This window comes from Larkinella knui, assembly GCF_003858645.1.
GTDB lineage: Bacteria > Bacteroidota > Bacteroidia > Cytophagales > Spirosomataceae > Larkinella > Larkinella knui.
Genome location: NZ_RQJP01000003.1, coordinates 865,073 through 922,743 on the forward strand (window position 1 = coordinate 865,073; position 57,671 = coordinate 922,743).

At 50.9% G+C, this 57,671-nt stretch carries 48 protein-coding genes (2 of these 48 running past the window's edge); 29 read left to right on the forward strand and 19 right to left on the reverse strand.

The genetic code is table 11. The features are described 5' to 3' along the window. On the reverse strand, positions 1-441 hold the 5' end (the start) of the coding sequence (locus EHT87_RS17580) for a hypothetical protein (protein WP_124907951.1). 2,391 nt of this gene lie to the left of the window's left edge; 441 of the gene's 2,832 nt are visible here — the first part of the coding sequence; the start codon lies at positions 439-441; its stop codon lies off the left edge, out of view. A 337-nt stretch (positions 442-778) separates the two neighbouring features. Here EHT87_RS17580 and wecB point away from each other — a divergent pair, with 337 nt between their 5' ends. The 19 genes from wecB (at position 779) to EHT87_RS17675 (ending at position 25,128) form a co-directional block, all read left to right on the forward strand. Further along, complete coding sequence (wecB, locus tag EHT87_RS17585; RefSeq protein ID WP_124907952.1) at positions 779-1,879, forward strand: non-hydrolyzing UDP-N-acetylglucosamine 2-epimerase; 1,101 nt, start codon at positions 779-781, stop codon at positions 1,877-1,879. A 209-nt stretch (positions 1,880-2,088) separates the two neighbouring features. After that, positions 2,089-4,374, forward strand: a complete 2,286-nt coding sequence (locus EHT87_RS17590) for an SLBB domain-containing protein (protein WP_124907953.1) — start codon at positions 2,089-2,091, stop codon at positions 4,372-4,374. An 11-nt stretch (positions 4,375-4,385) separates the two neighbouring features. Then, positions 4,386-5,465 carry a Wzz/FepE/Etk N-terminal domain-containing protein gene (locus EHT87_RS17595; protein WP_229321154.1) on the forward strand — a complete coding sequence of 360 codons (1,080 nt, stop codon included), beginning with the start codon at positions 4,386-4,388 and terminating at the stop codon, positions 5,463-5,465. A gap of 60 nt (positions 5,466-5,525) precedes the next feature. After that, the gene (locus EHT87_RS17600; protein WP_124907954.1) at positions 5,526-6,875 is read left to right on the forward strand and encodes a lipopolysaccharide biosynthesis protein; all 1,350 of its coding nucleotides are present in this window, start codon (positions 5,526-5,528) and stop codon (positions 6,873-6,875) included. Continuing rightward, on the forward strand, positions 6,872-8,083 hold the full coding sequence (locus EHT87_RS17605) for a glycosyltransferase family 4 protein (RefSeq protein ID WP_185716267.1): 1,212 nt from the start codon (positions 6,872-6,874) through the stop codon (positions 8,081-8,083). Before EHT87_RS17600 ends, EHT87_RS17605 begins: the two co-directional genes overlap by 4 nt. Before the next feature lie 8 nt (positions 8,084-8,091). Then, entirely contained in the window at positions 8,092-9,228 is a 1,137-nt protein-coding gene (locus EHT87_RS17610) for a glycosyltransferase (protein WP_124907956.1), read from the forward strand. Beyond that, positions 9,225-10,565, forward strand: a complete 1,341-nt coding sequence (locus EHT87_RS17615) for an O-antigen polymerase (protein WP_124907957.1) — start codon at positions 9,225-9,227, stop codon at positions 10,563-10,565. Before EHT87_RS17610 ends, EHT87_RS17615 begins: the two co-directional genes overlap by 4 nt. Beyond that, entirely contained in the window at positions 10,549-11,703 is a 1,155-nt protein-coding gene (locus EHT87_RS17620) for a glycosyltransferase (protein WP_124907958.1), read from the forward strand. The genes EHT87_RS17615 and EHT87_RS17620 overlap by 17 nt, the downstream gene beginning before the upstream one ends. Before the next feature lie 41 nt (positions 11,704-11,744). After that, positions 11,745-12,479, forward strand: a complete 735-nt coding sequence (locus EHT87_RS17625; protein ID WP_124907959.1) for a hypothetical protein — start codon at positions 11,745-11,747, stop codon at positions 12,477-12,479. Positions 12,480-12,589: 110 nt separating this feature from the next. Further along, positions 12,590-13,396, forward strand: a complete 807-nt coding sequence (locus tag EHT87_RS17630; RefSeq protein WP_124907960.1) for a class I SAM-dependent methyltransferase — start codon at positions 12,590-12,592, stop codon at positions 13,394-13,396. Positions 13,397-13,577: 181 nt separating this feature from the next. Next, entirely contained in the window at positions 13,578-14,708 is a 1,131-nt protein-coding gene (locus EHT87_RS17635; RefSeq protein ID WP_124907961.1) for an acyltransferase family protein, read from the forward strand. A gap of 123 nt (positions 14,709-14,831) precedes the next feature. Continuing rightward, complete coding sequence (asnB, locus tag EHT87_RS17640) at positions 14,832-16,745, forward strand: asparagine synthase (glutamine-hydrolyzing) (RefSeq protein ID WP_124907962.1); 1,914 nt, start codon at positions 14,832-14,834, stop codon at positions 16,743-16,745. Further along, complete coding sequence (locus EHT87_RS17645) at positions 16,742-18,919, forward strand: bi-domain-containing oxidoreductase (RefSeq protein ID WP_124907963.1); 2,178 nt, start codon at positions 16,742-16,744, stop codon at positions 18,917-18,919. Before asnB ends, EHT87_RS17645 begins: the two co-directional genes overlap by 4 nt. Further along, positions 18,916-20,475 (forward strand): alginate lyase family protein, encoded by a 1,560-nt coding sequence (locus EHT87_RS17650; RefSeq protein WP_124907964.1) that lies wholly within the window; start codon positions 18,916-18,918, stop codon positions 20,473-20,475. Before EHT87_RS17645 ends, EHT87_RS17650 begins: the two co-directional genes overlap by 4 nt. After that, positions 20,472-21,719 (forward strand): glycosyltransferase family 4 protein, encoded by a 1,248-nt coding sequence (locus EHT87_RS17655; protein ID WP_124907965.1) that lies wholly within the window; start codon positions 20,472-20,474, stop codon positions 21,717-21,719. The genes EHT87_RS17650 and EHT87_RS17655 overlap by 4 nt, the downstream gene beginning before the upstream one ends. Beyond that, on the forward strand, positions 21,652-22,593 hold the full coding sequence (locus EHT87_RS17660) for an NAD-dependent epimerase/dehydratase family protein (RefSeq protein ID WP_124907966.1): 942 nt from the start codon (positions 21,652-21,654) through the stop codon (positions 22,591-22,593). The genes EHT87_RS17655 and EHT87_RS17660 overlap by 68 nt, the downstream gene beginning before the upstream one ends. After that, positions 22,590-23,726: a glycosyltransferase gene (locus tag EHT87_RS17665; RefSeq protein ID WP_124907967.1), complete on the forward strand. Its 1,137-nt coding sequence runs from the start codon at positions 22,590-22,592 to the stop codon at positions 23,724-23,726. Before EHT87_RS17660 ends, EHT87_RS17665 begins: the two co-directional genes overlap by 4 nt. Next, a complete protein-coding gene (locus tag EHT87_RS17670) occupies positions 23,723-24,712 on the forward strand; it encodes an MraY family glycosyltransferase (RefSeq protein WP_124907968.1) in 990 nt (329 codons plus the stop codon). The genes EHT87_RS17665 and EHT87_RS17670 overlap by 4 nt, the downstream gene beginning before the upstream one ends. 56 nt (positions 24,713-24,768) lie before the next feature. Continuing rightward, positions 24,769-25,128, forward strand: a complete 360-nt coding sequence (locus tag EHT87_RS17675; protein WP_124907969.1) for a hypothetical protein — start codon at positions 24,769-24,771, stop codon at positions 25,126-25,128. A 64-nt stretch (positions 25,129-25,192) separates the two neighbouring features. On the opposite strand, the gene EHT87_RS17680 is transcribed toward EHT87_RS17675, so the two are convergent. From EHT87_RS17680 to EHT87_RS17690, 3 genes are all read right to left on the reverse strand, one after another. After that, positions 25,193-26,797, reverse strand: coding sequence for a capsule assembly Wzi family protein (locus tag EHT87_RS17680; RefSeq protein WP_124907970.1), 1,605 nt, complete (start codon positions 26,795-26,797; stop codon positions 25,193-25,195). A 19-nt stretch (positions 26,798-26,816) separates the two neighbouring features. Further along, positions 26,817-30,179, reverse strand: coding sequence for a putative type IX secretion system sortase PorU2 (gene porU2 / locus EHT87_RS17685; protein WP_124907971.1), 3,363 nt, complete (start codon positions 30,177-30,179; stop codon positions 26,817-26,819). Between the two features lie 62 nt (positions 30,180-30,241). Next, positions 30,242-30,637, reverse strand: a complete 396-nt coding sequence (locus EHT87_RS17690) for a sugar 3,4-ketoisomerase (protein WP_124907972.1) — start codon at positions 30,635-30,637, stop codon at positions 30,242-30,244. Between the two features lie 291 nt (positions 30,638-30,928). Here EHT87_RS17690 and EHT87_RS17695 point away from each other — a divergent pair, with 291 nt between their 5' ends. Further along, complete coding sequence (locus EHT87_RS17695; protein ID WP_124907973.1) at positions 30,929-31,936, forward strand: sensor histidine kinase; 1,008 nt, start codon at positions 30,929-30,931, stop codon at positions 31,934-31,936. A gap of 402 nt (positions 31,937-32,338) precedes the next feature. Then, entirely contained in the window at positions 32,339-34,255 is a 1,917-nt protein-coding gene (locus tag EHT87_RS17700) for a tetratricopeptide repeat-containing sensor histidine kinase (protein WP_185716268.1), read from the forward strand. 106 nt (positions 34,256-34,361) lie between these two features. Here the strand turns inward: EHT87_RS17700 and EHT87_RS17705 are convergent, their stop codons facing one another. Then, positions 34,362-35,246: a T9SS type B sorting domain-containing protein gene (locus EHT87_RS17705; RefSeq protein WP_185716269.1), complete on the reverse strand. Its 885-nt coding sequence runs from the start codon at positions 35,244-35,246 to the stop codon at positions 34,362-34,364. Between the two features lie 34 nt (positions 35,247-35,280). Further along, positions 35,281-35,967, reverse strand: a complete 687-nt coding sequence (locus tag EHT87_RS17710; protein WP_124907976.1) for a hypothetical protein — start codon at positions 35,965-35,967, stop codon at positions 35,281-35,283. A gap of 422 nt (positions 35,968-36,389) precedes the next feature. Here EHT87_RS17710 and EHT87_RS31360 point away from each other — a divergent pair, with 422 nt between their 5' ends. The 3 genes from EHT87_RS31360 (at position 36,390) to EHT87_RS17720 (ending at position 40,455) form a co-directional block, all read left to right on the forward strand. Then, a complete protein-coding gene (locus tag EHT87_RS31360; protein ID WP_185716270.1) occupies positions 36,390-36,533 on the forward strand; it encodes a hypothetical protein in 144 nt (47 codons plus the stop codon). Between the two features lie 91 nt (positions 36,534-36,624). After that, on the forward strand, positions 36,625-39,642 hold the full coding sequence (locus EHT87_RS17715; RefSeq protein WP_124907977.1) for a sensor histidine kinase: 3,018 nt from the start codon (positions 36,625-36,627) through the stop codon (positions 39,640-39,642). Positions 39,643-39,645: 3 nt separating this feature from the next. Next, positions 39,646-40,455 (forward strand): LytR/AlgR family response regulator transcription factor, encoded by an 810-nt coding sequence (locus tag EHT87_RS17720; RefSeq protein ID WP_124907978.1) that lies wholly within the window; start codon positions 39,646-39,648, stop codon positions 40,453-40,455. Between the two features lie 357 nt (positions 40,456-40,812). Here the strand turns inward: EHT87_RS17720 and EHT87_RS17725 are convergent, their stop codons facing one another. Continuing rightward, positions 40,813-42,285 (reverse strand): serine hydrolase, encoded by a 1,473-nt coding sequence (locus EHT87_RS17725; RefSeq protein ID WP_229321156.1) that lies wholly within the window; start codon positions 42,283-42,285, stop codon positions 40,813-40,815. 344 nt (positions 42,286-42,629) lie between these two features. Between EHT87_RS17725 and EHT87_RS17730 the strand changes: the two genes are divergently transcribed. Both EHT87_RS17730 and EHT87_RS17735 read left to right on the forward strand, forming a co-directional pair. Then, positions 42,630-43,106, forward strand: a complete 477-nt coding sequence (locus EHT87_RS17730; RefSeq protein WP_124907979.1) for a DUF6252 domain-containing protein — start codon at positions 42,630-42,632, stop codon at positions 43,104-43,106. A 274-nt stretch (positions 43,107-43,380) separates the two neighbouring features. Beyond that, a complete protein-coding gene (locus tag EHT87_RS17735; protein WP_124907980.1) occupies positions 43,381-44,316 on the forward strand; it encodes a ring-cleaving dioxygenase in 936 nt (311 codons plus the stop codon). 182 nt (positions 44,317-44,498) lie between these two features. On the opposite strand, the gene EHT87_RS17740 is transcribed toward EHT87_RS17735, so the two are convergent. From EHT87_RS17740 to kdpB, 7 genes are all read right to left on the reverse strand, one after another. After that, a complete protein-coding gene (locus EHT87_RS17740) occupies positions 44,499-45,227 on the reverse strand; it encodes an esterase family protein (RefSeq protein ID WP_124907981.1) in 729 nt (242 codons plus the stop codon). Between the two features lie 66 nt (positions 45,228-45,293). Further along, positions 45,294-45,893, reverse strand: a complete 600-nt coding sequence (locus EHT87_RS17745) for an SGNH/GDSL hydrolase family protein (RefSeq protein WP_124907982.1) — start codon at positions 45,891-45,893, stop codon at positions 45,294-45,296. A gap of 115 nt (positions 45,894-46,008) precedes the next feature. After that, positions 46,009-47,748, reverse strand: coding sequence for a sensor histidine kinase (locus EHT87_RS17750; protein WP_124907983.1), 1,740 nt, complete (start codon positions 47,746-47,748; stop codon positions 46,009-46,011). Beyond that, positions 47,745-48,872, reverse strand: a complete 1,128-nt coding sequence (locus tag EHT87_RS17755) for a sensor protein KdpD (RefSeq protein ID WP_124907984.1) — start codon at positions 48,870-48,872, stop codon at positions 47,745-47,747. Before EHT87_RS17755 ends, EHT87_RS17750 begins: the two co-directional genes overlap by 4 nt. 89 nt (positions 48,873-48,961) lie before the next feature. Further along, the gene (locus tag EHT87_RS17760) at positions 48,962-50,080 is read right to left on the reverse strand and encodes a porin (protein ID WP_124907985.1); all 1,119 of its coding nucleotides are present in this window, start codon (positions 50,078-50,080) and stop codon (positions 48,962-48,964) included. A 75-nt stretch (positions 50,081-50,155) separates the two neighbouring features. Then, positions 50,156-50,728 carry a K(+)-transporting ATPase subunit C gene (locus EHT87_RS17765; RefSeq protein ID WP_124907986.1) on the reverse strand — a complete coding sequence of 191 codons (573 nt, stop codon included), beginning with the start codon at positions 50,726-50,728 and terminating at the stop codon, positions 50,156-50,158. A gap of 12 nt (positions 50,729-50,740) precedes the next feature. Then, positions 50,741-52,804 (reverse strand): potassium-transporting ATPase subunit KdpB, encoded by a 2,064-nt coding sequence (gene kdpB / locus EHT87_RS17770; RefSeq protein WP_124907987.1) that lies wholly within the window; start codon positions 52,802-52,804, stop codon positions 50,741-50,743. A gap of 31 nt (positions 52,805-52,835) precedes the next feature. On the opposite strand from kdpB, the gene EHT87_RS17775 reads away from it, so the two are divergent. Continuing rightward, entirely contained in the window at positions 52,836-53,144 is a 309-nt protein-coding gene (locus tag EHT87_RS17775; protein ID WP_124907988.1) for a hypothetical protein, read from the forward strand. Continuing rightward, entirely contained in the window at positions 53,131-53,487 is a 357-nt protein-coding gene (locus tag EHT87_RS17780) for a toxin-antitoxin system TumE family protein (protein ID WP_124907989.1), read from the forward strand. Before EHT87_RS17775 ends, EHT87_RS17780 begins: the two co-directional genes overlap by 14 nt. Here the strand turns inward: EHT87_RS17780 and kdpA are convergent. Together kdpA and EHT87_RS31860 are read right to left on the reverse strand one after the other, a co-directional pair. Then, positions 53,476-55,191, reverse strand: coding sequence for a potassium-transporting ATPase subunit KdpA (kdpA, locus tag EHT87_RS17785; protein ID WP_124907990.1), 1,716 nt, complete (start codon positions 55,189-55,191; stop codon positions 53,476-53,478). The genes EHT87_RS17780 and kdpA overlap by 12 nt on opposite strands. Positions 55,192-55,202: 11 nt before the next feature. Then, a complete protein-coding gene (locus EHT87_RS31860; protein WP_374756034.1) occupies positions 55,203-55,265 on the reverse strand; it encodes a potassium-transporting ATPase subunit F in 63 nt (20 codons plus the stop codon). Here EHT87_RS31860 and EHT87_RS31620 point away from each other — a divergent pair. Then, on the forward strand, positions 55,237-55,395 hold the full coding sequence (locus tag EHT87_RS31620) for a hypothetical protein (protein ID WP_229321158.1): 159 nt from the start codon (positions 55,237-55,239) through the stop codon (positions 55,393-55,395). The two genes, EHT87_RS31860 and EHT87_RS31620, sit on opposite strands and share 29 nt — an antisense overlap. Before the next feature lie 292 nt (positions 55,396-55,687). On the opposite strand, the gene EHT87_RS17795 is transcribed toward EHT87_RS31620, so the two are convergent. The 3 genes in view from EHT87_RS17795 to EHT87_RS17805 are tightly spaced (at most 11 nt apart) and all read right to left on the reverse strand, a layout consistent with a single transcriptional unit that may run on beyond the window. Then, complete coding sequence (locus tag EHT87_RS17795; RefSeq protein WP_124907991.1) at positions 55,688-56,029, reverse strand: L-rhamnose mutarotase; 342 nt, start codon at positions 56,027-56,029, stop codon at positions 55,688-55,690. 11 nt (positions 56,030-56,040) lie between these two features. After that, positions 56,041-56,856: a sugar phosphate isomerase/epimerase family protein gene (locus EHT87_RS17800; protein WP_124907992.1), complete on the reverse strand. Its 816-nt coding sequence runs from the start codon at positions 56,854-56,856 to the stop codon at positions 56,041-56,043. Then, a protein-coding gene (locus EHT87_RS17805) for a zinc-binding alcohol dehydrogenase family protein (protein ID WP_124907993.1) crosses the window boundary here: on the reverse strand, positions 56,856-57,671 show its 3' portion. It continues 222 nt past the right edge of the window; only the last 816 of its 1,038 coding nucleotides appear in the window; the start codon falls outside the window, past its right edge; it ends in the stop codon at positions 56,856-56,858. Before EHT87_RS17805 ends, EHT87_RS17800 begins: the two co-directional genes overlap by 1 nt.

Below are 57,671 nucleotides of genomic sequence, written 5' to 3' on the forward strand. Positions count from 1 at the left end.
CACCTCGTACTTCAGCATTTTCAGGCTATACGGATCGGCTTTCATGGTTTTGGTCCAGTTCGCCAGCAGGTAGTTCTGGATCGGCTGTCCCGTCAAACCACCCACTTTAATTTCGTGGCCGTTGATCCAGAGAATGGCTTCCGGCGAAACCGACCGAAGCAGCGACTCGCCGGTTGTCAGGTTGTCCAGACCCACCGTGGCGCCGTTGGGTTCGAGGGAAAACGAGCGGGTAATCAGGCCGTTACTCAGCGCCAGAAAACCATCTTTTGTCCGATAAACCGCCGACTTCTGGCTGCCGGACGCCAGAAGCCAGTCGGTTTTGCTCCGCAGTTGCTCGCTGGAATAAGCCGGAAGAGGGGCAACGGACTGGGCCCGGATAACATAGCCGGGTACGCACAGGATTGCAATGAAAAGGTTTCGTTTCAGGAAAAGGTGAGTCATGTCCAATGGGTTGCGGTGGGAAAACTATTGAGAAATAAGCGAAATTTCGGTGGTTTCTCCTGCCAAAACGGTCTTTTTTTTATTACAGCCGATCCCTAATCCGGTCGATCACCGGCTGGGCCTTTCCCGATGGCTGTCCGGAATGCATTTCCGGGTTTTCAAAGACGCGGTGGAGACAAGCCCACCAAAAGCCGCACCGGAGCAGATTGGCAAAATTACTACGAATGATGTCTTGCATCGTGCTGTACTTTGCCACAAACCGAAGGGAGGGCGGTTTTATCGGCTAGCCCTGTTCAGTGCCCCGGTTTGGCCCAGACCTGTTCTTCCCGTTTTTCCTATGTCAAAACCAGTCAAAATTCTGAATATCGTTGGTGCGCGGCCCAATTTCATGAAAGTGGCGCCCTTACACCGGGCTTTTCAGCACTATCCGAACGTTCGGTCTGTCATTGTGCATACCGGCCAGCATTACGACGCCAAAATGAGCGATGTTTTTTTTAGCCAGCTGGAACTCCCCAAACCGGATTATTTTCTCGGCATCGGCGGAGGGTCTCCTACGCAGCAAACCGCCCGGATTATGCTGGCATTTGAAACCGTAATGGAAACCGAACAGCCTGATCTGGTGCTGGTTGTGGGCGATGTCACCTCGACGATTGCCTGCGCCCTGGTGGCCGTGAAGATGCACGTTCCGGTGGTTCACGTCGAAGCCGGTTTGCGGAGTAAGGACCGACGAATGCCCGAAGAAATAAACCGCATCCTGACCGATAGCATTTCCGATCAGTTGTTTGTAACCGAACAAGCGGGGCTGGACAATCTAAAACACGAGGGTGTCTGTGACGGAAAAGTACATTTTGTTGGCAATGTCATGATCGACTCGCTGGTGCATTACCGCCGGAAAGCAGCCAAAATGCAAACCGTCGAGAAATTAGGCTTAAAGCCCCGGGAATACGTTTTGATGACGATGCACCGGCCCGCCAATGTCGATACGGAAGACGGTTTGCGCAGCATTCTGCAAATCATCGAAGACACCGCCCGCTACAAAAAAGTCTTATTTCCGATTCACCCGCGGACCTTTCATAACCTTGAAAAATTTGGTTTGTCGTCCCGGCTGAAATCCATCGGTAATCTGGAATTGATGGAACCGCAGGGCTATCTGGAATTTTTGAATCTGATGGAGCACGCGGCCATCCTCGTGACGGATTCGGGCGGTATTCAGGAAGAAACGACCTATTTGCAGGTTCCCTGTCTGACCTTCCGCGACAGCACCGAGCGCCCCGTCACCGTCGATTTGGGAACCAACCAGTTGCTTTCGGACCTCAATCCGGAGTCGGTTCACCGCAAGGTGATCGAAATTCTGGAAGGCCGGGCCAAAAAGGGCCGTATTCCTCCGCTTTGGGACGGAAAAGCCGCCCACCGGGTGGCCGAGATTCTATTTGCCTGACACTGCCTGAAAGGCTTTCATGTACAACTGGCCGGGTGATCCGCAGCCACATTTGGATAGTTTTCTACACACCGGCCCTCCCCCGCTCGTCTATATTTACACCATAGGGCTCTGGTTAGGTTTCCCAGTCGGTTCCACGTATTTATATGATTTTTGGGGGTATAAAAAGTTGTAGATCGTTCAATTGGCAGATTTGCCTGGTAGTGTTTATGGGTTCGGGATTATTTTCCCCGCTGCTTGCTCAGAAAGTAACCGATTTAACCAACGAGCAGGTCCAGCAATTCATCCAGCAGGCCAAATCGAGCGGCCTTTCCGAAGCCCAAATTGAACAACTGGCGCTGTCGAAGGGATTTACCCAGGCCGACATAACCAAAATGCGCCAGCGGGTAACGGAGTTAAATACCGTACCGAAACCCGAACCGGTGCGGGAGCAGACCACCAGCCGCATACAATCCGAAGAATCACCGGTTCCTCAACCGCCTGTTAACCAGCCTCTCAGCGACCCCACCGCGCCCGTTATCTTTGGCGCTTCTTTATTTACCAACGCTAACCTGACGTTTGAACCCAATCTGCGGATTCCAACGCCAAAAAATTACCAGCTTGGTCCCGACGACGAACTGATTGTCGATATCTACGGGAATGCCCAGCAAACCTACCGCACCAAAATCAATCCGGAAGGGAGCATTCGCCTGGAAAACCTCAGTCCGATTTATGTCAACGGATTAACGGTGGAACAGGCCGAACAGCGGATCGTGGCCCGGCTACGGCAATTGTATACGGGACTGAATACGGCAGCCGGTGGCGTTCACGCGCAGGTTTCGCTCGGAAACATCCGAAGCATCAAGGTAACGCTGATTGGTCAGGTTGTCAAACCCGGCACCTACACGCTGTCGTCATTAGGAACGGTTTTCAATGCGTTGTATGCCGCCGGAGGCCCTGACCCTGGCCGCGGCTCGTTCCGCGACATTCGGGTTTACCGCGCCAACCGCCAGATTCGAACCCTGGACATTTACGATTTTCTGCTCGGGGCCGATCAGAAGGACAACATCCGTTTGCAGGACCAGGACATCGTTTTCGTGAATCACTACGATACGCGGGTCGAACTGAGTGGCGAAGTGAAACAACCCGGGCTGTATGAGGTAAAAAAGGGCGAATTATTGAAAACCGTACTGGCTTTTGCCGGTGGCTATACCGACCGGGCGTATACAGCCTCGTTAACGCTGCGCCGGAATACCGCCAAAGAACTGGAAATCGGCACCATTCCGGCCAGTGCTCTCGATGCGTTCGTGCCCCAGAAGGGCGATCAATACGCGGTGGGCAGCATCACCGGACGATTCAGCAACCGCGTGATTATCAGCGGAGCCGTATTCCGGCCCGGTACCTACGCCCTGCAAAACAGCCCGACGTTGCGCCAACTCATTACGGCTGCGGAAGGGCTGCGGGAAGACGCGTTTCTGAATCGCGGAACCATCCGCCGGCTGCGGCAAAACCTTGATCCGGAACTGATCTCTTTTGATCCGGGCAAATTGTTGCGGGGTGAAGTGACCGATATTCCGTTACAGCGCGAAGATTCCGTAACGGTTCTGGCTTATAGCGATCTTCGGGAAAAACGCACCATTGCACTTCAGGGAGCGGTCAACAGACCGGGCCTTTTTACGTATGCCGATAGCATGAGTGTGGCCAATCTGATCGTTTTGGCCGGTGGGTTTACGGAAGGAGCCACGGCATCGCGCATTGAAATTGCCCGCCGTCTTCGGTATGATACGACGGGCTTACCGAGCAATCAGAACATCCGGATTTTTCAGTTTAATCTGGACGAAAATCTCCGTTTATCGGAAGCGGATGCGCGTTTCAGTCTGCAACCGTTCGATGAAGTATTTGTGCGCACCTCGCCCCGGTATGAACCCCAAAAAATGGTAACGATTACGGGCGAAGTAACCTATCCGGGGCGCTACGCCATCCGGGACAAATCGGAACGGATTTCGGAGTTGATCAGCCGCGCGGGTGGGTTACAGGCCAGCGCCTTTTTGAAGGCGACCCGCTTTGTCCGAAAAGGTGAACTTATCTCCATCGATATTCATGAAATTCTGCAAAAACCGACCGATAGCGGCAATCTGCTCCTGCTGGCGGGCGATTCTATTATCATTCCCCGAAAAGTCGAACTGGTACGCATTCGGGGCGAAGTGCTGAACCCGTCGACTATGGATTTCAATTCGGCAAAATCATTTCGTTCCTATATCGACGAATCCGGCGGTTTTACGTCCAAAGCGCAACGCCGAAAGTCTTACGCAATTTACGCAAATGGTAAAATCCAGCGGACGAAGCAACTGCTTTTTGTCCGGTCTTATCCCTCACCCGAGCCCGGCATGGAAGTGATCATTCCTGCCAAGCCGAAGCGGGAAGAAAGTAGACTGTCGCCTGCCGAACGGGTAGCCGTAATGACGGGCGTTACGTCGCTGGCGGCTGTCGTTCTGACCATTATCCGACTATTTTGATGAGCGAACCTATGATGACGACGGCAAACCACGTGACCGCTCAACCTCCTCAGGCCGAATACTGGATGGGATTATCGCCCAGCCGAATTGGAAAGCTGATTTGGAAAAACCGGGTGCGGGTGTTGCTGATCACGGCTCTTTTTACGGGAATTGGGATCGTCGTGTCCTTGCTGACACAACCTGAATACGTTTCCGAAGCCCGCATTATGCCCGAAATCAGCCAGGGTTCCGGTGATGTGCTCCAGAAATTAGCGTCGGTTGCCGGGTTTGCCGGGTTAGAATTTGGCGAAACCGGCGGCATCGAAGCGGTTCGGCCCGATCTGTATCCCAATGTTTTGCAGAGTACGCCTTTCATTCTGTCGCTGCTGGACCAATCGGTTCCGACGCGGGACGGTAAACAAATCACGGTATCCGCTCTATTGTCGGCAGCCGATTCCTGGAGATGGTTTTCATTCAAGAAGCCATCCGATCCCCTTCCGCCGAGTACCAATCCAAACACACTCCGACTCACACAGGAACAACAGGATTTGGCGGAAGACATTCAACAGCGGGTTTCGGCCAAAATGGACACCCGCTCCGGAATCATTACGGTTTCGGCCCAAATGCCCGATCCAACGGCGGTGGCGGCCGTTACGCAGATCGCCCTGGATTATTTAACCCGCTACGTAACCAATTACCGCACCGAAAAAGTCCGGCGCGACTTGCTATTCTACACCAACCGGCTGAAAGAAGCCAAACGCCGTTTCGAAGTGGCACAATACACGATGTTTCATTACAACGACCAGCATAAATACATGGTTGTTCAGGCGGCAACGATGGAAAAACAGCGAATTGAAGCCGAATTGACCATTTCCCAAGTCGTTTATACGGAGCTAGCCAAGCAATTCGAGCAGGCCCGAATCAAAGTTCAGGAACAGACCCCGGTTTTTAAAGTACTCGAGCCTGCCAAAATACCCCTGAAGCGATCATCGCCCCGGCGCACCATGCTGGTGGTTTTATATACGCTGGTGGGGTTTGTCGTTGGCAGTGTTCTCTGCCTGGTGATCGGCTTTGACGTTCCTGCCCGGTTGCGACGAAGTTTATCGGAGTAGCCGACCGGTAGTAGAGATAGAAGTACCGAAACGGAATTTATTCATTTAATCCCAAACACGATGTTGCGCCGTGTTTTACAATCAATTGCGGCAAGTATGCTGGGTCAGGTCGGCCAGATTCTGATTCAGTTGGTCAGTGTGCCGCTGCTGATTCAGTATTGGGGGTTGACCTACTATGGCGAATGGCTGTTGTTGTTTACGATTCCGTCGTACCTGAGTGTGAGCGATGCCGGACTGGCTTCGGCGCTTTCCAATGAGCTATTGATTGGTGTAAGTAAAAAAGAGTATGCCAAAACCGCCAGGCTGTTAGGCAACGGGATCACGGCGATCATCGGATTTAGTGGCATCGGGGCCGCAGTGTTAGCGCTGGGTTTACAACTCACCGATTTTACTTTCTGGCTGAAAATCAACCACATCGACCAATCAGAAGCCTGGCTAACCCTTGCGTTTCTGATGGTCTACGTAATGCTGGCACTTCAACAGGAGCTTTTGAGTACCGTTCCCCGGGCAGAAGGCGACAATGCCAGCGGTCGAATCTGGATTACCCTCACTCGCCTGATCGAATTTGGCGTGGTGGTCGCGGTAGTTAGTCAGGGCGGCAAAGCCGGAACCGTGGCATTGACTTATGCCGTCATTCGCGCCATAAGCTGGACGGCGATGTTTTGGCGGTATCGTCACCGCTATCCCTGGGTAAGTCACGCGAAAATTGGTTTTTTTCCGCTGGCCGAAATCCGGCACCTTCTTAGCCCTTCGCTGGCTTTTTTTGGATTTTCGCTCGCCAATTCCATCGTTTTGCAGGGGAGCACGCTACTCATCGGGGCCTTCATGACGCCGGTGCAGGTGGTCGTTTATACAACCCTTCGGACCCTCACCAACTTTATTCGACAAATCATCAATGTCCTGACGTCTGCCATTTGGCCCGAGCTGACCCGGGCGCTGGTCGCCCATGATTTTTCCACGGCGATTGTGCTCCACCGGCGGGTTTGTCAGATCGCTTTCTGGGCCGCCCTGTTCTTTCTGATAACGCTGGAAATCACCGGCGGACCGATCCTGCTGGTCTGGACAAAAGGTGCGGTAACGCCCGAGCAGCCCCTCTTTACGGTATTGTTACTAACGGCCCTCCCCTACAGTTTGTGGAATACGAGCGCCACAACGGCCATTTCGGTCAACCGGCATCAGGCCATTGCGTTCGCATTCGTTCTCAGCAGCTTAGGTGCTTTGCTGGCAGCCACCTGGCTGATTCCCCGGTATGGATTAGCGGGAATGGCAATCGGGCTTTTAGTGGGCGACTGCTTCATGTTGTTCCGGGTGTTTCAGAACAGTCTCGGCATTTTACCGGAGGAACGCATCGGGAAATTCGTACCCGCAATTGTTACGGATTTCGCATGGTTAAGCCAGTTACGCAAATGAACAGATTACGCCAATCCGTAACCGCACACGCCGGCGCCCGCGATCACTATCAGCTGAGTTTGGCGCTGCACGAAGCCGGTTGGCTCAATCGTCTGGTGACCGATCTGTACGCACCCGACTGGCTGTACCAAAGCGCCCCCACATATGCACAAAAACGGTATTGTCCGGGTCTGCCCGCTGCTAAAATAAGCCTTTCCTCAGCCGCTTTCTGGAAAGCCGGTAAGGCCCGTGTTCTGCAACGGGATTACAATTCGTCAATCGACAGAGAAATTAGCCTTACCGCCTTACGGACTGCCGAAAAATCAGGCAGTAACCTGTTTCTGTATAGCTACTACGCTTTTCAGGCTTTTCAACAGGCCGAACGGTCCGGAATTGCTAACCGGCTCTTATTTCAATTACACCCGCATCCGCTTTCGGTTCGGGCCATATTAGCCGAAGAAATGGACCGTTTGCCGTTTGCAAGCCAGTCGATTCGGGATGAAACGGAGTTTTCCCTGGCCGATAGTCGGCTGGAAGGCTTAATTGCAGAGCCGCAATTAGCTACGTTCTGTATCACCGCGAGTCAGTTTACGCGGAAAACACTAATAGAGAATGGGGTACCGGCCAATCAGATTCGGGTGATCCCTTATGGCGTTGACACCACGGCTTTCCTCCAACGCAGAAAGGCTCCGTCAGCGGCCAAATTCCGGATCATCTTCGTAGGTCGCATGAACCAGCGGAAAGGGCTGGCCGATCTGTTACAGGCTGTTCGTTTGCTGAAAAGTCGCACCATCGAAGTGATTCTGTGCGGACGCGGTTACATCGACCATAGCATTTTGCTGGAATATAAAGAATTGACTATCAAAGTATACGAAGCAATCGCTCAGGATCAACTGGTGCGGGAACTTCACCAAAGTCATGTGTTTGTACTGCCGTCTCTGGCCGAAGGTTTCGCACACGTTGTTCTCGAAGCCATGGCAACCGGTTTACCCATCATTACGACCGAAAATACGTGCGGGCCGGATGTCATCGTGGAAGGGAAGCACGGTTATTTAGTACCTATTCGCAATCCGGAGCGACTGGCCACCCTCCTGGACGCTGCCATTACAGAACAGGAAGCCTGGTTTGAAATGGGTCGTTTGGCTGCTGTTCAGGCGCGGACTTTCACCTGGGAGCGATTTAGAGCGGGAATCCGGGACGTATATCAGCAAACCGTTACCGATAACTAAAACCGGATATGGAGCGAATTCGACTGAGTTTTTACACCAATATTCCAACGCCCTATCAGCAGGATTTTTTTGAAGCGCTGGCGGTCTATTTTGACTTGACGGTTGTCTATTACGCAAAAACTGAATTGGATCGGCAATGGTCGATCAACAGCAAATCAGGTTCTTATAAGGTTTATTATTTAACAGATACGGTCATCGCAAGGTGGATACAAAAACGATTCAAAGATTATCACTATAGCTGGTCAATTATTCGCCGTTTGGTAGAAGACCGTTCAGATTATATAATTATCAGTGGAGCTTACTGGATTCCAAACACTATTCTGGCTTTATTCCTATTAAGAATACGGGGGAAACCAATTGCCTTTTTTGGCGAGCGTCTAACTTCATCTAACTCAAAAATTAAAAATTATTTAAAGCGCATTACATTATTACCTGTCAAATGGAATTGCCGACGCTTATTAGCGGGGGGAAAAGAAGCCGTTACAACCTATAATTCATATGGAATCACGTTGCCATTTTCAGTTATTCCGTACAATATTGACATTTCCCGATTTAATAAATACAATTTAAATGGGGAAAGGCTTGAAAAACTGCGTACTACGTACAAAATAGACAATCAATTTATATTGCTATCTTCCGGCTCTTTGATTAGCCGGAAGAATATGGATATTATCATAAAGTCGGTAAAAAACAGTTTAGTATCAGTTTGTTTATTAATAATTGGAGAAGGGAATGAACGGCAACGATTAGAAAAATTAATTGAAAACGATAGTCGGATTCGTTTAATAGGTTTTATTCAGGCCGATGAATTACCGTATTACTACAATCTGGCTGATGCATTTGTGTTTGCTTCTCAGTACGACGGTTGGGGGGTTGTCATTAACGAAGCAATTGCGGCCGGATTGCCAATTATTTGTAGTGATAAAGTTGGTGCCGCCCGTGAGTGGGTTATCGACGGTGTTAATGGTTTCATATGTCCTGCAAATGGGGTAACGGAATTCCAAGTAGCTATCGAAAAGCTGGTTAGTTGCTCTGACTTGGTAAAAGAACAGTCCTTTTACAACCAAACCTTTCGGAACAGTACCAGCTCAGCCTATTACGCAGAAATAGTAAACGAGGTTATCAAACACGATTTAAGAGTATGATCTGGCTTTATATAGGTATCAACCTGATCACGCTGATTTATGCGTTCATGTATGTTCGACGCATTGGGACACGGCAGGTTATTCCTTTCGTAATTTGTTTAGCATTACTGGCCATTTACTGCCTCTTTACACCCACCTATTTTTACCTGGTTGGTCGCGAAACATCTATGGGTGATGATGGTTTGTACCAATTTACGGGTAAACGTATTAGCGATTATTATAAAGAGGGAATGTTTTTCTACATGATAGCTAATATGCTATTTGTTTTTGGGTTTACCTGGAAGCAGTATAAAGGCTCTAAAATCTCCTATTCAATCCAATCTGACTCTATTCCCTACATACAAAAGAAGGTTTTATGGCTTTATATTTTATTTTTCGGGATTGTCTGCACTGATATATTTATCAGCGGGATCAATCCTTTTAATATTTTACTCGGCAGCTCTGATGAAAATCTTTTTGGACATCAAAGTATAACAAACTCATATTACTTCAGAAACTGTGCAGACTGTATCATTACTACTATTATACTTTTTGCCTATTTAAAAGGAAATAAATACAAAATTATATTGATGACACTATCTGCTTTTGCATTATTTGCTATTATGGGATTCCGGTACCGTATCATTTTAACTATCATTGGCCTTGTTTTAATTTACAGTCTGGATGAAAAATACAAGCTTTCAACAAGTACAGTTTCTTTCACATCTCTACTTTTAATCTATTTCATCTTTTTTATCACCTATAACCGCTGGAATTTCATCCATGGGCGGTTTTCTGAACTATCATACAATCCGGTTGAGTTTGAGTACGAAATGTTTTTCGAGCAAACACGGGCGTCTCTGGCTGATTTTAATTTAATCCGATATTACGACGAAAATCCCACCATAAAACATGATTATGGCTTGACCATGTTTGGCTATATCTTTATAAAAGCCTTGCCAAAGTTTGTATTTCCAAATGGTGAAAAACCGTATCCCCCTCCGGCCCTTGTAATCTTGGATAATTCACTCGAATTGCCCAGGCAATGGGATAAACCGGGTGAGGCTGCTATGCATTATGGTTCTTTCTACATTGCATTTGGCTGGATTGGCTTGGTTATTATGCCTTTCTTAATGGGAATTTGGGTCCGCTATGTCGTTGGTCGAAATCCATCTAGTAACCCTTTAGGCTTTCTCAAACAAATAGTTTTTGCACTTGCCTTATTCCAGTTTATTACCCGCGGCTACTTTCCACAATTTGTGGACCATTTTGTGTACATCTCGCTTCCGATATGGCTTTTAAGCGGGTTGATTAAAAAGTCGACTGTCCTCCAACCACATCATGAACTTACTCATTAATGCGTTTAACCTGGCTTCAGCAGGCGGACTTAATGTTGCGCTGAACTTTCTAAAAAACATTCAGCATTTAAAAAGTGAAACGGATGTAATTCATATCGTTGCCCCGATTGGTTGCGGGTATGAAGCATTGGATACGGGAATCCTGAAAATGCATTACCTGCCCAAATCGTTAAACCCCTGGATCACTCGGCCTGTAATGGATCATTTCTGGTATCCAAAGCTGTTAAAGCAGGTAGAGCCCGATATTATTTTTACCATGGGTAATTTCCCCTCTCCGGTAGCACAAAAACAGGTCGTTTTATTACATCTGCCGCACCTGGCTTATCCCGAAGACAGGGCACTCTGGAAACAGGTAGGTCTGGAAATCATCTTCAAAATTAAATTACGTAACTGGGTGTTTAAACGGCGGCTTGTCCATGTTGAGACGCTGCTCGTGCAGACCAACACCATGCAGGAACGGTTGCACCGGATTTACCCGCAACTTCCTTCTATTCAACTATTTCCGAACGCATACACGCTGCTAACTAGTCAGACAACGTACGAATTACCCGTCAAAAAGCAAGCCGGTTTGATATACCTGATGTGTTTGTCACGCTATTACCCGCACAAAAACCTGGAGATTCTAGTTGCAGTTGCCCGACTCATTAAAGAACAGCGGCTTCCCTATCGAATTTTTCTAACCATTGAAGCCTGGCAACACCGAAGAGCGAAACAGTTGCTGGAACAGATTGCCAGCGAATCCTTACAAAACATCCTGATTCCCATCGGAAATGTTCCCGCCGATTGCGTAGCTTCTCTTTATCAACAGGTTGAAGGCTTGCTGCTCCCAACCTTGCTGGAATCGTTTACCGCTACGTACGTGGACGCCATGCACTTTGGGGTCTCCATTTTTACATCTCAGCGCGACTTTGCAGAAGAAGTTTGCGGAGAAGCGGCCTTTTATTTCGATCCACTTTCGGCCCAACGCATTGTCGATACGATTCATGCCGGCTATACCAATGAAGCCCTGCGGCAACGGAAAATCACCGAAGGGCGACTGCGCTCTACGACCCTGCCTGATTGGACGGAAGTGAGTCGAACATGCTGGAACTTGCTGCTTTCTCTGGCCGAAAGAACTGAAAATCAAGTGACCAGTTAGCGCCATTACCGGTCTAAAACGTATATCTCCTTTAAAAAACGATGATTCTGATCGCAATTCGCCGGCACGTTCACTACCTGGCCCTACTCACCATCGGGACAACCGCTCTCCTTTTGCTGGATGCCTGCCAGTCTGTCTCCACCGAACCCGTAGTATCCGGTTATGACTACCAGCCCTTGGAAAAAGGCAATTTCTGGATTTACGAAGTAACCGAACAGCAATTCTCACTCAACGGCAGCGTAGCGACTCAAACCTATCAGTTGCGGGAAATTCTAACCAGTTCCTATACCGATTCTCCGAATGGGGCTCCAATCGGCACAACCACCTTTCGCCTGGAGCGGTATCGCCGGTCGAACGACAGCCAGGCCTGGCAACCGGATTCGGTTAGCAGCATCCGAGTTACTGATAATCAACTGATTAAAACCGAAAATAACCGTTCGTACGTCAAGCTCATTTTTCCACTTATCGACCAGTTCCAGTGGAATGGCAATGCCTTCAACACCTCCGGCGAAGATTTATACCAGCTCAAAAATACGAACAAACCGTTCACCGTTCTGAGCAAACCATTTCCCGAAACCGCCACCATTGTGCAGCAAAACGATTCGACGCTGGTTTCGCAGGATAAAAGAGTGGAAATCTACGCCCGCGGGGTCGGCCTGATTTACAAAGAAAAAGTGCAATTGCAATTTTGTTCCTCAACCCCGTCGTGCGTGGGTAAAGCACAGATCGATTACGGAATTCGGCAGTATACCCGGCTGCGATCCTACGGAAAATGATGCATTTGCTCCCAATTTGCTTTCCAGCCAGCACAATGGACGCTTTTCTACATTCCAGAAACAGGCTCCTGTCGATATTTGGTAAATGCCCAGAATAATGAATCGGCCCCATGAATGCGAAACAACAAGTTCATGACTTCTGGAACGAAGCTTCCTGCGGTGAAGATTTGTACCTAAAGGGAGAAACACTTCGCCAAAAGTACTTTCAACAAGCCAAAGACCGGTATGCGCTGGAACCGTATATCAGCGGTTTTGCAGATTTTCAGTCGCATGCCGACAAGCAGGTGCTGGAAATCGGTGTGGGACTGGGTGCTGATCATCAGAAATTTGCCGAAGCCCGTGCCAGCCTGCACGGATGCGACCTGACGGAACGGGCCATTGAACACACCCGCGAGCGGTTAACGTTATTCAGCCTTAGCTCGGACCTGCGCGTGGCTGACGCCGAAAATCTGCCGTACGACACCGGTTCGTTTGACCTGGTTTATTCCTGGGGCGTGATCCACCACAGCCCGGATACCCAGCGGGTGGTTCACGAAATCTTCCGGGTTTTGAAACCCGGCGGACAGGCGAAAGTGATGATCTACCACAAACATAGTCTAGTCGGTTATTTGCTCTGGCTACGCTATGCCCTCGCGAAAGGCAAACCCCAAACAAGCCTGACAACGATTTACGCCAATTACCTGGAAAGTCCGGGGACTAAAGCCTACAGCAAACCGGAAGCCATGCAATTATTTGCGCAGTTCAGCCAGGTTACCATCCAAACGGTTTTGACCCACGCCGATTTACTCGCTTCGGATGCGGGACAACGCCACCGGAGCTGGCTTCTGGCGATCAGCCGTAGACTGTATCCCCGCTGGTTGATCAAAACGTTTTTTCCGAAACACGGCCTGTATATGATGATTTCCGCCACTAAATAGAAGAAGCTGTTTAAAACAATAAATACGGTTTCCAGGAAAAATAAAAGTCCGGCCGACCCGTCAGTTTTTTTTACCGTAGAGAGAATAAACCTGGTGTTAAGAATCAGCTCGAACACGACCGATCAATTTCTCTTTAACTTCATTATTTTTAGAGAGAAACAGGCATTTTCAAAAAGATTTCATGAAGCATAACATTAATTTTTACTGGCTTGATTTCTTAAGAGGTAGTGCCGCACTATTGGTCTTCTTGTCCCATATTAGAGCTTTATTCTTTTTAGACTATCATCACGTAGATCACACTATAATCTCTGCTTTTTTTTATTTCATTACTGGTTTTGGTCATTCATCCGTAATCGTATTTTTCGTCTTAAGTGGTTTCTTTATAATCGGGAGTATTGACAACGCGGCTTCTAAAAACAAATGGTCTTTTACAACTTATAGTATTGACCGATTAGTAAGGTTATGGATTGTTCTACTTCCGGCGCTTCTATTGACCGCACTGTTAGACAACATAGGTCTGAAATTGTATCCAGACTCATTGGCTTATTTAGGAGAAATCGATAGTTTAAGAGACATAAATCCAATTGGAAGGTCTACCATAGTCGTTTTTCTGGCAAACGTTTTCTTTTTGCAGAATGTACTGGTTCCGACATTCGGGTCTAACGCTCCGTTATGGAGTTTATCCTGTGAATTTTGGTATTATTTCCTATTTCCTTTTCTGTATTTCGCTTTATTCAAAAAAGAGAATGTGGTAGCAAAAATAGCCCTAATTACAATCCCTGTGCTACTATTACTGCTTTTAGGTAATAAGATCGCCGGTTATTTCACAATATGGTTAATGGGGGGCATAACCTTCTTTATTTATAAATATAAGAATATCCCCATTTTTAATACTTCTTTTTTTGCAGCATTTTCATCTCTACTATTCTTGGTAATTTTTTCATGCATTCGTTTCGATAAATATCCGTTTTTATTTAATAACTACTCTTTAGGAGCAACAAGTATTTTATTAATGATAGCCCTTATAAATAGCAAAATGAAATTTCCTTATCTAATAAAGTTCTCCAAATTCATTTCCAACATATCTTATTCATTATATTTAATTCACTTGCCCCTATCAATAGTATTGGTAAGCGCGTTAAGTCATGAAAGACATGATTTCAATGCCATATCTATCATGACATTTTTAGCACTTTGTGCATTAATAGTAACATTTTCCTATTGCTTTTGGCATCTTTTTGAAAAACAAACATCGGCTATTAAAATCTGGGTTAAATCAAAACTACTACCGAGTATTGCAACAGAAAGTTAAATGTATAATCTCAGATTCTACCAATTCAGTTAACAAAATCAATTCAAGGTTCATAACTCAACGCAAACTATTGAAATTCAGCACAATGATTAATGAGTTATCAACCCTCATCACCTGCGTAGCATGTGTGGCATTGCAGGCATCGTAAGCGCATCTGTCGCGTCGTCAGTCGACCTCCGATCGACCATCCGTCACCGGGGGCCGGACGGGGAAGGTATTTTTAACGCACCGGGTATTCAACTGGCCCATACGCGTCTGGCAATCCTGGATCTGTCGCCGAACGGAAAACAGCCGATGCAAACCGCCGATGGCCGCTATGTCATCATTTTTAACGGCGAAATCTACAACCACCACGATCTTCGCGCTACCCTGACCGACCGGTATGTTTTTCGGTCGACGTCGGATACCGAAACCCTCCTGTACGGTTTTGCCGCGTACGGAACGGCGGTTTTCAAAAAGCTGAACGGTATTTTTGCCTGTGCCATTTTCGACACCGTCACGCGCGAATTGGTGCTGGTTCGGGATCAGTTTGGGGTAAAACCGCTGTATTATTACCAAAAAGACGGGTTGCTGCTCTTTAGTTCCGAACTAAAAACCATTGCCGCCTATCCCGGTGTCGACAAAAGTATCGACTATCCGGCGCTCGTCAACTACCTGCATTTTCTGTATTCGCCCGGCATGCAGACGCCCTTTCAGTACGTCAGCAAGCTGCTTCCGGGCCATTATATCCACCTGCCGATCGATGAACCGCAAGCGATCAGCATCAAACGGTATTACGATCTTCCCTTCAGAGGTACCTATTCGGAACAGTCGGAATCGCAGTTGCTGGAAGAACTCGATGAGCGGCTTTTTACGGCGGTGAAACGGCAGTTGCAGTCGGACGTTCCCCTGGCATTTTTTCTGTCCGGCGGGCTTGATTCGAGCCTGATCATGGCGATGGCAAAGCGGGCACACCCGCAGGAACGACTGACCGGCTACACCATCCGAACCGCTTTCCGGCACGGAAAATTTGAAGGGTTCGAAAATGATCTTCCCTATGCGCGGCAGGTGGCAGCCCATCTGAATATCGATCTGGTGGAAGTGGATGCGGACGTGGATATTGTCCGCGATTTTGACCGCATGATTTATCACCTCGATGAGCCTCAGGCCGATACCGCCCCGTTTAATGTCCTGAATATCTGTCGGGAAGCTCGCAAAAACGGGCATACGGTTTTACTGGGCGGAACGGCGGGCGACGATGTTTTTTCGGGCTACCGACGCCATCAGGCATTAACGATGGAGCCGTTTCTGAACAAAATACCGCCTGTGGTGGGCCGCTTGCTGAACCGAACGATCAACCTCGGCGCCAACGATGCCCCGCTGCTGCGCCGGCTTCGAAAATTAACGGCCGGTATGGGCCAGCCGCAACAGGAGCGAATGGCCGATTATTTTGCCCGGCTCCCTATTGCCACCAACCACAAGCTGTTTGAACGCACGATTGGGCACACCTTGCACGATCATCAGCCCCGCCACCAGTTATTAACCGCCCTCGAACGGATTCCGAACGAAAAAAGCCTGCTCAATCAATTGCTGTTCTGGGAGTTATCTTACTTTTTACCGGACCACAATTTGAATTATACGGATAAAATGAGCATGGCCGTCGGTGTCGAAACCCGCGTGCCTTTTCTGGATACGGAGCTGGTTGAATTCAGTACAAAATTACCGCCATCGCTGAAGATGCACGGGCGAACAACGAAATATTTACTCCGAAAAGTAGCGGAGCGGTATTTGCCATCGGCGGTCATTTATCGCCCGAAAACCGGCTTCGGAACGCCCCTGCGCGACTGGCTGCGGTCCGGGCAGCTCAATGAAATGCTCAAGTGCTACCTCTCCGAAGAGAGCCTGCGGCAACGCGGCATTTTTGATCCGGTTGCGGTGCATCAATTAATTCGGGACAATCAAAACGGGAAACTCGATGCGACGTATTCGATCTGGGGCTTGATGGCGATCGAGTCGTGGTTTCGACAATTTGTAGATTCCGGCCATTCTACTCTATGAAACAACTTATTCTGCACCTTAAAACCGGAAATACGTTGCTGGAAGACGTACCCGCCCCGCAGGTTCGGCGCGGACAGGTACTTATTCAGACGCGAAAAACGCTGGTTTCGCTCGGCACCGAGCGCATGCTGGTGGAATTTAGCCGGGGAAGCCTGATTTCCAAAGCCCGCCAGCAGCCCGACCGCGTGAAACAGGTTCTGGAGAAAATCCGGACCGATGGCCTGATTCCGACGCTGGAAACGGTTTTCAATAAACTGGATCAACCGTTGCCACTGGGCTATTGCAACGTCGGACAGGTCGTGGCCGTGGGTGAAGGCGTTACCGATCTGGCTATTGGCGACCGGGTTGCCTCCAACGGGCATCATGCCGAGGTGGTTTGTGTGCCCCGAAACCTGGTGGCGCGGGTTCCCGATGGCGTCAGCGACGACGAAGCCGTTTTTACTGTGATTGGTTCCATTGGGTTGCAGGGCGTCCGGTTACTGAATCCGACGCTGGGCGAAACCGTCGTCGTAGTCGGGCTGGGATTGATCGGTTTACTCACGGTGGAACTGCTCCGGTTGAATGGTTGCCGGGTAATTGGGCTGGATGTGGACGAAAGGAAACTGGAACTGGCCCGAAATCGGGGCGTTATCGCGCTCAATCCGGCGGGTGGAACGGATCCGGTAAAAGCCGTACTGGCGCTCACTCAAGGCGTTGGCGCGGACGGTGTTGTCATTACAGCATCAGCCAAAAGCGATGAGTTGATCTCGCAGGCCGCCCGCATGAGTCGCAAACGCGGCCGCATTGTGCTGGTGGGCGTCATCGGCCTGAATCTGAGCCGGGCCGAATTCTACGAGAAAGAGCTAACATTCCAGGTGTCCTGTTCCTATGGACCAGGGCGTTATGATGAATCCTATGAACAGCAGGGCTCTGATTATCCCTTACCGTTCGTTCGCTGGACACAAAACCGGAATTTTCAAACGATTCTGCAACTCCTGGAATCGGGTCAGCTGAACGTCAAACCGCTGATCACCGAAGTGGTACCACTCGGGAATTTTGAACGGATTTACAACACCATTTCTCATTCGGCTTCGATTGCTTCCCTGCTGAGTTACCCCGAACAACTGAATCTAAAACCGGTGGTTCAACTGCGTGAAGGCCGTTATGAAGGAGTCAGCAAGCCCGTTATCGGGTTGATCGGTGCCGGAAATTTCACCAGCGCCGTCCTGTTACCCGCCCTGAAAGAAACCGGTGTTCAGCTAAAAACCATTGCCAGCGCCAACGGGCTGAACGGGACGTTATTAGCAAAAAAATATGGTATTGCACTCAGTACCACCGATTACCGGGAAGTATTGACGGATCCGGATATTAATCTGGTGGTCATCACCACGCGCCACCAGCAGCACGCCCGGATGACTCGGGAAGCCTTGCTGGCGGGCAAACACGTTTTTGTCGAAAAGCCGCTGGCTATTTACGAAGATGAACTGGAACAACTGGTGGAGATTCATCAGCAAACCGAAAAAACGGTTCTGGTGGGCTTCAACCGCCGGTTTTCGCCCCACGCTCAGAAAATGAAAACGTTGCTGGGTGGAGCAGCTTCGGGCGATGTACCGATGAACATCATCGCCACGATGAATGCGGGTTTCATTCCGGCCAATTCCTGGGTTCACGACCGGGCTGTGGGGGGCGGGCGAATTCCGGGAGAAGCCTGTCACTACGTCGATCTGATTACGTTTCTGACCGGCAGCCGCGTGGTGGCGGTTTGCATGAATGCCATGGGCCGGCAACCGGCCGAAACGGGCGATTCGGCCTCCCTCCTGCTGCGCTATGAAAACGGTTCGACCGGCGTCATCAATTATTTTGCCAACGGGAGCAAAGCCTACGCGAAGGAGCGATTTGAGGTGTATTCGCAGGAACGAACGCTGGTTCTGGACAACTTCCGAACACTGAAAGGCTACGGTTTCAAAGGGTTTTCCGATTGGTCGACGCGCCAGGACAAGGGCCATAAAGCCCAGTTTCAACGGCTGGTGGAGCAGGTTCGCACCGGTGGAGAGCCACTCATCCCGTTCGAGGAACTGGTGAATACAACCCGTACGCTGCTGGCCGCTTTGCAAAGCCTCAAAACTAGGCGCTGGGTCGATGTAGCCGCTGGAATAGACGTTACGCCATTGACTGTTCACGCTCCTACCGTATGAAAAGCTGGCGACTCTATTGGGACACAGTCCGGCACTTGAAAGCCCAACAGCTTATTTATCAGGCCATCAACCGGCTGCGGCCCCAACCGTCTTTGCCGGTTGATACCCCGCCGGTGGCGACCAGCTGGCTAGAATTTACCGCGCCCGATAAACCGCAGAGCCTCGATGGCCAGACGTTCACGTTTCTCAATCAGCCGGTCTCATTTTCCACCGGGGTGGACTGGAATTACGCCCAAAATGGCAAGCTGTGGCAATACAACCTCAACTACTTCGATTTTCTGAACCAACCTGGTTTTGCGATTGACCAGGGCGTTGGTCTGATTCATGATTTTATGCGTAAAACGGCAACCTTGAAGGGTGGGCTGGAGCCTTATCCGACGTCGCTGCGAATCATCAACTGGGTCCGGTTTCTATCCTACTACCAATTGCGGTTACCAGACATCGACTCACATCTCCGGGCGCAAGTCAGGCTGTTGCAAAACCGGCTGGAATACCATCTGCTGGGTAATCATCTGCTGGAAAACGGATTTGCGTTGCTGATTGGATCCCTGTATTTTCAAGATCGTGACCTCTACCAAAACGCCATTCTCCTGGTCAGGCAGGAACTAAATGAGCAATTATTTGCGGATGGAGGACATTACGAACGCAGTCCGATGTACCACCAGATTCTTCTGGACCGGCTGCTCGATACCTGTCGTGCGCTCCGGAAAGACACCTGGCACCGTGATCACGACGCCGATACTTTTCTGGAGCGCATGGCCCGGCGGATGCTGGGCTGGCTACACACCATGACTTTTTCGAACGGTGAGATTCCCTTGATGAATGATGCTGCCGAAGGAATTGCACCCACGACATGCCAGCTCATGGCCAAAGCCGAATCCATCGGAATTAAACCGGACACCATCACTTTATCAGACAGCAGATTTCGTCAATTTCAAACGCCGAATTACGAAGTCGTGGCGACAGTCGGATCCATTGGACCCGCCTATCAGCCCGGGCATGCCCACGCCGATACGTTTACGTTCGTGCTCCACGTACACGGTCGACCGGTGATCGTGGATACCGGTACGTCTTCGTACGAAACGAATGCCCGGCGACAATGGGAACGCAGCACTACGGCCCACAACACCGTTCAGATCGCCGAAACCGACTCGTCGGAAGTTTGGGGCAGTTTTCGGGTGGGTAGGCGGGCCCGGGTTACCCTGCTTGACGACGCTCCCGACCACTTGCGGGCGCAACACGACGGTTATCGGCAGCTGAATATTCAGCATGAACGTCAATGGGTTACGTCCCCCGATCAACTTTTAATCGTCGATTCCATCCGGGGAGAGCAAACCGCCGTAGCCCGGTTTCATCTGGCACCCGGAATGCAACCGCTGGCCATCAAACGGAACCGGATTCTGTTTGTCTGGGGAAAAATAGAATGGCAAAACGCGTTGGCGATCAGCCAGAAAGCGGTTCAGGTTGCCCGTCAATTTAACCAGCTTCTGCCGACGCTGGTGATCGAAGTTCAGTTTAGAAAAACGTTACGGACGATAATTACCTGTGCGGAATGAAAATTGTCTATTTCTACCAATATTTCTCAACGCCAAAGGGTTCCTGGGGAACCCGCGTGTACGATTTTGCCAAAGAATGGACTGAAAAAGGTCATTCGGTTACCGTTGTCACCAGCATTTACGCCAAGTCGGATCTGAAAGCCAGCCGCTGGACGGAAGAACAGACCATTGACGGTATTCGGGTCAAGATTCTAAACCTGCAAATCGACAATAAACAGTCGACACTCCGGCGAATCTGGACGTTTTTGTGCTTTGCCGTCTGGTCGAGCTGGTACGCGCTAACCTTACCCGCCGACGTGGTGGTGGCTTCTTCCGGGCCCATTACCGTGGGCATTCCGGGGTTGGTCGCCCGGTATCTGCGGGGGCGGAAACTGGTGTTTGAAGCCCGGGATTTGTGGCCCGACACGGCCATTCTTATGGGAGCGTTGCCGAATCAATACGCCCAGAAACTCGCTTACTGGTTTGAACGCCAGTGCTACCGGTCGGCCCATTTGATCGTTGGCCTGTCACCGGGCATTCAGCAAAACATTGCCCGGCGCTACGGTTTCAAACACAGCATTTCCGTACCCAATGCCACCAATCTGGATTTATTCGGCACGCCCATAGCGGATGTTCAGCTACCTGATTCTTTGTCTGGCAAAAAGGTTGTTATTTACACAGGAAATATCGGAGCCGTCAACAATTCGACGCTCCTGTATGAAACCGCAAAAGCCCTGCGCCACCGGCCCGACATCGCCGTAGTGCTCATTGGCGACGGGCAATTGAAGCAGGAATTGGCGAGCCGACAGCGGCAGGACGCGCTGCCAAATTTCTTTTTATACGACTTGATGCCTAAAAATGAACTGGTTGCCTATGTTCAACGGGCCTGGTTAGCCATTGTGCCGTTGAAACGCGCACCGCTGCTGGACACCTCGTCGCCCAACAAACTGATGGAAGCCCTAGCCGCCGGAATTCCCGTTATCCAAACGACGGACGGCTGGATAAAACACTTCCTGGATGAACACCAGTGCGGTTTTACGTTCAGTTCGGATGAGCCCGCTGCTCTCGCGGATCTGCTCATCAAACTGGCCGACGACGCCCATTGGCGTCCCGCCATGAGCCAACGGGCGTCGGCCGTAGCCCGACGGTTATTCGATAAGAACCAATTAGCGACCGACTATTTAACGGCTTTATCCAATGTCTGCCAATCCAAGCGTTTATCCACCGACGGCGTTACTGACCGGGCCCAATGGATTTCTGGGTAAGTATCTGGCGCAGGGTTTGACGGAAACCGGATACCGGGTTTTAGGGCTGGGTCGAACGGCAGGCGATGTGATCTGTGATCTGGCCAGTCAATCCCCCGATCTGTCCGGCAAATCGATTGATCTGGTGGTTCACGCGGCCGGAAAAGCGCATACGGTACCGCGCAACGAGCAGGAATCACAGGCTTTTTTTAGGATCAACCGGGACGGAACACTCCGCTTGCTTGAGGCCCTTGACCAGTTGAAAACCCTACCGAGTTCTTTCGTGCTGATCAGTACCGTGGCGGTTTATGGGTGCGAAACGGGAGAAAATATCACCGAAGAAGTAGCTTTGCTGGGCAAATCGCCTTATGCCGAAAGTAAGATCCAGGCCGAGCAGCTGGTGCAACACTGGTGCCAGGAACGGGGCATTCGCTGCCTCATTTTGCGGTTACCATTGATCGTCGGTGCCAATGCACCCGGTAATTTAGGAAAGCTGGTTCGGGCCATCCGGCGCGGACGTTACGTTCATATCGGTTCCGGCTCGGCCCGCCGGAGCATGGTGCTGGCCGAAGATGTGGCCCGGCTTATTCCGGGAGCGGCCCAACTCGGGGGCATTTATAACCTGACCGACGGTATTCATCCGTCGGTGCGGGAATTAGGCGACGCCATTGCCCAACAAACCGGCAACCGGCCCATTCCAACCATTCCGTTCGGCCTGGCCCGGTTACTGGCCCGGCTGGGAGACGGCCTTACTTTCCTGATTGGACGGCGGTTTCCGTTTGATTCGATTGCTTTGACCAAAATAACGGGTTCGCTGACTTTTTCGGACCAGCGGGCCCGGCAAGAACTGGGGTGGCGTCCGCAGCCTGTTAGTGGATTTAATCAGTACTCATGAATCAAAAGCGACAACGGATTTTACACATCAGCACGGCTCATCCCCCCTACGACCCGCGCATTATGTATAAATATTTGCCCGTTCTAGCTGCCCACTACGACGTCTATTGCGCGGTTCCAAAAGCCGACCCAACGGTTTTACCAACGGTGCACTTCATTAAACTACCTTATTTCAAACACGTTGTCCTGCGGTTTTTAATTACCTGTCCGCTCATACTCTGGAAAACGTATTTCCTCCGCCCGGCCTTGCTGCACATCTATTCGCCTGAATTTCTGCCTTTTGCGTATTTGTACCGGCTGTTGGGCACGTCCGTCATTTACGAAGTTCAGGAGAATCTGCATAAAAAAATTCATTTAAAACGGCACAACCGGGGCTGGTTGCTGGCAGGCGCGTTTCAGATTTTTGACCAACTGGCCCGTCGGCATTTTTCCTTGGTATTTACCGAACATGGCTACCTGACCACCTACACGAATCTCTCTAAACCGCATGCCGTTATTTATAATTATCCCTTGTTGTCGTTTCTCGATCCGTTCCGGCAATCCTACCGCCGGACGTGCGATCCGGTCGAATTTTTCTACATTGGCTGGCTGAGTTTTGAGCGCTCCATTGTTACCTTACTGGACGGTCTGGCACTCTTAAAGTCATCTCATCCGGATTTCAAGGTGCATCTTTTCGGCCATCGTTCCTTCACCGACCAGGATCTGGAAGCACTGCCGGCCTACCATCTCATCAAAGACAATCTCATTTTTTACGGCTATACCGACCAGGCCAAAGCGTTTAGTTTTGCGGCAAAATCGGTGGCGGGCTTGGCCTTATTGAAGCCGATTGGAGATTATCCGGAATCGTATACCACCAAAATGTTTGAATACATGGGCCTTGGCCTGCCCGTTATCACGGCCAATTTTCCACTGTATCGCGCTGTTGTAGAAGACAATCAATGCGGTTTCTGCATCGATCCCGCCGATCCGGCTGCTCTGGCAGCCCATTTGCGGTATTTGATCGACCATCCGCTGGAGGCCGAACAGATGGGTAAACGCGGACGGAAAGCCGCCGAAACCACTTACAACTGGGCGAGCGAACAACCTAAATTGCTGAATCTATACCAATTACTCCTTTCTCCGTCTGCATCATGAACTGGATTATGTATGGTAGTGTAGCCCTTTTGTTGCTCAGTGCCGAAGTGTTGTATCTGCGTTTGGCAACCCACTACCGCATTGTCGACACACCAAACCACCGCAGTTCTCACAGTGCCCTGACGGTTCGGGGGGGCGGTATTATTTTCTGGCTGGCTGCATTTTTCGCCTTTGTGGCCACTGACTTCGCAGCGCCGATCTTTTTTGCGGGGCTGACACTGGTGGCTTTCATCAGTTTTCTGGACGACATTTCGTCCATTTCCAACCGCTTCCGGTTCTTCGTTCAGTTGGTAAGCCTGGGGCTGCTGTTCCTGCAAAGCGGTCTGTGGCCGGAGCTAAACTGGTGGTTGATCCCGGGACTGATTTTTGCCTGCGGAGTATTGAACGCGTATAATTTCATGGATGGAATCAATGGAATTACGGTTTTTTACAGTTTCGTAACCGTAGCTACTCTTCTGATTATCAACCACTTCATTATTCCATTTACCGAACCAACTTTGTTGCTGTTCTCGGTCATTGGGCTGATTATTTTTGCGTTCTTCAACGCCCGTCGGAACGCTTTGTGTTTTGCGGGTGATGTTGGCAGCGTGTCGATGGCGTTTATCGTGATTTCCCTGCTCATCGGACTCATGCACGAGACTGGTTCGGTCACGTATCTACTGCTGCTGACGGTGTATGGCATCGATAGTGTCATGACCATTTTGTACCGGCTGTGGCTGGGCGAAAACATATTCCGCGCGCACAAACTACACTTGTTTCAATTGCTGGTGCATCAGTTAAAATGGTCGCATTTGCGAGTTGCCGGCCTTTATGCCCTGTTGCAATCCCTGATCAATGGGTATGTGATCTGGCTGGTTCAATGGGATGGGCTCACCCAGTTGTATGGTAGTAGTGCCCTGCTAGCGGTTTTGGTGCTGGTCTACAGTATCATTAAAAGCCGGTTGCTCAGTCGAAAAAATCAGATTATACCCGCGTATCCGGTTTGAGTCAGCTCCGGTAAGATCGCCGGATAGGTTTCAGTTTTTTGTTGACCGTATTTCAAATGAAACTAAAAAAATATTTCATACTGGTGTTTATAAGTCTGCTGGGTGGTTGTGCGGATCGCAGTTTCTGGGTTGATGATGTCAGTGAAAAGCAGACATTTATCGTAAAGAAATCCTCCCCTATTCCCATGATCGATCCGCTGGTAAAAGTGTATGTAAAAGGGTATCTGGACGGAAAAGCCCTGGTTTACATTCCGAATGGACCCGGTATTATTGACGACTTCTATACGATCAAACTCAATAAAGGCTATATCAAAAAAGGGCTTTCCAGAGCGTTTACCTACCAGCAATTTTCGATTGTTTATCAACCGATTACGGCCAAGTCGGGCCATTTAGAGATCGATGTCGATGCTCCATAAAGCCAAACTACGGTAAATTTCGAGGGCTGGTATTCGCGGCACACGAGCGACCGTTGTCCGGATTTCAGGGATGGGAAACATCCCAGGTTTTTCGCAGACTGATTTGAAAACCGGTGCTGTTCGGAAACAGCTTGCCGTGGTCACTGGCCACCGAAACGGTTGGCTGCATTCCATACCTGAAGGGTGGGAAACCCAGCGTCAAGATGGATGAAAACTGATGGATGACGTTCGGAAACGGGCGCCCGTATATACCCAGATTCTGACTCATTGAGCATTTGAGTTGAAAGCTATACTGCTGATGCCAGCGACCCGACAGCCCCAGGTGAAATACCTTGACGCGGTTGTTATTGGTAAATAAGTAATTCGTAATCGTCTGCGAACGCGGCAAATCCGAACGGGTATCGTCGGTTGGCGGGATAAAAGGGGTTCCGATGGTTCGTCCCAGATACGACCAGCCATCGAGATATTGGGTGTGGTTGAAGTAATTATCGGCCCCGCGTTCTTTGTCGAGGTCGCCAAATGTAGCTCCACCCTGGCTCTCCGTATTCAGGAATTCCACTACGGCGGTATGAATCTGAAATTGCCGGGCCGCCGGGCGGTTATTCCGGAATCGAATGCCATTCAACCCATCGGCAATATTGGTGAGGTAAAATAAGGAACCGTCATCGTAAATATTTTGACGATACACCAGCAGGGAAAACCGCTTCACGTTGATTTCAAATCCGACATCGAGCGTTCCGAGGTGATTGCCGACGCGGTTTCCCCGATCGGCTTTGCTGAATAGGGTGGTATCGATGTTATCGCCACGCGCGGCCAGAGAGGTACCCAGGATGGCATTGAGGTAATTACTGAAACCGGTCGGGAATCGCCCGTTTTTGATCTGATTTTCATTGGTAACGACATCGCTCCGACCCGCCCATTGCACCTGGTGATTAAAACCGGCGTAAAATCTGACCGGCCAGCTGGCTTTCCCCAGCCGTCCATACAAGGCTTTTTGATGCAGATACGAATGGGTTACCACGCCCCGGTTGCCAAACCAGCCGTGGGCATACAGACCCCGAAAGGAAAGAATGCCTTTTGTGAAGCCAATTGGCGTATAGTCTGCCAGCGAAATCTGGATTTTAGGCATCGGCATGGCATTTCCCGACCAGATGTAAGGACCCGTTCCCAGCGTTGAATCCGCCAGACCGATCACTTCCCTGCGACGGCCCACCATCAGTTCCAGCCCCCAAAGCCGACCTTTCACGTAGGCTTCCGGTAGTAAAAATGCCGATTTTCGACTTCCATTGGCAACGACTTCAAGGCCATAGCCCCAGCCGGTTAGTTTCCGGTTATTTTTTATTAAATCGACCGGTTTAGTAATGTCATACAGGTAGTTGGCGGTTATTCCGCCCCGGATGGCGCCAAATGGCGAAGCCGTCGGGACGGTTCCGGATTGATTGGTGCGCAGCCAGAATGGCGTTTGTTTGGCGGTACTGGCCGAGAGGGCGGTTTCGGCAAAAATGCGAAGTTCTCTTTTTTCCAGATCGACGCGTTCTATTTCGGCGGTTTGCGTCCGGTGTGTCGAATCGGCTACGTATGTTTGGGCATGAGACGGTAAACGGGCGATGACCAGACCGATGAGCGTCAGCAGGAAAGTTGTTCGGTATGCGCAAATCAGGTCAATCATGGCTCGTTGAATTACTCCCTCACCGGTTTAATAGAACCCGCCCCTGCCAGTGTCGCCCATCACCCCGTTCGAACCGAAATACGTACAAACCATTCGGCAAGGTGACGCCACCCTGATCGGTACCATCCCAGTAAAATCCATTTTCTCCGATTCGGAGTGGTTGCCGGAGTGTTCGAACCAGCTGCCCGTTGAGGTTGCGAATCAACAACTGCCCGTCGCCCGGCGACTCCTTTCCGGTGATGGTAAGCTGAAACCGGGTGTAGGCCCAAAAGGGGTTCGGTACGGGCCGGACGGCCGACAAGCTATCGTCGTTTTTGACCCGAAACGTAATTTCATACGGACTACTTCCGGCTTTGTTTCCACTAACATCCGTAGCCTGAACTCGCAACGTATATAGGCCATCCGCCAGACTTTTCGGTAGATAGTTGATTGTAAACCGGTTGTCGGCCGTGGCAGGTATCCAGCTTACGTCGGAATTGCCCAATACGATGCGCTCGAAACCGCATTTCTCGCAGGGTTTTCGTAGCAACAGATCAATCCCGACCGTATCCCGGCGAATGCGGTACACGTCTTCGTCCTGCACGACCAGCCGAATGGTTGGGTTGGGTGACACCAGCGAACCGTTGGCAATCCGGGTGCCGTCAAACGTAACATCCAGCAATGGATTGAAAAGATCGGGCGGGAAACGCTGGCTGGAATCGGGCAGAACGAGTGTATAGGAATCATTGGTTTTTGCAACCGTAAAAACCAGCAGGTTATTGGTTTCGTCCAGTTCACTCACCTGATCATCGCCATCCAGAACCAGCTCGTGCCGGGTTGGCCCAGTGGCATCCAGTTCAGGCCGAAAGCTGTAGAAAACCGTATCCCGAAAGGCCACCGCCGGTCGCACAACAGTTTTATACGCCCGGATTTGGCCGTCGGCCAGCCGCTTCCGAACCGTCAAACTCAGGCGCTCCCGCTGGTCGAAGCGTCCGGCGTTGACCACTACAACCCGCAAACGGACGGAATCGGCGGCATTATCGGTTCGCGAAATACCGGAAGCCTGAATCTGGAAATCGGCTTTGGGCAACGGAAAAAGCCGGAGTGCCGGGTCGCCCTGCAAAACCATCTGGTTGGCATTGCCAATTTGCAAAGGATCTTTTGTGGCAGCCAGCACCCGCCGGGTGGTTTCCTGATGAACAACGCCGATCGGTTTTGAAAAGTAGGTGCTATCCGTAAACAGCGTTTTATAAAATTGCAACGTGAACGTATTCAGCGGAGTGGTAAACCCTTCGAAACAATGCGCCAGAATGGCAATAGCTCCCCGATTGGGCGTCAACACCCAGTTGGTACTCAGCACGTTACCTCCATAAAAAATATTTCCGAGTCCGCAGCCATTGAAAAACATCAGTGGGTAGCGGCCTTTATTGCGGTAGCCGTACACCGGATCGGAGACGTAGCCAATGTCGAGATCGGCGACGGTTGGCGACGAGTGACCAAAAAAAGTGATCATCGAAAGGCCGTTGTTGACCTTGTCGCTGATGTCGATGCGCTCGACGGGTTCATCGGTCGTTTTCGAGCGCGTTGTTACCTCCGACCCCAAATACTGCTGCTGAACGAGTGTTTTTGCCTCGTTCAAAATCGCTTTAAAACCGGTCAGTTCCGACGGCGAACGTCCCCCGCTCAGGTGCAGAATTTCCTTGCGCCAGGGCACGTTGGCTGCGTTGTTTTCAAATTCTTTCACCTTGTTTCCGTAATCCAACACCTCCTGCGGAAAAAGGGTATTGAGCCGTCCGGTGGGCAGGGCGGGCACATTTTCCGGAAAACCAGCCAGCCCCGCCGTCAATAAAACGTCGGAACCGGGCACATTGCCGATGGTCGGAACCAGATCCAGCGAATACTGAGCGGGATTTTTCCGGAAAGGAAAGTAGACGGACGAGCGACCGATTAGAAACAGAAATTTGTTGCTGCCGCCCGTCAGCATGTAGTCGGCAAACCGGCGGGTAGCCAGCGGAGTGCGTTCGCCAAAGCTAAACTGGTTGAACAACTCTTTCATGGTAACGACCAGCGTATCATACTGCCCGCCCTTGACCGACGCCCGGTATGCCGCAAAAGCCCGAACCGGATCGGCCACCTGACCGGCCGGTTTCATGAGGAGTTCGTGCGAAACGATGAGGTAATTTGCTTGGGCCGGATCGAATTTCCGGAAAACGACACGCTCCAAACGGGCGGGTGTCACCACATCGGTCGTGATCAGAATGAGACGCGAAGTGGTCGTATTCGGCACCATCAGCCGACGGGTTGCCCCTTCCTGCGTACCGGCCAGCAGCCGGGCCGCGCCGGGTTCGGTAATGTCATAAAAGCGCGTAGCTGGCGGAACATCGGGGATTTCGAGGTAAGACCGACCGCCGGGTGTTGGCAAAAGTCGCAGGATTTGCTGCGCACCGTTTTTCAACGTGATCGTTTGCGGGTAGCGAATGCGAACGTAACTCACGGAATAGCGATCGAATTCTCCCGGGCCGCGCGAAACGGTATTCAGCGTAAGTTCGGCTGGCTGCTCCTCGTTTTTAACGGAAAAGTCGGCGGATTGCAATTGGGCCAAAAACCGCATGGGCCGAAATCCGTTAAATTTCAGATTCCCTAACGACCGGTTTGCGGCCCCGACCGTGACGTCGACCTGGTGGATATTGGCATCTCTGCCCGTGAGCAGAAGTTCAATTTCCGGCTTTTCGAATGCGGTATTGACCCACCCGGGCAGTTTAAATCGTTGGGTATAGGGTTCGTTTTTCTGCTGCATGGGGCCGGTCCACCCCTCCCCTTCTTCAAAATAAACTTCATACTGGGTAACGAAAGGCGTTGGACCGGTTGCCGGATTGGTCGACATTTCGCCGTTCAGAACGAGCAACTGTTCGGCCATGTGGTACGACTCCGGCGATGCGCCATCCGGTTTAAGCTCCGACACAACCGCCACCCGTTTACCGGCTTTTCCGTCGGTGCGCCAGGTCAAAAAATAAGCAGCCGTATCGGAATACATGCTGTAATAGGGATGTGGCTGCGAGTTCATGGGTCGATACAGCAGTGTGTCCTGCAACCCATCATTTCCCTCGCCCACAAACTCCAGATAATCTGCGGCATCCAGCTTCCTGTCCGACTCGCCGGCAACGAGAATGGCCTGTTCGACACCACGTCGAAAAAGCTGGAACGTCGTGGGATCAACCGACGCAACGGGAATACCGGCTTTTTGCAGGTCAGCCGTAGTCAGCCGGTACACCGCTCTCGCCGTCACCGGAATCCGGTAATAGGTTTGGCCGTACGTAATCCATTCATTTCCAAAGCGAATGCCCTGTGCCTGAAGGCTACAACTACTGAGCAATACGAGTAAGCCAACGATCTGTTTTCTCATGAAAGTGCCTGAAAAATAAGGCCTTGATTTCGCCAGCCGGTGACTGAAATCCACACCAATGCTTAATTCAACACAGATTCTTTGTCTGGTAAAAGCACCGGACGATACGGTTCGGAAATATAATCCAGCCTGGAATAGAGATCGCTCGCCAGAGCCAGGACAATGCAGTCCGGCGAAAAATCATACAGGAGTCTCCAGTCCGAAGGGATTAAATGAAGCGCCTGGTTCGGATTATTCAAGTGATAAAAGGCATCACAGCCAGCGGATTGAACGAAAACCGTTACGGTCCCGGTCAGGCAAAAGAGAATACTATGGTTGTTTTGATGGCGGTGCTGGCCCCGTAACTGGCCCGGAGGAACTTTATAAATCAGGTACGATCGTTGAAATGACAGACCGGTTAATTTTTCCAGCTCAGTGATTTGATCTTTTACCGATTTTAAGGTGTATAACGTTGCCATGCCGAAACCGTTTTCATCAATGATTAGCTACAGTTTCCCTACTGAAAAAAGTTTAAAATCGGGAAAAGCCACTGTAGCCAGTACGGTTACAAATCAATTGATTGATTCGAACTAATGCTGTAGAAAATCATCCATTTCAGGAAGTCCGGGCGTGGGAGGCTTTGTGGCAGGAGCCGATGGCGGAAAGCGAATGGGGGTTCAAAATACGTTTTTTTCTACAAAGCCCCGCGGGCATTCTTCTTACGTTTGGAAGGTTTTTCCCGACTGCAAACAAGCTATGTGTACCCAAAAATGGAGCATAAACAGATTTCTCCACCAGGCACGATGACGTACTTACCGCTTTTTTGGGAAACCGGCAGCTCATCGGTGGGCGCAAAGCCTTTTTTGGGGCAATCTACCGGAATTGGCTTTGGCTGGAATCATCCGCTCTGGTTTTCTCTTCTGACGGCTTTGTTTGCAGGCTTACTGGTCTGGTTTGTCATTAAAAAGAAATACCGCCATCAGCAGCGGCAAAAACCGGCTGTTAATCCGGAAGCCGAAGCGCGCATTTTACAGCAGCAGAAATTAATTCTGGAGTTGCAGCTTCACAATGATCAATTAAAAATCTCCAAAGAAAATCTACATCTGTCTATTTCTGAAAAGGACCGTTTTATATCCATTTTAATACACGATTTACGCTCACCACTACGCTATTTATACAAGAATACGGCGTATTTATTTCGAAACTGGAAACGCGATTCACACGCCGAACTGGACGATCTGATTACTGAAATAAATAATTCAACCCAACAGATCCACTTTTTAACGGAAGAAATGACGTATTGGATTGCAGCCCAGGACCATACCTACAGGATCCGGCTAAAAGAGTATTCATTGCTGGCTATTGCCAATGAATTGGAAGATTTATACATAGAAAATATTCTTCAGCAGGGCAATACATTGCAACTCGATATACCAGTCCTGATGAAAATCAATACGGATAAGGTAGTGTTGAAAACCATCCTGCGGAATTTGCTCGATACTGCCAATAAGAATACAGACGACGGTATTATTATCATTCAGGCCCGCCAGGCTTATCAGAAAGTTATCATTACGGTGTTAAATAACGGTGTTGGCGTTTCGCCCACTTTATTGCAGGATATAAACCACTATTTCAGCACATCAGAAGCCATGCCGGGGCTCAATACGCAGTTTGGTCATGAAATAATCCGGGATTTCGCCCGCTTACTGAAGGCGACCGTTCTGTATGAAACCCCCGAAAATGGAGGATTAAGCGTTTCACTAACCCTTCCCCATTGATCATCCCCGCCAGGGAGCCTCCTTCGTCATTCTAGCCGAAGCTGCCGGGCAAAGATCGTGGTCATCCGGCTTTTTATAGTATGTTTGGCTTCCTGATCCCTTTCTGAATAATGGCCGTCACCTTTCCCGGCCCGATGAGTCACGTAAAAACGCCTGATTTTCAAACTCATAGGATATTGTGATAAAATTCAGATGAAAGACCGGATCCATCTTCGGGAATGGGTCGATCAATACCGCACTTTTCAACAACAGATGAAACGCACTTCAATTTTCACCTGCCGACAACGCAGATATAGCCTGATTTGGCTTATTTCCTTCGGGTTCTACAGTTGTGAGTTGCGTACAACCAGCGATACGGACCATCATGCACGGGTAGATAGTCTAATTAACCGGGCGACTTTTTTGAAATTTTCGGAGGGAGTCGAGCGTTCGCAAGCCTTTCTTGATTCAGCCTATGCCCGGTTTCCCGAAGCGGGCGTCATGGATACCTACCGCAAGTATGACTTTCTGAGAGGAAATTATGCTGACCCTAATTTTAAAATGGATTATGGTAAGGCAGTGGCTTATGTCGACAGTCTTTTTTTGCTTCTCGAAGCCAATAATGGTAAAATAAACTATCCCAAAGAATACGCTCGTGCCCGTCTTCTGCGTGGCGATAACTTACATTACCTAAAACAATATGACGAAGCCTACAGTCAGTACTTTCAGGGGAAAGTGCTCATCGAATCGACACTCGACACGTGCCAAAGCAGCCAATACACCAGCCGGATTGCCGGAATGAATTATCAGGAAAAAAATTACAGGAAAGCCGCCACGTATTATAAACAGGCTTACCGCGAAGTGATGACGTGTACCGGCCCCAACGATTTTGATAATTTGTTTGTAAGCCCTCAGGGCTACTTAAGTAATATTGGATTGAGCTATTCGAACCTGGAAATGCCGGATAGTGCGCTGTATTACTACGAAAAAGCGTTGCATTTTATTCGGCAGAATGAACATAAATTCCCGAATCAACAAGATTTTATGGCCATGGCCAGAGCCGTAATTTATGGAAATCAGGCGGTTATTTACCTGAAACGAAAGGACTTTCCGCACGCGGAATTTTTGCTCAAGGAAAGCATTCGCATCAATCGTCAAAAGGGGTACTACAACCGGGATGCCCAGTTTTCTCAGGCCAAGCTTTGCGAAGTTTATCTGGTTAGTAATCGACTGGAAATGGCCCGACTGGAACTCCTTTCCCTGAAAGCTTCGCTGGATACCTTACCTCACCCGGAAGCGTCTTTGCGATGGAACAACCTGCAATGGCAATATTTTGAGAAAGTACACCAGATTAGCCAGGCATACCACTATCTCAAAAATTATCTGGTGCTGAGAGATTCTTCCGATCACCATAAGGCAATTTTTGAGGACATGGATCAGGCCCTGCGGAATCTGGGAAGTCAGCATGAAATTGAGTTATTGAGTAAAAAAGATGAAGTGAATCGTCTTTATCTGATCGGGACCATTGCGGTTCTGCTGCTGTCACTCATTATCGTTTTTTTGATCTGGCAGAGTTGGAAACGTACCCGCAAAAATCTCCTGAAATCAGCGGAGTTAAATCAGCGGATCATCGGACGGAACACGCAACTGCAAACGACACTAACGGAGCTGGAACGAAGTCAGCAGGAAAATAACCGTCTTTTGCAGATCGTTGCCCATGATCTACGCACGCCGATTGGTGCGATCAGTATGGCGGTTGACCTGTTGATCGAAGGGCAGTTTAAGGCCCACAAGCCCCGGGATTTTCTTGAAATCATCAAATCCTCTTCCGCCAACTCCCTCATCCTCATCGACAACCTCATGCACGCCAACACCTCGGTGACTAAAAAAGAAATGGTAGAGTTACAGGGGTTTCTGTCGTCCTGCGTGGATATGTTGAGATTAAGAGCCCAGGAAAAGAAGCAGGAGATTGACCTCAGAACAGAAGTCGTTTCAGTTTTTTTGGACCGCCAGAAAATGTGGCGGGTTATCAGCAACCTTATTACGAATGCCATCAAGTTCAGCCCACCCGACTCTACGATTTCGGTTCGGATGAAAAAAAATGTTCATACCGTTTCAATAACCATCAAGGATCAGGGTATTGGTATCCCGGTCCAACTGAAAGACAAAGTTTTCGATTTGTATACGGATGCGAAACGGGCAGGAACGGCAGGCGAAAAACCGTTCGGCATGGGCCTTTCCATTTCGCGACAAATTGTAGAAGCCCACCAGGGCAAGCTTTGGTTTGAAAGTGATGTAAGTCAGGGAACAACTTTTTATATTGAACTCCCGGTGCAGTAAGCATCCTGGCCGATTTCTCTTTTTCCCAATTCTGCCAGTATACTAAAAAAGCCCACAAAGAGTCTTCATAGGCTTTCTAATTATTGCGAGATGTAAAGGGTTTAGTCTAGCGCGAAAGAGTCATCGAACGGGTAAATTTCCGTCCGTCGCTCAGTCGAATGCTGTAGAAATAGGTTCCCGTCGGCAAGTCCTTGTTATGGTCCCGGCCTTCCCAGTCATTTTGATAATCTTTTGATTCGTAAATAACCGTGCCATTGCGATCGAATATGGTTACCTCTGCGACCAGTTTGCCTAAATTCACGATGGTAAATTTATCGTTGGTACCGTCACCATTCGGCGAGAACCCTTCCGGAATTCTGACTTCACCAGTCGCTTCCGGGTTTGAACCGGAGCAGACGCTGGCAATCGATTTGATCGTCAGGTTTTCAAATACACCACTGGCTTTGGTGATGTAAGTATCATAGTCAAATTCAGCCGTGTTTTTCTTCAGCACTACCTCACTCAGCCCGGTAACGGGAAACGCCTTGTCATCATTCCAGACCAGAACCGTTCCGGCTTTTTCATCCGGATTCAGCAAATCGAACTGCAGCGTTGCAATCGGAAGCCAGGTGTTGGTTACCGCCGTAGCGTTGTGCTCCGAACCACTATAAATAATATTCAATGAAACGATGCCGCTGGCATTGCGCTCGGCGGAGCCATTCAATGACAAAGGATTGTAATTCAGGCTGGCGTTTTCGCCCTGGCTGGTAAAATTCTGCTGATCGACAATGACGGGAGCTTTAATCAGATGAGCGTCGTATAAAAAGCGAAAATTCGCGTTGCCCATCAAAAATGAACTGCCTTCATCGTGTGCCTTTACTTCTACTGCTACCAGCAGTTTTTGATGAGCACAATCGGCTTTTTTAAGCAGCAACCTCACATCGAACTTACCATTTTGGGCTTTAGCCAGAAGCGACGAACAGACTGCAAAGAGAAAGAAAACCCGTTTCATATGCATTGATTTTACGTAGAATAGAATTCAAACTTCAGATTCGGATCACGAAAGGTCCAGCGGTTTCTGCCGCTGGACCTTTTAGCGCATCAGTGAGGAACTTTAGAATAGCGTCCGTTATTTTTCTTCCACAACACGCTGTCGACAAAGTTGACGTCGGCATCCATATTGAAGTCACCATAACGATACTGATCAAAAATACCGCTCTCGTCTTTCCACAACTTGGGAAATCGGCCGGAGCGTTGGTATGCCAGACAATGGCAAAGCAGTTGTTTTGAATCAACTGCGTATTGACGATATCGAACTGGATGGTCGAAACGGTAATCCAGTCGGTGCCGACGGATGCCGCCCCCGTACCCGAACCGCCGTAGATGGTATTGAGCGAAACGGTTCCTTTGGTGGCTCCGAAGGTGCTGCCGTTCAGATTCTGGACCCCATACCGGACGTCACTGGCCGGGGCCTGACTGGAAAAGTTTTCCTGCGTCAGAATAACGGGGTTGTTGATGATTCGGGGATCATAATCGAACCGGTAATTGGCATCGCCCATCAGGAAAATCCCCGGAGCATTGCTGGCCTTAACCTGCACATTGATAACGGCTTTGCCGGTAGTACAGTCGATGGTTTTGACCAAAAATCGGACGTCGAATTTTCCATTCTGGGCGAAAGATGCGCTCACAAAAAACAGAAAAAGACCCGCAAGGAGGTAGATTTTTTTTTTCATATTCATCAACAACTAACTTCTACAAGTGCTATGACCCAAGTAATCTGTTATTATTTACATCATCAAAAACCGGCTCCAATAGCCTTTCTGGCCATTTTGCGGATTACATTTGTTAATGTAGACTTCCTATTCAATAAAAAGTCACACTAATTAATTTTGTGTGTACAAAATAGTATTCAAGTATACTTTGCCGGTGATTCGTTATCCGCACGTCAGCATTTGGCGTTCAACAGCGAACCCGGAATGACGGATCCGGCACCGCGCACCCTGAACACGGCCGACCGTCACAGGCGGGCAGAACCGCATATCAATTCAAGGCAACCGTTTCCGGCGAAATCCCTTCCGTTTATCAATCGGACCACCTTACCTCGTATTTAGGAGTCAGTTTTAAAGGACTATCTATCCATAAATAAGAAAAGAGCATGGGACGTGGCGGGAATTTCACCAAAAAAGACAGCCTGAAATCGGTCAAAGAAGCCTTACAGCAATTTCTGGAACGGGGATTCGACTGGATCGCCTGGTTTATCATCACCTTGATTATCCTGTTCAGCCTGGTTTTTTTTTAGCGCCACAGCCGTATGCCGTCAGCGCCGGAGATAAAATCAATTCTTACTACATTATACGTAATATTACGGTTTATCAATTTCGGATCGGTTTATGAGGCATTTCCTGGTTCTGCTGCTGGTTTTAAGTGCCTGTTGGCGGTCCAATGCCCAAATGCCCGCGCTAACGCTCGAACACCTGACGACGAAAGAAGGCCTGCCTTCCAATGAAGTCTGGTGCCTGATGAAAGACAAACAGGGATTTCTATGGATCGGTACGGGCCGAAATATCTGCCGCTACGATGGCTATACCTTTCAAACCCTGGACGGCTATACGGTGGGTTACTGCTCCGGTATCGCCACGGATTCGGCGGGCCTGGTCTACGCCACGATTGCCACGAGCGGTTTATGCCGGATCGACCCCGCCACCCTGACCGCCGAAACCATTCTCCGAAACAATTTTGACGATACCGATCCGACCAACGATACGCACGACCGGGTGTTTGTCGACTCCTACAATCAGGTCTGGATGAGTGACTATACGGCGGTGAAACGGTACAATCCGACGCTTAAAAAGCGGTATCGGTACGCCCTTTCGCCGGTGGCCAACGTGCATCAGGACGCCACTTTTTTCGAAGATCGTCAGCATCAGCTCTGGATAATTTCGGAAATCGGCCTTTACAGCTACGACCGCCAACGGGATCGGCTCACCTGTTTGTTAGGCCGGGAAGCGCATTTACCGGCTAACAAAAGGCCCATCCGGCTCGAAAAAGCGTTTGAGGACGCCAAAGGTGACATCTGGATGGGTGCCTATGACACCGGCCTGATCCGGTTTTCGCCTTCTGATTCGTCCTTTTTGTTCGTAACGAAAGGACTGGAGAACCAAAACGTCATTTGTGGCCAGGAATCGGTCGATGAAAATGGCCGGAAAATGCTGTTTATCGGTACCGAAAAAGGCGCCAGTCTGTATTACCCGGACCAGGACAAGCTGTATCATCTGCCCGAATTTTATGACAAAGGCATCCACGTCAAAGACTTGTATGACGACAAGGACAACGGTATTCTCTGGATTGGCACCCGCGAAGGAATTTTTAAATACCGCTACCGCAATCCGGGTATTCACACCTTTGCGATTCCCGCCAGCGCCGTCCGCCTGCCGGTTGAAGTAAGCAGTCCTTTGCAGACGCCACACGGCACGTTTTGGCTGGGGCTCTCGCATTCGGGAGCGCTGACGTGGCAACCCGCCAGAAATCAATTTCACCTCTGGCCTTATCCCGTCAGTGCTTATACGTACCAACTCCGCTGGATTCAGAATCGGCCGGTTGCGTTCACCGATAAGGGGTTGTTCGCGGCCCACCCAGCCAGCGGCACGTTTCGGGCTTTGCCGGTTGCTTCCCGTTTGTTTAAATCTACGGAATTCCGGGATGGGCTGCTGGATCGGAAAGGGCGGTTCTGGATCGCCAACCTCACCGAAGGGCTGAAAGTCATTGACCCCACCACTACAGCAGAACTCAGGCTCTGGTCGGCGTCAGTGGGTCGGCAATTAAGTCAGAACAATTTTATCAAAGCACTGGTAGAAGGGGCCGACGGAAAAATCTGGGTGGCCACCTGTCCCAACGGTTTGTATTATTTCGATGAGGTCGGGGGGCGTTTTGTCAACATCCGGGATCTGCCCGTCAATAAAGAAAAATGGTTGAGCGGTATGTGCATCAACGCCGTACAACGCGGTGCTCATGGCACGATCCTGGTGGCCAGTTGGGGCGGGGTCAATACAATTTCGGCGACCGGCCAGATTCTGACCTCGTTCGACTACCAGCATGATCGCCTGAACGATACATACTGCTCGGCTGTGGCCGACGATGCCTGGGGCACCCTGTGGTTCAGCACCAATGAGGGACTGCACATTGCCAATCCCAAAACCCGAAAAATAAAGTACCTGTCGACCATCGAGGGGCTGCACAGCAACTACCCGGCCGGTTTTTTGAAAACACCGGCCAACCAACTGGTGATGGGCCACATCAATACCGTGAACATCCTGGACATGAACACGCTGAACCAGGCCAAAGTCGTTCCCCACATTGCCATCAGTTCCGTTGAGGTGAAGGGAAAGATGATTCACCAGGACCTTACCCGCGAGATTGTGTTACAACCCGATGAGAACTCCATTGCGTTCAACGTTTCGACCCTGAATTTTGAACCCACCTCCCAAAACCAATACAGTTATCAACTGGAAGGATTTGAACCCAATTGGGTCGAAATAGGCAACCAGCACACGATTTCTTTCACCAATCTGCCGGCGAAATCGTATACCCTGCGTGTCAGGAGCAGCAACAGTTCCGGACTAAAGAGCAACCAACCGCTGGCCATTCGGGTAACGGTAAAGCCCTATTTCACCAACACCTGGTTTTTCAGAATCCTCGTTGGACTTACCATTGCCGGTCTGATTGTCGGGATGATGCGCTGGCGGGTAAATACCCTGGCCGAACGGAATAAACTGGATCTACAGATCACCGAATGGCGGCTGAAAGCCCTGCAATCGCAGATGAATCCGCATTTTTTGTTTAACTCCCTCAACTCCGTGCAAAACTATCTGCTTACCAACCGGGGCATTGAGGGCGCAAAATACCTGTCGAAATTCTCGAAGCTGGTGCGCCGGATCATGGAAAATTCCAATCATCAGTATCTTTCTTTTGAACAGATCATCGACACCTTGCGCATGTACGTTGAAATCGAATCGTTTCGCTTCAACCACGAATTCAGTTATTCGTTCGACATCGAAGACAACGAGGTTTTGCTGGACGCTCATTTGCCGCCGATGCTCCTGCAACCCTACGTCGAGAATGCAATCTGGCACGGTTTGATGCCCAAAGAAGGGGAAAAAAAGTTGAAAATTTCAGCCCGGATTTTAAACAGGCATATTGTCTGTACCATCGAAGACAACGGGGTCGGGCGAACGTTTTCGCCCCGCACGGAAGGCCATATTTCGCGCGGACAGGAAATGACCCGTGGTATTTTTGAGTCCCTCCGCCGGCAAGACAGTGAGGCCAGCCTTGAACTGATCGATTTGTATGATGCCGACAACAACCCCACCGGAACGCGGGTGAGCATGACCATTCCCATCGAAAACGTATAAAGTATGAACCCTCCACTCCGTGCCGTACTCATCGACGACGAAACCAACGCCCGCGAAGCACTCACCCATTTGCTGCATCTGATTGCTCCGGATGTGGAAATCTGTGGTGAAGCCAAAAATGCCGACCTTGGAATCGAGCTGATTCAAAAAGAGCGCCCCAACCTGGTTTTTCTGGACATTCAAATGCCGGGAAAATCCGGTTTCGATTTGCTGTCGAGTTTCGGGAAAGTGGATTTTGGCGTGATCTTCACCACGGCCTACCAGGAATACGCCATCCGGGCGTTCCGGTTCAGCGCGATCGATTACCTGCTCAAACCGATCGACCCGGAAGAGTTGCAGGCGGCTATCGCACGGTTCAAAGGGCAGGCCGGAAGTGTCAATCCTCAGCAGCTCCAGATTTTGCAGGAGCATCTCGATACCGCTCCGACGAGCCCGCGGCTGGTTCAGCGCAAAAAAAATGACCAGCAGCGGATTGCGTTACCCACCGCCGAAGGCATCCATTTTGTGCAGATGACCGATATTATTCAATGCGAATCATTGGGTTCGTACACCAAATTTCATTTGGTCAAAGGCCCGGCTATCGTTGTGTCGCGGCTGCTGAAAGAGTACGAGGAAATTCTGGACAATTATTATTTCTTCCGCGTCCACCAATCGAACATCATCAACCTCGAACACATCAAACGGTACGTCAAAGGCGACGGTGGACAGGTCTGGATGAGCGATCATACCGAAATCGAAGTGTCGCGCCGGCGCAAGGATGAGTTCCTGTCGTTGTTATCGGACTTTTACGTCAATTCGGGGAAGTTGAAATAAAACCGGTTTTGGAAAGCCCGTTGTCGCTCGCGTGACTACGTTGTCGCTCGCGTGCCGCGAGTGACTTTATATCCAAAGGGCCTCCGGCCCGTGCCTTCCTCCGTTGTCGCTCGCGTGCCGCGAGTGATTTCTATAGTCAAAGGGCCTCCGGCCCGGGGATTGGTCATCGGGTCGTTGGTCATTGGTGGACGGGAAGGATCGGGCCGGAGGCCCTTTGGATAGAAAGTCACTCGCGACACGCGAGCGACAACGGAGACACGCGAGCGGCAACGGAGACACGCGAGCGACAACGGACACGACACGCGCGCAACAACGGACAACCAAAAGCTTGCTGCGAATCCCTAGCGGTCGGGGATTTTACGGCGTTTTCAACATCCGCTCCAGCACCTGTTTTCCGCCCTTGTTATCGGCATTCAGTTCAATCGATTTCCGGTACATGGCAATGGCTTCGTCTTTTTGCCCGTTCTTCAACAGCGCTTCACCGTAGCTGTCATACACATTCCAGCTTTCCGGAAACAAGGCAACGTTGAGCTTAAAAATACGGAGGGCTTCTTTCAATTGCCCCCGGCTCATCATGCGGTATGCCCAGTCGTTGAGATCGGTTTCCGTTGGCTGGAAAGCGGCATTTTTCTTTTTTTCTTCTTCGAATACCGCACTGGCCTGGTCAAAACCGCGTTTCCGCAACTGCATGTGGAGCGTCGTAATGGGGTCGGATTTCGGAATTTCCGGGTTATAGCAACCCGCCAGTTCGTCGATGAATTCCTCCGGAAACGAACCGGCCAGATTTGTCAGAACGACAATGGCTAGATCATCTTCGGGATACACAAACAGCGCCGAGCGCCCCCCGCCGGTGGTAATCATGGCATGGTGCCTGGGACGCGGTTTGGTTACCCAGCCGACGGCCCACTGGGTTGGCGTCCCGTTGTTGTACGTTCCCGGCGTCCAGAGGGTTTCGAGGGTGGTTTTGGTCTTGAAAAATTGGCCCTGCTGCAACGCGATAATCCAGTGAGCCAGATCTTCGGCGGTGCTGTTCATACCCGATGCCGTCCGACGAAATGTCGGAAAGACCTCATACCGGTTGGTCAGCTTGCCCTCCGGAAAAGATTGCCCATCCATTTTGGTGACGTACCCATACGATTGGGTTTTGTTCGGAATCACGTCGCGGGAATCGCCCAAACCGGTGTTCGTCATGCCAGCCACCTGAAACTGCCGCTCCTTGAAGACCTGGGCAAACGGTTTGCCGCTGAGTTTGTCGATGATTTTTCCCAGTAAAGCGTAGTTTGTCTGGTTATAGCGATACTGCTCCCCGGTCGGAAAATCCATCGGCATGGCCTTCGTTTTCGCCCAGGCGGTTTCTTCGTCCATCACCTGGTCCGCGGGCGCCGTATCCAGCACCCGAAGAATGTCCGGTAAGCCCGAAACGTGGGTCAGCAACTGCCGGATCGTGACGGGTTGCCAGGTTGCCGGAAGTCCGTCGAGGTACCGGGACACCGGAGCCGCCAGATCCACTTTTCCTTCTTCCACCAGCTGCATAATCGCAATACCGGTGAAGGCTTTCGTACAGGAATTGATCGAAAAAACGCTCTGATTGGTAACCGGCGTCGCATACTGAAGATTAGCCGTGCCGTACGAGCTGAGCAGAACAAGTTTACCGCGCTGAACGACCGCCAGCTGGAGTCCGGGAATCCGCCGTTCCTGCATTTCCCGCCGAATGATAGCTTCCGCGTTGTCGGGTTGCGCCCATGCTGCCGAATGGGCTAAAAAGTAAATAAGTCCGATAGCGATTCTGCCCCTGCGCAAAATCCAGGGATCAATGTTGTGGCTCATCATTTTTGTTGTCTTTTTGTTGGCAATACCGCTGTGCAAAGACGAGGGCTCGATCACAGCGTTGCGCGGGAAACTCCCCAAAACGCAAATGGTTACACCCGGATGGCTACTTATACGGTTACCAGGCTGGTTTTATTAGAGACCTTAAAGGCACGTTTTTCAAATTACCGACCACTTTTAGGATAATCCCCACCGCGTTTAAAGTCAAACCGGCCTTGCACACAGTCCCCGTTTTCGCCCCTTCCGCTTGTCGTAGTTTTGAAACATCAAAGGGACGCAAGGACAAAAAAACGAACGCCTTGTCTGATCCCGGTTTCAAATCCTTACCAACAACTCGTCTAACTTTTATGAAAACCTCTCAATTTTTTGCCATCCTCGCCATCATCGGTCTCATCGGTTTCAGTTCATGCAGTAAAAAAAGTGACGATGTCGCTCCGGAAGAAACGGCCACTACCGCCGGTTTCCGGGTAAAAGTCGATGGAAAAACCTACGCTCCGGATTTTTCGTACGCCCTGGCGAGCTTTCCGGCGAATGACAAATACTATGGCGTTTATGGCCTCGACAGCAAAACCAGTGACGTGGTAGCGATTGCGTTACCCAATACCGCCGGCGTAGGAACGCACGAAATCAGTACGGTCACCTTTGGAGTCTTGAACCTCGGTAACGAAAGTTATTCAACCATCAACGGCGGCACGGGAACCATCACCATCACGAAAAAAACCGCAACGAATGTGGTCGGCACCTTCAGTTTCACGGCGTATGATGCAACCGGCAAGCTGAAAAAAGCCTTGACCGAAGGAAGTTTCAATGTGAATGTTCGCTGAGTGTACGTCAGTATTTCAACAACCCAATCTATATCCACACGGCCAGTTCGCAAGACTGGCCGTTTTTGGTTGATCAAAGCGTTGACAACGATGATCTCCCAATTCAATCCTGTACTTTTTCATGCTGCTGACGATGATGAGCCGGATTTTACCGGGTTGGTGAAATACCGTCATCATGGATCAGTAGCTGGTTTTAAATCATTTTATAATTTCCAACGTAGAAATCCCAGCGGTTTTTCCTACCTTTCCTGATCCGCTTTTCAAGACTGATCCTATGGAAGACACCCTTTTAGGCCTGCACCACATCACGGCCATTGCCGGATATGCCCAGCGGAATTTCAACTTTTACACGAAAATACTGGGACTCAGGTTTATCAAAAAAACCGTCAATTTCGACGATCCGAACACTTACCATTTCTACTTTGGCGACGAAGGCGGTTCGCCGGGAACCATCCTGACGTTCTTCCCGTGGGGAGCAACGACACCGGGTCGCAGAGGTACAGGAATGGCTACCGAAATCGGCTATTCCGTGCCGGAAGGGAGTCTGGAATTCTGGCAAAAACGGTTTGTGGACCACAATGTGATCTACAATAAACCAACGCAGCGGTTTGGCGAAACGTACCTCCCGTTCCTGGACCCCGACGGCCTGAAACTCGAACTGATTGTTTCCAAAACCGCCGATGAACGCAAACCCTGGGAGACGAACGAAGTGACTGCCGCGGTTGCCACGAAAGGGTTTCACAACGTAACGTTAACGTTGGAAAACATCAAAGATACCGCCGAAATACTGACGGATGTATTTGGCTATCAACTTATTGACCAACACGTCAACCGCTACCGGTTCGCCACCAGTGCGGTTGAAAATGCGAATCTGGTGGACCTGGTGGAAGTTCCGGGCGAAGGGCGCGGCCACGTCGCGGGCGGCACCATTCACCACGTGGCTTTTCGGGTCAGGGACGAAGCCGTTCAGAAACATTTTCAGGAAAAAATTGCCGCCCGGGGTTTGCAGGTGACCGAGCAGATCGATCGGAATTACTTCCATTCCATCTATTTCCGCGAACCGGGCGGTGTCCTGTTTGAAATCGCAACCGACAACCCCGGTTTTACCGTCGACGAGCCGCTCAGCGAGTTGGGAACACACCTAAAACTGCCCGCTCAGTATGAACCCCGCCGGGCGCAGATCGAGGGCCAGCTCCCGGTTTTGGTATGATATTTTAAGTAGTGAAATTACCCCGGCGGGGTTTGCAGTCAATAGCCACCGTTCTCTACGGGCGTTCTAAAAAGACCAGAAAACCATTAGAACGCCCCGGCCGGGGCTACAATGCTGACGAAACTTGCATTACTAGTAACAGAAAACCCCTCCGGGGTAAAATGGCCCTCGAATGGTATAAATTACAAATACACCTTCACCATTTGCTGCCAGTATTCGGCCTGATGCGCCCGGCCCTCCCAGATGTATAAATCGTGCGGAATCTGTTTTTCACCCAGCGAAGTGCTCAGTTCCCGGTTGTTTTCGAGGAACGGATCTTCCTGCCCGACTGCAATCAGAAAATGCATCCGGCGCAGCAACGCCAGCGTGCCTTCGTCGTGGAGGTTGGGCAGAAAATGCGTGGGCGTATTGAAGTAAATTGTTTCGTCATAGTAGGCATCGAATAATCCGCGAAAACTCTCGACGGGCACGGACAAATCATACCGTCCACTGAGTGCCACCACTTTACCAAACCATTCGGGATGGCGCAGGGCAATGTTCACCGCGTGGAAAGCGCCAAAGCTGCAGCCGAGTGCGATCATGAACGGTTGTGGGTTTTTGCAACGCGTGAAGGGCAGCACTTCTTCCAGGATGTACTTCTCGAATTGGAGGTGCCGCGGTACCCGCTCGTGCGGAGGAACCCACTTGCTATACAAACTCTCGGCGTCGATGCTGTCGACACAAAAGAGTTGCAACTTGCCATTTTCGAGTTTATCCGCCAGCGCGTCGACCAGACCAAAGTCTTCAAAATCGAAAAACCGCCCCCGCCGGGTTGGAAACACCAGCACCCGCGCTCCGGTATGGCCGAAGACCAAAAGTTCCATGTCGCGGTTCAGTCGCGGACTAAACCATTTGTGGTATTCGCGCTGCATACAAATTCGCCCTCTCCATCCGCAATTTGCATCATTTTTCAGGTAATCGACAAATTTCCCGGTTAACTATTTGTTAAAAATCTGAGGCTGTTGCACCAAAATATGTTGCCAGAGCGCATACCCTTTGGGACTTAAATGCAACCCGTCGCTCTCAAACAAGTCCCAGCGCGGGCGTCCTTTGGTGTCGAGCATCGGCGTGTAGGTGTCCACAAAATGATACTCCGGCAGGGTTTCGATTTTCTGCCGGATCAGGTGGTTCGTATACCGGATGCGGTCGATAATGTGCCAGCGGGCCGGGCTGGGTTTGATGGCGACAAAGGTAAAGGGTACGTCGGGCAAATACTGTTGCATTTTGCCCGTCAAGGCACAGAAAAACAGGTAAACCTCCTCCGCATGACGCCCGTCGCCCAGGTCGTTATCGCCGGCGTAGAACACCAGCGTCCGGGGTTGGGCCGGCACCACCAGCCGTTCAAAAAACCAGCTGCAAGCCGCCAGCGTCGAACCGCCAAATCCCATATTCAGAACTTGCTTTCCGGGAAAATCCTGCTCCAGTGTTTTCCACAGACGGATGGATGAACTGCCGTAGAAAACCGTGCGATTGGTACTGTTTGTGGTGGATTGAATCGTTTTTTCAAGCTGATGGACTTCGTCTTCGTACCAGATCATAAGGGCTTTTTAGAATAGACTCGCAAAAGTACACAAACGGACCCACGGACTTTAGTCCGTATTTGATATTTATCAACTTGCAAGCGAATCTCACGGACTAAAGACCGTGGGTCCGTTAGGCAACGGCCAGCCGGAAGTAAAAAGCCGCGCCCGGTTCGATGCCGTCTTTCAGTCCAATTTCGCCCCCCATCGTCTGAATGAATTCTTTGGAAATGGCCAGCCCCAACCCCGTACCACTCACCGAACCGTTCTGACCAGGGGCACGGAAATACCGGTCGAAAACCCGCGCCCGGTGTTCGGGTCGCAGACCGGGCCCAAAATCCCGCACCGTAAACTCGACCTGATTGCCAATCTGACGGGCCGAAATGGCAACCACATTGTCTTCGGGACTGTGCCGCACGGCATTCGACAACAGGTTGACCAACACCCAGGTCGCTTTGTCCGGATCGGCTTTGATGGCGGGCAAACCGGCCAAACCCGAAACCGCAAACCGCACCCTACGCTGACCAGCCGCCACGTCCAGCGCCTTCGTGGCGTAGTGAACCAGTTCGGACGGATCAACGGCTTTGATCGTCAGCTGAATCTGACCCGATTCCACCTGTGCCATATTTAACAGTTCACCGGTGATAGTCAAAAGCCGGTCGGCATCGTTGCGGACGTGATCGACCAGTTGTTTCTGCTCGTCATTCAAAGGGCCAACCCGCTGATCGTCCAGCAGTTTCAGGCTCATTTTGATGGCCGAAATTGGTGTTTTCAACTCGTGGGAAACCGTCGCGATGAAATTGGTTTTGGCCAGATCGCGCTCCTGGTAGGCGGTTATATTTTCCAGCACGATGACCCACCCGGCGGCTATCGGCTGGTTTTCGCCGGTGCGCTTCAGCGTAACGACGTGCGTCTGGCGGTTGAAATAGCTTTCTTTTCCTTCGTCAAAAATTTTCAGCAGGTTCCCGACGGCCGGGGGCTCGGCGGCCGGTGACACCAGATTTTGAATCAGGGTTCGCAGCAAATCGTTCGTCAGCGCCACATCCGGCGCGTATTTTCCGACCATGTCGGCTTCATCGACGCCCAATAACCGGCAAGCGACGGGATTGACAAAGCGGATTTTCTTTTTCTCATCCAGACCGATAATCCCGTTGTCCATCAGTTGGATCAACGTATCGATGCGTTTTTTCTCAAACAGTACATCGGCCAGTTTGGTGTGTTCATACTCATCGAGTTTGTGCGCCATCGAGTTGAACGCCCGCGCCAGTTCGCCAAATTCGTCGTTCGACCGAAAATGCAATCGTTCTTCAAAGTTACGACTGGCCACTTCCTGAATACCGCGCGTCAATTCCCGCAACGGATTGGCAATGTAACCGGGAAAATTGATGATGAACGAGAAGAGAATCAGGAAGCAAACCGTGCCCGTCATGGCCAGCCAGATCAGCGCATCTCTGGCGGTTTTTTCGGCGATGGTGTTTTTCCGAAACATCGCCTGCTGGTTGATCTCCCCCACCTGCAGCAGATTTTGCTGAATGCGGGCCAGCGTCAGCGAATCGGTGCGGTTGCCGGATCTTAACCGGGCAAAATCCCGGCGCAGCGCCTGCACGAGCTCTTTTTCACCTTCTTCCGTCAGATTTAACTCCTGCTCGTGAAGCGCACTTTCGAAGGTTTTCGACGCATTGGGGTCCGTATTCCAGGTCAGCAACGCCTTTTGCATCCGCCCCACAAATTGCAAAGAGGTGTAATTATCCTTCAGAATAGCCTGCGCATCGTCGGAAAGCTGGTTGAGGTAATAAATGCCCGAGCCGCCCAAAAGGAGCAGAATGGCAAACAGAAAGGACAGCGCCAGCGATATTTTGAGTTTGATAGTCATGATAGAATCACCAGGTCGATGTCCGATTCCGATAACGTATTCAGCAACTGGTTGAACGCATGGGTGCGCAGAATAACCTGCAACAAATTAAAATGAGGTTTGCCCACGCAGACGGTCGTAATTTTACGTTTTTCGCATTCTTCGACCAGCGCATTAAAGATACTCTTGTTTTTTACCTGAATCACCTCCGCACCCAGTTCCGTGGCCAGTTTCAGGTTGTTGATCAGATGCCGCTGCACGTCGAGTTTGATGCGATTGGGATCTTCGGCGGGGGTCTGCACATACAGCACACACCAGCGAGCCTGGTAATAGGCCGCCAGCCGGGCGGTTTTCCGAATCAGGCGCCGGGCCACGACATGGTTGCTGCTGATGGAAGCCATCAGGCGCTCGTGGCGGAACTGGGTGTTGACCGGCAGCGTGGTTTCCACTTTCCGTTCCACCGCCGTCACGACCTCCTTGAGCGCCAGTTCCCGGAGTTGCAGAATTTTCTCCACCTGAAAGAAGTTCCGCAAGGCGGTTTCTACTTTGGCCGGGTCGTAAATCTTCCCTTCTTTCAGGCGCATAATCAGCTCGTCGGCCGTCAGGTCAATGTTCACCACTTCGTCGGCTACCTGCAAAACCCGGTCGGGTACGCGTTCGGACACTTCGATTCCGGTGATATCGTGAACCTCATCGTACAGACTTTCAATGTGTTGAATATTGACGGCACTAATTACGTTAATGCCCGCGTCGAGGATTTCGAGCACATCCTGCCAGCGTTTTTCGTTTTTGGAACCGGGAATATTCGTATGCGCCAGCTCGTCCACGATGACCAGTTCCGGGTGACTGTTCAGAATAGCCTGCAAATCCATTTCGTCCAGTTCGCGGCCTTTGTAAAAGACTTTCCGTCTTGGAATCACGGGCAGTCCCTCCAGCAATGCCTGAGTTTCCGTCCGCCGGTGCGTTTCCACAAACCCAACCTTCACGCCGATTCCCCCCCGCAGCAGGGCATGCGCTTCCTGCAACATGCGGTACGTTTTGCCGACACCCGCACTCATCCCGATGTAAATTTTGAATTTTCCCCGGCGCGATTCCTGAATGAGTCGGAGAAACTGGTCGGCGGATTGGTCGCGGTCATTTTCCATTTTTTCTGAGATGAAAGAGACGAGAGAAAAAAGACACCATTAGCTTGTTACGAACGTCTGTCTTTCCTCGCTCGGCTACCCCTTTCTGGTTAAAAACTGATCGCCAGTGACGTCGTCAACGCCTGGTTGGTGCGGCTGGCCACCGCTGCGGTATGGGTAAAAATGGCGTCCTTGCTCCGCAACAACCGGTATTCAATCCGCCAGACCGCGTTAGGCAGAACCGCATAGTCGTAATTGACGGAATAGCCCGAAGTTTGAAACCCGTTTGCGGTTCCCGTGCTAATTATGACGCCATTCCTGTCGGCATAATATTCCACCCGTGCGGCCACGTAACTCCGCGAACTGGTGGCATACCGGGCAATCATCACCGGCGAATACCAGACATAGTGTCCACTCCCGGCGCGCTGTCTTTCACCGATCACCGGTTTTCGGTCAGCCCCGATGTCGAAGCCCAGCGTTAGGCCCAGTTTGCCGGTGGGGTTCAAAATGGCGTAGAAGTTATTGAAAAACCGGGTTTCATGCAACGAATCCGGGCGGTCGGCACCCAGAAATGCACTCCAGTTCAAGGTAATTTTTGTACTGGGTTTAAATTGAACCTGCGTACTGAAAGCCGGTTTGGTGTAGCCCGGAAGCCGATTGATCCGCTGCCAGCCGTTGAGCACCGAGCCGAGCAAGGTCCATTTTCCGTTCGGCGTGTTGTAGGTCAGTTTAGCCCCAGCCAGGTAATACGGTGAATTTTCGGCCAGCATACTGCGCGTCAGTGCCCAGCAATCCTTTGAAATGGCACTTTCAAAACCGATGTGCGACGTGAAAACACCGGCATCGAGCCACAACTCCCGGTTTTTGGTCAGTTTCACGCCCGCATTGGCCTCGTAAATGTTGCGGAGAAGCGGCTGTTCGGCGGCATAATTATACTGGGCGTACGTGCCGACCTGGATGGCCAGATTGGCGCGCACCCGCTCGTTCGCATAAGCCGCTTTCAGGAACGCCAGATTGACATTGACCTCACGATTCCGTTTGTGGTTATACAGAAAACCGGGCCGCTCCTGGGCTTGGGGCTGGCTTAAATCCTGAACATAATAGAGTTCGGCGTATCCGGAAAAAGTCAATGCCGAAACCGGGGCAATGGTGCTATCCATCGATTGTGAGAATGAATGCGTAGTGCCTGAAGCCAGCAATAAGAACGAAAAAACAAGCGCTTTCTTCATGTTGAGTGATGTACCCACGGACTAAAGTCCGTGAGATTCATTGGTAAAGTTCTGGAACATTAAAGATCGCACGGACTAAAGTCCGTGGGTACGTTTGTCCAGATCGACGTTCAGACGAAGCACATTCACTTTGGCCGGGCCGAACAATCCCCACAACGGGCCTTCCGTATGACTATCAACCAGTTGATTGAGACTTTCGGCGGAAATACCGCGTACGTTGGCGATGCGGGCCACCTGAATTCGGGCCGCAGCGGGCGACAGATCGGGGTCGAGACCGGAGCCGGAAGCCGTGACCAGTTCCGCCGGAATATCGGCTTTCCGAACGCCCGGATTGTGGACCAGAAACGTATCGATGCGCGCTTGCACGGTTTTCAGATACTCCGGATTACTCGGCCCCTTGTTGGACCCCGCCGACCCGTCGGCCTTGTAATCCACTGCCGACGGGCGGCTGTTGAAATACCGGTCTTCCGTAAACGACTGACCGATGCGGGCGTACCCAACCACTTTCCCGTTGACCTCAACGGTTTCGCCCTTACCCCCACCGGGCGCTAATCGGGAAATTCCAGCTACCAACAAGGGGTAAATAACCGCTAAAAGAACCAGCATGACGAGGGTCAGTCGAATAGCTGGGGAGAGATGAGTTTTCATTTTTTTGATTGATTAGACGAATAAACCGACCACTAAATCCAGTAATTTTATCCCGATAAACGGAGCCACCAGACCGCCAAAACCGTAGATAAACAGGTTCCGGCGGAGCAGCGCACTGGCTCCAATCGGTTTGTATTCAACACCCCGCAACGCCAGCGGAATCAGCATCGGGATGATGATCGCGTTAAAAATCACGGCCGACAGAATGGCCGACTCGGCCGTGTGTAACCGCATGATATTCAGGCTTTGCAAGGCCGGAATCGAAACTGTAAACAAGGCCGGAACGATGGCAAAATACTTGGCGACGTCGTTGGCAATCGAGAAGGTTGTCAGCGTACCCCGCGTGATCAAAAGCTGCTTTCCGATCTCCACCACTTCGATCAGTTTCGTCGGATCGTTGTCCAGATCGACCATGTTCCCGGCTTCTTTGGCCGCCTGCGTACCGCTGTTCATCGCCACACCCACGTCGGCCTGGGCCAGCGCGGGAGCATCGTTGGTGCCGTCGCCCATCATCGCCACCAGTTTGCCACCGGTCTGTTCGGTGCGGATGTAGTTCATTTTGTCTTCCGGTTTGGCTTCGGCGATGTAATCATCGACGCCCGCTTTTTCGGCGATAAACTTGGCCGTCAGCGGATTATCGCCCGTCACCATCACGGTTTTGACCCCCATCTTCCGCAGCCGGTCGAAGCGTTCGGCAATGCCCGGTTTGATGATATCCTGCAACTCGATGACGCCCATGACGGTTTCGTTTTGGGCCACGACCAGGGGCGTACCACCGTTGGCGGCAATCTTTTTGGCCTGCTCCTCCGTTTCAAGCGGGAACGAGTTGCCCGCCCGCGTGACCATAGTCCGAATGGAATCGGTTGCTCCTTTGCGAATACGAACCAGATTATTGCTGCGGTCGGGCAAATCGATCCCCGACGAGCGGGTTTCAGCCGTAAACTTGATCATTGTTGCGCCGGTCGTGCTCAGGTTGCGCGTGACCTCCGTTCCGGCCAGTTCCACGATCGATTTTCCTTCCGGCGTTTCATCAGCCAGTGAACTCAGTGCACTCGACCGGATCATATCGGTTTTGGAGACCCCCGGCGCGGGATAGAAGTTGGTGGCCTTCCGGTTTCCGATCGTAATTGTGCCGGTTTTGTCGAGCAGCAGCGTATCGATGTCGCCCGCCGTTTCAACGGCCCGGCCCGACTTGGCAATGACGTTGGCCCGCAGCGCCCGGTCCATTCCGGCAATCCCGATGGCCGACAGCAGACCGCCGATGGTCGTCGGAATCAGGCAGACGAAAAGCGAAATCAGGGCCGCAATCGTGATCGGCGTATGAGCATAGTCGGCAAACGGTTTGAGGGCCACGCAGACGATGATAAAAATGAGCGTAAAACCGGCCAGCAGAATCGTCAGCGCAATTTCGTTGGGCGTTTTCTGCCGGCTGGCCCCTTCAACCAGCGCAATCATTTTGTCGAGAAACGACTCCCCCGGCTGGGTGGTAACCTGCACTTTGATCCGGTCGGAAAGCACTTTCGTACCGCCCGTGACCGAGGATTTATCCCCACCGGCTTCGCGAATAACCGGCGCCGATTCGCCCGTGATGGCCGACTCGTCGATGGTGGCCAGCCCTTCGATGATCTCGCCGTCGGAGGGGATGATGTCACCAGTTTCGCAGAGAAACACATCTCCTTTCACCAGTTGCGAAGAGGGAACCGTCTGAATCTCATTGACTTTCATCGCCCCTACCGTGCGAATGACTTTGGCGGGGGTTTCCTGCCGGGTTTTGCGCAACGATTCGGCCTGGGCTTTTCCCCGCGCTTCCGCAATGGCTTCGGCGAAGTTAGCGAACAGGACCGTTACCAGCAGAATCAGGGTGATGACACTGTTGTAACCCAGCGTTCCCTGCGACGTATCGCCCGACAGGGCAATGTAAGCCGTCACCAGCAACATAATCAGCGTGCCGATTTCGACCGTAAACATGACCGGATTCTTGATGAGAACCGTCGGATTTAATTTAATAAACGACTCCCGAATGGCTTTTCCAACGAGCTCACGCTGGAAGAGGGAGGATTGTTTTGGCTGTGCCATAGTGTTATCTTTGAAAAAAATGTCTTGTATTATGACCGTTCATCAGGCTGTTATTGAATTGGCCGTTCAGGAAATTGGTTATGAGTCCGTTTACGACTACGCTGCGGAAAAGCTTCGGGAGTCCATGCTGGCAGAGATAAAAATTAGTCTGGATGCTATCGCCGTCTTTGAAAAGAAGTATGGTATGGATTACATTCGATTCCGCTCGCAGTTCTTCGAATTGACTCAGTTTGGTTTGTTCGAACTGGAAGACGATAGTATGGACTGGTCTGCCGAATTGGAACAATTACGTTTACTCGAAAAACGTTTAGCACAACTGCTGCCCAATGCAATTTCCTGATCTATCTTCTTTCCATTCCATTATTAAGAATCAGGAAGTCGTGCAGGTAAAGCTGCGCCCCGACCTCGTGCATTTTAAGCTTAAAATCACCTTTCTCGATGGGACACTACTTCATGTTCGGGAGAACCATTTACCGGTTTCCAACTGGCACGAATATTCTTACCAGTGGCAAGACGATGCGAATCAGCTCATTCACAGATGGGATAACTCCCATGAACGTCATCTGCTATCAGTCCCACCTCACCATCAGCACGTTGGTTCTGAAGAAAATATTCAGCCTTCGGAGCCGATGACGCTGGAAAAAGTGCTTGAGTATATTGCCCGCCAGTTGTCACCGCAGTGAAAAATACTCCGCCAGCGGCCCCAGCGCCAAAGCGGGGAAGAATGACAGGGCGGTGATGATGAAAATAACCGCAAAAATCATCAGTCCAAACGTGGCCGTATCGACCGGCAGTGTTCCCGACGATTCCGGTACGTACTTCTTGCTGGCCAGCAAACCGGCAATCGCGACCGGGCCGATGATCGGTAAAAACCGCCCCAGAATCAGCACAATCCCCGTTGAATAATTCCAGAAGAAATTGTTGTCGCCCAGCCCTTCGAAGCCCGAACCGTTGTTGGCGTTGGCCGAGGTGAATTCATACAGCATTTCCGAAAAACCGTGAAAACCTGGGTTGTTGAGCCAGGCCGAGGGCTGAACGGCCCACTCTGCCGTGCCATAGTTCATAAAAATCCAGGCCCCCAACGCCGTTCCGCCTTTGACCAGCAGCGCGCTCATCAGGGCTACAATCGAGGCAATTTTGATTTCCCGGGCTTCGACCTTCCGTCCAAACAGTTCGGGCGTCCGGCCCACCATCAGTCCCGACACAAAAACGGCAATGATCAGGAAATAGTAAAAGTTGAGCAACCCTGCGCCAGCCCCGCCGTAGAACGCGTTGACCATCATGCCCAGCAGTTGCATCGCGCCCGAAAGTGCCATCGAACTGTCGTGCATCGCATTGACCGAACCCGTTGATATAATGGTCGTTACGATGCTCCAGTAGCCCGAAGCCAGCGCACCAAAGCGGACTTCCTTGCCTTCCATAGCGCCCGTCAGTTGCGAAATTCCCAGTCGGGCGATAGCCGGGTTGCCACCCAGTTCCGAAAAAATGGTCGGAATGAGCAGGCAAAGCATCCCGATGGTCATGACGCTGTAGACGACCCAGGCGAATTTCTTACGGTTAATGAAGAAGCCCATCGCAAAAATCATGGCAATCGGAATCAGCACCTGCGCCATCATTTCGACCATGTTGGTCAGGTAATTCGGATTTTCCAGCGGGTGCGCCGAGTTCGCGCCGAAATAACCGCCCCCGTTGGTTCCCAGGTGTTTAATGGCAATTAAAGCCGCCGCCGGGCCGCGGGAAACACCCACGGTATCGCCCTGCAACGTCACAATCGTGTCTTTGCCGTCGAACGAAGCCGGAGTACCGTTGAACGCCAGAATCAGGGCCAGAACCAGCGAACCCGGTAGCAACAACCGCGTGATGGACTTCGTAAAAAGCACGTAAAAATTGCCGACGGTATCGACGCTTTTGGGCATAAACGAGCGAAACAGCAAAACGGCTGCGGCCATTCCGGTGGCCGCCGACACGAACATCAGGAACATCATCACGCCCATCTGCGTCAGATAGGTCGCACCCGACTCGCCCGAATAATGTTGCAAATCGCAGTTGACCAGGAAACTAATGGCGGTATTGAACGCCAGATCCGGGGTCTGCGACGGGTTGCCATCGGGGTTGAGCGGCAGGCTACCCTGATTTAACAGCAACAAAAAGGCGTAGACCAGCCAAACGGCATTGATCGTCAGCAGGGCCACCAGATTTTCTTTCCAGTGCATGTCCCGATTGGGATTAATGCCGCCCAAGCGGTAAATCAAACGCTCCAGCGGAGCCATAAAATCAAAAACATTCGGTTCGCCTTTGAAGACTTTAGCAAGGTAGTTGCCGAGCGGAATTGCCAGCAGGACGGTTAGTCCGTACATCGCAATGACACCGATCCATTCCGTAAACATGGTTGTATGGGTTAAAAATTTTCCGGTTTAATCAGCACGTACAACATGTACGCGAAAACCAGCAGTGCGACGATAAAAACAAGGGTGATCATGGGAAACGGGTTAGATTTTCTCAAACCATTCGATGGCTTTGTAAAAAAGGACGAAGCAAAGCAGCGCGGTGACGATCAGGAGAAAAAGCGTGGCCATTGGTTGGTTAGTTAGTGTTGCTAACCCCTTGGCAAAAAGGAGCCCGTAGGCACCGAGAAGAAGGAAACGAATCACAATACACTGTAAAACAGCGTATTAATTCATGAATTTATTTTTATACCTGAACAATTGAACGATTGACCCTGCCAAAATGGTAGGGCTTTTTTTCAAATTGGAAGGGTCGAACCACTTTTCTGGCGGGAAACAGGGTCGTTAGAAGCGAACAGAAGGCAGGGAGCATGCGTGTATTCCTGTAGATTTTCGAAGAGAGAAAAATCTACAGGAATAGCGGGGAGCTTGGATTGGCTTATTTTTCAAACTGGAAAATCTGGTCCATTAAAATCCATTTCTGGCCCGGTTTGGCCCAGGGCAGCGGCTCCTGAAACTTCCACATCAATTCCTCCCACCGCTGAACGTGCGGGTTGACGGCATCCAGGGCGGCTTTCTTTTCGAAGGTAAACGCGTCGTCGGTTTCCAGAATCATCACCATGCGGTTTCCGGTGCGGTAAATTTGCAGATCCAGAATACCGGCGGCCAGGTCATTCGCCCGAACTTCCGGCCACCCGCTTCCTTTGGCGTGCCACTGTTCGTATTCAGCGATCAATTCGGGGTTATCTTTCAGGTCAAGGGCGAGGCAGAATCGTTGCATGGTTGTTGGGTTTACGAACTAAAATACTGTCTATACGACGTAATCGTTTGGGTTGCAGCCTGATCGGAATCGGGCCACGGAAAAGCTTCGGCGGAGATATACCCCTGATAATCAATTTCTTTTAGAGCTGTTGCGACGTCGTTCATGGCCGTATGACCCCGGCCAATCGGTCGGCGGTTGCTGTCGGCAAAATGAACGTGACCGATGTGCGACCCCGCCGAACGGATGCTTTCAGCCAGCGATGTTTCTTCGATGTTCATGTGAAACAGATCGGCCAGCAACACCACGCTCCGGGTTTCGAGGGAGTTAATGAAGGATACACCGGTTTCGAGCTGATTGATCAGGTTGGTTTCGTAGCGATTCAGCGGTTCATAAATCAGCTTGACACCCTGGTCTTCCGCCCGTTTTCCCAAGGTGTTCAAGCCTTCCGCCAGCCACGCCAGCGCCTGTTTTTTTTCAATCCCCGAAACCGCATTGCCCTGCATGGAACCAATGATGGCCGGAGCGCCGAAGGTGGCCCCAAACGCCATCATGTCCGAAATGAAGGCTACGGCTTTTGACCGAATGGCCGGATCGGGGTCGGTCAGGGTTAACCCGTGCAGCACTTTCCCGGCCCCGGTGCCGACAGCCGCGATTTTCAATCCGAACTGATCGGCCAGAGCCGCCAGCCGATCCGCAGGGACGGCATCCGCCGAAGCTGTGAACAGTTCAACGGCATCGAAGCCGAGGTCGGCGGCTTTGGCCATGCTGGCTTCCAGATCGTTCCAGTAAATCCACGGGCCGGTTTTAATTTCGGGAACTAAAGCAATGGTAACGCAGGATTTCATCAAGTGGGGCTGTTATCAAAATTAACCATAATTTTCGTAATCGGTCCCGGGTTTTCCGACCAGTCGGCCAGCGCAGCACCGGCTTCATTCAGCGAAACGACGCGGCTAATCACCGCATCGACCGGAAATTTACCCGCTTCCAGATACGCAATCACATCCGGAAAATCACCGAGACAATTGCGGGAGCCCAGAATTTCGATTTCTTTCCGCACAAACGTACCGGTATTGTAATCGACCGGTTTCTTGGCGTACCCAATGTACACCACCCGACCGGTATACGCCACTTCTTCCACCGCCGAGCGGTAGGTTGACGGATTGCCTACGGCTTCGATGATTACGTCAGGGCCGTCGCCGTCGGTGATTTCCAGCAGGGCTTCATGCAAATCGACTTTCGTGGTATTGATGGTATGAGCCGCACCCGCCAGCCTGGCAATGCGCATCTTGGAATCGTCGATGTCGATGGCAATTACTTCAGCTCCGCGATGAACGGAAGACGCGATGGCGCCCATACCCACAATACCGCACCCGATAACAGCCACTTTTTCGCCCGCTGCCACCCGCCCGCGAGCGGCTGCATGAAAACCGACCGTCAACGGTTCGACCAGCGCCAACTCTCTGACAGAAAGACCGGTAGAAGAATGCAGCTTCTGCCAGGGCACAGTAATAAACCGGGTCATGGCCCCCGGCCGACGAACGCCCATCGTCTTGTTGTCCTGACAGGCATTGGGGCGACCTTTCCGGCACGAAACACAATGGCCGCAGTTCAGATACGGATTGAGCGTTACTTTCATCCCCGGTTGAAACCCATCGGGAAC

Excerpts from the sequence above, each read along its gene's own strand:
- EHT87_RS17670 (WP_124907968.1), top strand. The coding sequence starts at position 23,723 with ATGAACTGGATTATGTATGGTAGTGTAGCCCTTTTGTTGCTCAGTGCC.
- EHT87_RS17590 (WP_124907953.1), top strand. The coding sequence starts at position 2,089 with ATGGGTTCGGGATTATTTTCCCCGCTGCTTGCTCAGAAAGTAACCGAT.
- EHT87_RS17755 (WP_124907984.1), bottom strand. The coding sequence starts at position 48,872 with ATGGAAAATGACCGCGACCAATCCGCCGACCAGTTTCTCCGACTCATT.
- EHT87_RS17760 (WP_124907985.1), bottom strand. The coding sequence starts at position 50,080 with ATGAAGAAAGCGCTTGTTTTTTCGTTCTTATTGCTGGCTTCAGGCACT.
- EHT87_RS17650 (WP_124907964.1), top strand. The coding sequence starts at position 18,916 with ATGAAAAGCTGGCGACTCTATTGGGACACAGTCCGGCACTTGAAAGCC.
- wecB (WP_124907952.1), top strand. The coding sequence starts at position 779 with ATGTCAAAACCAGTCAAAATTCTGAATATCGTTGGTGCGCGGCCCAAT.
- EHT87_RS17710 (WP_124907976.1), bottom strand. The coding sequence starts at position 35,967 with ATGAAAAAAAAAATCTACCTCCTTGCGGGTCTTTTTCTGTTTTTTGTG.
- EHT87_RS17765 (WP_124907986.1), bottom strand. The coding sequence starts at position 50,728 with ATGAAAACTCATCTCTCCCCAGCTATTCGACTGACCCTCGTCATGCTG.
- kdpB (WP_124907987.1), bottom strand. The coding sequence starts at position 52,804 with ATGGCACAGCCAAAACAATCCTCCCTCTTCCAGCGTGAGCTCGTTGGA.
- EHT87_RS17695 (WP_124907973.1), top strand. The coding sequence starts at position 30,929 with ATGGAGCATAAACAGATTTCTCCACCAGGCACGATGACGTACTTACCG.
- EHT87_RS17655 (WP_124907965.1), top strand. The coding sequence starts at position 20,472 with ATGAAAATTGTCTATTTCTACCAATATTTCTCAACGCCAAAGGGTTCC.
- EHT87_RS17735 (WP_124907980.1), top strand. The coding sequence starts at position 43,381 with ATGGAAGACACCCTTTTAGGCCTGCACCACATCACGGCCATTGCCGGA.
- EHT87_RS17630 (WP_124907960.1), top strand. The coding sequence starts at position 12,590 with ATGAATGCGAAACAACAAGTTCATGACTTCTGGAACGAAGCTTCCTGC.
- EHT87_RS17705 (WP_185716269.1), bottom strand. The coding sequence starts at position 35,246 with ATGAAACGGGTTTTCTTTCTCTTTGCAGTCTGTTCGTCGCTTCTGGCT.
- EHT87_RS17775 (WP_124907988.1), top strand. The coding sequence starts at position 52,836 with ATGACCGTTCATCAGGCTGTTATTGAATTGGCCGTTCAGGAAATTGGT.
- EHT87_RS17800 (WP_124907992.1), bottom strand. The coding sequence starts at position 56,856 with ATGAAATCCTGCGTTACCATTGCTTTAGTTCCCGAAATTAAAACCGGC.
- EHT87_RS17595 (WP_229321154.1), top strand. The coding sequence starts at position 4,386 with ATGATGACGACGGCAAACCACGTGACCGCTCAACCTCCTCAGGCCGAA.
- EHT87_RS17730 (WP_124907979.1), top strand. The coding sequence starts at position 42,630 with ATGAAAACCTCTCAATTTTTTGCCATCCTCGCCATCATCGGTCTCATC.
- EHT87_RS17750 (WP_124907983.1), bottom strand. The coding sequence starts at position 47,748 with ATGACTATCAAACTCAAAATATCGCTGGCGCTGTCCTTTCTGTTTGCC.
- EHT87_RS17680 (WP_124907970.1), bottom strand. The coding sequence starts at position 26,797 with ATGATTGACCTGATTTGCGCATACCGAACAACTTTCCTGCTGACGCTC.
- EHT87_RS17745 (WP_124907982.1), bottom strand. The coding sequence starts at position 45,893 with ATGATCTGGTACGAAGACGAAGTCCATCAGCTTGAAAAAACGATTCAA.
- EHT87_RS17615 (WP_124907957.1), top strand. The coding sequence starts at position 9,225 with ATGATCTGGCTTTATATAGGTATCAACCTGATCACGCTGATTTATGCG.
- EHT87_RS17780 (WP_124907989.1), top strand. The coding sequence starts at position 53,131 with ATGCAATTTCCTGATCTATCTTCTTTCCATTCCATTATTAAGAATCAG.
- EHT87_RS17725 (WP_229321156.1), bottom strand. The coding sequence starts at position 42,285 with ATGATGAGCCACAACATTGATCCCTGGATTTTGCGCAGGGGCAGAATC.
- EHT87_RS17740 (WP_124907981.1), bottom strand. The coding sequence starts at position 45,227 with ATGCAGCGCGAATACCACAAATGGTTTAGTCCGCGACTGAACCGCGAC.
- kdpA (WP_124907990.1), bottom strand. The coding sequence starts at position 55,191 with ATGTTTACGGAATGGATCGGTGTCATTGCGATGTACGGACTAACCGTC.
- EHT87_RS17610 (WP_124907956.1), top strand. The coding sequence starts at position 8,092 with ATGGAGCGAATTCGACTGAGTTTTTACACCAATATTCCAACGCCCTAT.
- EHT87_RS17715 (WP_124907977.1), top strand. The coding sequence starts at position 36,625 with ATGAGGCATTTCCTGGTTCTGCTGCTGGTTTTAAGTGCCTGTTGGCGG.
- EHT87_RS17795 (WP_124907991.1), bottom strand. The coding sequence starts at position 56,029 with ATGCAACGATTCTGCCTCGCCCTTGACCTGAAAGATAACCCCGAATTG.
- EHT87_RS17645 (WP_124907963.1), top strand. The coding sequence starts at position 16,742 with ATGAAACAACTTATTCTGCACCTTAAAACCGGAAATACGTTGCTGGAA.
- EHT87_RS17625 (WP_124907959.1), top strand. The coding sequence starts at position 11,745 with ATGATTCTGATCGCAATTCGCCGGCACGTTCACTACCTGGCCCTACTC.
- EHT87_RS31620 (WP_229321158.1), top strand. The coding sequence starts at position 55,237 with ATGTACGCGAAAACCAGCAGTGCGACGATAAAAACAAGGGTGATCATG.
- EHT87_RS17665 (WP_124907967.1), top strand. The coding sequence starts at position 22,590 with ATGAATCAAAAGCGACAACGGATTTTACACATCAGCACGGCTCATCCC.
- EHT87_RS17605 (WP_185716267.1), top strand. The coding sequence starts at position 6,872 with ATGAACAGATTACGCCAATCCGTAACCGCACACGCCGGCGCCCGCGAT.
- EHT87_RS17720 (WP_124907978.1), top strand. The coding sequence starts at position 39,646 with ATGAACCCTCCACTCCGTGCCGTACTCATCGACGACGAAACCAACGCC.
- EHT87_RS17660 (WP_124907966.1), top strand. The coding sequence starts at position 21,652 with ATGTCTGCCAATCCAAGCGTTTATCCACCGACGGCGTTACTGACCGGG.
- porU2 (WP_124907971.1), bottom strand. The coding sequence starts at position 30,179 with ATGAGAAAACAGATCGTTGGCTTACTCGTATTGCTCAGTAGTTGTAGC.
- EHT87_RS17675 (WP_124907969.1), top strand. The coding sequence starts at position 24,769 with ATGAAACTAAAAAAATATTTCATACTGGTGTTTATAAGTCTGCTGGGT.
- EHT87_RS17690 (WP_124907972.1), bottom strand. The coding sequence starts at position 30,637 with ATGGCAACGTTATACACCTTAAAATCGGTAAAAGATCAAATCACTGAG.
- asnB (WP_124907962.1), top strand. The coding sequence starts at position 14,832 with ATGTGTGGCATTGCAGGCATCGTAAGCGCATCTGTCGCGTCGTCAGTC.
- EHT87_RS17600 (WP_124907954.1), top strand. The coding sequence starts at position 5,526 with ATGTTGCGCCGTGTTTTACAATCAATTGCGGCAAGTATGCTGGGTCAG.
- EHT87_RS31360 (WP_185716270.1), top strand. The coding sequence starts at position 36,390 with ATGGGACGTGGCGGGAATTTCACCAAAAAAGACAGCCTGAAATCGGTC.
- EHT87_RS17635 (WP_124907961.1), top strand. The coding sequence starts at position 13,578 with ATGAAGCATAACATTAATTTTTACTGGCTTGATTTCTTAAGAGGTAGT.
- EHT87_RS17620 (WP_124907958.1), top strand. The coding sequence starts at position 10,549 with ATGAACTTACTCATTAATGCGTTTAACCTGGCTTCAGCAGGCGGACTT.